The 56,058-nt window shown below is 72.0% G+C and carries 53 protein-coding genes and 1 riboswitch (1 of these 54 only partly in view); of the genes, 21 read left to right on the forward strand and 32 right to left on the reverse strand.

The genetic code is table 11. The features are described from left to right. Positions 1-102: 102 nt before the first annotated feature. Together AB3M81_RS14430 and AB3M81_RS14435 are read right to left on the reverse strand one after the other, a co-directional pair. Positions 103-330 carry a biotin/lipoyl-binding carrier protein gene (locus tag AB3M81_RS14430; protein WP_412904614.1) on the reverse strand — a complete coding sequence of 76 codons (228 nt, stop codon included), beginning with the start codon at positions 328-330 and terminating at the stop codon, positions 103-105. Then, positions 327-1,832: an acyl-CoA carboxylase subunit beta gene (locus AB3M81_RS14435; protein WP_412904615.1), complete on the reverse strand. Its 1,506-nt coding sequence runs from the start codon at positions 1,830-1,832 to the stop codon at positions 327-329. Before AB3M81_RS14435 ends, AB3M81_RS14430 begins: the two co-directional genes overlap by 4 nt. Before the next feature lie 132 nt (positions 1,833-1,964). On the opposite strand from AB3M81_RS14435, the gene fabG reads away from it, so the two are divergent. Genes fabG through AB3M81_RS14450 form a run of 3 tightly spaced genes read left to right on the forward strand, consistent with a single transcriptional unit; the run spans position 1,965 to position 4,409 of the window. Further along, positions 1,965-2,720: a 3-oxoacyl-ACP reductase FabG gene (gene fabG, locus AB3M81_RS14440; protein WP_412904616.1), complete on the forward strand. Its 756-nt coding sequence runs from the start codon at positions 1,965-1,967 to the stop codon at positions 2,718-2,720. Between the two features lies 1 nt (position 2,721). After that, positions 2,722-3,765 carry a phosphotransferase family protein gene (locus AB3M81_RS14445; RefSeq protein WP_412904617.1) on the forward strand — a complete coding sequence of 348 codons (1,044 nt, stop codon included), beginning with the start codon at positions 2,722-2,724 and terminating at the stop codon, positions 3,763-3,765. A gap of 20 nt (positions 3,766-3,785) precedes the next feature. Further along, positions 3,786-4,409, forward strand: a complete 624-nt coding sequence (locus AB3M81_RS14450; protein ID WP_412904618.1) for a TetR/AcrR family transcriptional regulator — start codon at positions 3,786-3,788, stop codon at positions 4,407-4,409. Positions 4,410-4,634: 225 nt separating this feature from the next. Here the strand turns inward: AB3M81_RS14450 and acpS are convergent, their stop codons facing one another. The 5 genes from acpS to AB3M81_RS14475 all read right to left on the reverse strand — a co-directional run bounded on the left by acpS (position 4,635) and on the right by AB3M81_RS14475 (position 17,395). Further along, positions 4,635-5,051: a holo-ACP synthase AcpS gene (gene acpS, locus AB3M81_RS14455; RefSeq protein WP_412904619.1), complete on the reverse strand. Its 417-nt coding sequence runs from the start codon at positions 5,049-5,051 to the stop codon at positions 4,635-4,637. Then, entirely contained in the window at positions 5,042-14,011 is an 8,970-nt protein-coding gene (locus tag AB3M81_RS14460) for a fatty acid synthase subunit beta domain-containing protein (protein WP_412904620.1), read from the reverse strand. Before AB3M81_RS14460 ends, acpS begins: the two co-directional genes overlap by 10 nt. A gap of 233 nt (positions 14,012-14,244) precedes the next feature. Beyond that, positions 14,245-15,000, reverse strand: coding sequence for an SDR family oxidoreductase (locus AB3M81_RS14465; RefSeq protein ID WP_412904621.1), 756 nt, complete (start codon positions 14,998-15,000; stop codon positions 14,245-14,247). Further along, complete coding sequence (locus AB3M81_RS14470) at positions 14,997-16,214, reverse strand: acetyl-CoA C-acetyltransferase (RefSeq protein ID WP_412904622.1); 1,218 nt, start codon at positions 16,212-16,214, stop codon at positions 14,997-14,999. Before AB3M81_RS14470 ends, AB3M81_RS14465 begins: the two co-directional genes overlap by 4 nt. 35 nt (positions 16,215-16,249) lie before the next feature. After that, on the reverse strand, positions 16,250-17,395 hold the full coding sequence (locus tag AB3M81_RS14475; RefSeq protein WP_412904623.1) for an acyl-CoA dehydrogenase family protein: 1,146 nt from the start codon (positions 17,393-17,395) through the stop codon (positions 16,250-16,252). Between the two features lie 95 nt (positions 17,396-17,490). On the opposite strand from AB3M81_RS14475, the gene AB3M81_RS14480 reads away from it, so the two are divergent. The 4 genes from AB3M81_RS14480 (at position 17,491) to thiD (ending at position 20,556) form a co-directional block, all read left to right on the forward strand. Then, positions 17,491-18,096, forward strand: coding sequence for a TetR-type transcription factor C-terminal domain-containing protein (locus tag AB3M81_RS14480; RefSeq protein ID WP_412904624.1), 606 nt, complete (start codon positions 17,491-17,493; stop codon positions 18,094-18,096). A gap of 87 nt (positions 18,097-18,183) precedes the next feature. Further along, positions 18,184-18,276: riboswitch (TPP riboswitch) on the forward strand. Next, positions 18,267-19,076 (forward strand): hydroxyethylthiazole kinase, encoded by an 810-nt coding sequence (thiM, locus tag AB3M81_RS14485; protein WP_412904625.1) that lies wholly within the window; start codon positions 18,267-18,269, stop codon positions 19,074-19,076. It overlaps the preceding riboswitch by 10 nt. Then, entirely contained in the window at positions 19,073-19,726 is a 654-nt protein-coding gene (thiE, locus tag AB3M81_RS14490; RefSeq protein WP_412904626.1) for a thiamine phosphate synthase, read from the forward strand. The genes thiM and thiE overlap by 4 nt, the downstream gene beginning before the upstream one ends. Then, entirely contained in the window at positions 19,723-20,556 is an 834-nt protein-coding gene (thiD, locus tag AB3M81_RS14495; protein WP_412904627.1) for a bifunctional hydroxymethylpyrimidine kinase/phosphomethylpyrimidine kinase, read from the forward strand. Before thiE ends, thiD begins: the two co-directional genes overlap by 4 nt. Positions 20,557-20,616: 60 nt before the next feature. Here thiD and AB3M81_RS14500 read toward each other — a convergent pair whose 3' ends face one another. Then, positions 20,617-21,153: a YceI family protein gene (locus AB3M81_RS14500; RefSeq protein ID WP_412904628.1), complete on the reverse strand. Its 537-nt coding sequence runs from the start codon at positions 21,151-21,153 to the stop codon at positions 20,617-20,619. A gap of 109 nt (positions 21,154-21,262) precedes the next feature. Between AB3M81_RS14500 and AB3M81_RS14505 the strand changes: the two genes are divergently transcribed. After that, entirely contained in the window at positions 21,263-21,751 is a 489-nt protein-coding gene (locus AB3M81_RS14505) for a MarR family winged helix-turn-helix transcriptional regulator (protein ID WP_412904629.1), read from the forward strand. Positions 21,752-21,786: 35 nt separating this feature from the next. Then, positions 21,787-22,431, forward strand: coding sequence for a hypothetical protein (locus AB3M81_RS14510; RefSeq protein WP_412904630.1), 645 nt, complete (start codon positions 21,787-21,789; stop codon positions 22,429-22,431). A 50-nt stretch (positions 22,432-22,481) separates the two neighbouring features. Here AB3M81_RS14510 and ettA read toward each other — a convergent pair whose 3' ends face one another. The 5 genes from ettA to AB3M81_RS14535 form a co-directional block, all read right to left on the reverse strand. Further along, positions 22,482-24,164, reverse strand: coding sequence for an energy-dependent translational throttle protein EttA (ettA, locus tag AB3M81_RS14515; RefSeq protein WP_412904631.1), 1,683 nt, complete (start codon positions 24,162-24,164; stop codon positions 22,482-22,484). Between the two features lie 45 nt (positions 24,165-24,209). Next, entirely contained in the window at positions 24,210-25,808 is a 1,599-nt protein-coding gene (locus AB3M81_RS14520) for a GTPase (protein WP_412904632.1), read from the reverse strand. After that, on the reverse strand, positions 25,805-27,532 hold the full coding sequence (locus AB3M81_RS14525; protein WP_412904633.1) for a dynamin family protein: 1,728 nt from the start codon (positions 27,530-27,532) through the stop codon (positions 25,805-25,807). The genes AB3M81_RS14520 and AB3M81_RS14525 overlap by 4 nt, the downstream gene beginning before the upstream one ends. A 66-nt stretch (positions 27,533-27,598) precedes the next feature. After that, complete coding sequence (locus AB3M81_RS14530; protein WP_412904634.1) at positions 27,599-27,775, reverse strand: Trm112 family protein; 177 nt, start codon at positions 27,773-27,775, stop codon at positions 27,599-27,601. Next, on the reverse strand, positions 27,772-28,122 hold the full coding sequence (locus AB3M81_RS14535; protein ID WP_412904635.1) for a DUF3499 domain-containing protein: 351 nt from the start codon (positions 28,120-28,122) through the stop codon (positions 27,772-27,774). The genes AB3M81_RS14530 and AB3M81_RS14535 overlap by 4 nt, the downstream gene beginning before the upstream one ends. Positions 28,123-28,171: 49 nt before the next feature. Between AB3M81_RS14535 and AB3M81_RS14540 the strand changes: the two genes are divergently transcribed. Further along, the gene (locus AB3M81_RS14540) at positions 28,172-28,624 is read left to right on the forward strand and encodes a metallopeptidase family protein (protein WP_412904636.1); all 453 of its coding nucleotides are present in this window, start codon (positions 28,172-28,174) and stop codon (positions 28,622-28,624) included. Positions 28,625-28,755: 131 nt separating this feature from the next. Here the strand turns inward: AB3M81_RS14540 and AB3M81_RS14545 are convergent, their stop codons facing one another. Genes AB3M81_RS14545 through AB3M81_RS14555 form a run of 3 tightly spaced genes read right to left on the reverse strand, consistent with a single transcriptional unit; the run spans position 28,756 to position 33,176 of the window. Then, positions 28,756-30,081 (reverse strand): DUF5719 family protein, encoded by a 1,326-nt coding sequence (locus AB3M81_RS14545; RefSeq protein ID WP_412904637.1) that lies wholly within the window; start codon positions 30,079-30,081, stop codon positions 28,756-28,758. After that, positions 30,078-32,870, reverse strand: a complete 2,793-nt coding sequence (locus tag AB3M81_RS14550; RefSeq protein ID WP_412904638.1) for a glycosyltransferase — start codon at positions 32,868-32,870, stop codon at positions 30,078-30,080. Before AB3M81_RS14550 ends, AB3M81_RS14545 begins: the two co-directional genes overlap by 4 nt. 54 nt (positions 32,871-32,924) lie before the next feature. Then, a complete protein-coding gene (locus tag AB3M81_RS14555; protein ID WP_412904639.1) occupies positions 32,925-33,176 on the reverse strand; it encodes a WhiB family transcriptional regulator in 252 nt (83 codons plus the stop codon). 113 nt (positions 33,177-33,289) lie between these two features. Between AB3M81_RS14555 and AB3M81_RS14560 the strand changes: the two genes are divergently transcribed. The 3 genes from AB3M81_RS14560 to AB3M81_RS14570 all read left to right on the forward strand — a co-directional run bounded on the left by AB3M81_RS14560 (position 33,290) and on the right by AB3M81_RS14570 (position 35,646). Next, positions 33,290-33,958 carry a TIGR03089 family protein gene (locus AB3M81_RS14560; protein ID WP_412904640.1) on the forward strand — a complete coding sequence of 223 codons (669 nt, stop codon included), beginning with the start codon at positions 33,290-33,292 and terminating at the stop codon, positions 33,956-33,958. 82 nt (positions 33,959-34,040) lie between these two features. Further along, positions 34,041-34,904 (forward strand): ABC transporter permease, encoded by an 864-nt coding sequence (locus AB3M81_RS14565; protein WP_412904641.1) that lies wholly within the window; start codon positions 34,041-34,043, stop codon positions 34,902-34,904. Beyond that, positions 34,888-35,646 carry an ABC transporter ATP-binding protein gene (locus AB3M81_RS14570; RefSeq protein WP_412904642.1) on the forward strand — a complete coding sequence of 253 codons (759 nt, stop codon included), beginning with the start codon at positions 34,888-34,890 and terminating at the stop codon, positions 35,644-35,646. Before AB3M81_RS14565 ends, AB3M81_RS14570 begins: the two co-directional genes overlap by 17 nt. A gap of 49 nt (positions 35,647-35,695) precedes the next feature. On the opposite strand, the gene AB3M81_RS14575 is transcribed toward AB3M81_RS14570, so the two are convergent. Then, the gene (locus AB3M81_RS14575; RefSeq protein ID WP_412904643.1) at positions 35,696-37,135 is read right to left on the reverse strand and encodes an LCP family protein; all 1,440 of its coding nucleotides are present in this window, start codon (positions 37,133-37,135) and stop codon (positions 35,696-35,698) included. Positions 37,136-37,209: 74 nt separating this feature from the next. Further along, entirely contained in the window at positions 37,210-38,652 is a 1,443-nt protein-coding gene (locus AB3M81_RS14580) for an LCP family protein (RefSeq protein WP_412904644.1), read from the reverse strand. 131 nt (positions 38,653-38,783) lie between these two features. On the opposite strand from AB3M81_RS14580, the gene AB3M81_RS14585 reads away from it, so the two are divergent. Next, positions 38,784-39,866 carry an LCP family protein gene (locus tag AB3M81_RS14585; protein ID WP_412904645.1) on the forward strand — a complete coding sequence of 361 codons (1,083 nt, stop codon included), beginning with the start codon at positions 38,784-38,786 and terminating at the stop codon, positions 39,864-39,866. A 15-nt stretch (positions 39,867-39,881) separates the two neighbouring features. On the opposite strand, the gene AB3M81_RS14590 is transcribed toward AB3M81_RS14585, so the two are convergent. The 6 genes from AB3M81_RS14590 to AB3M81_RS14615 form a co-directional block, all read right to left on the reverse strand. Then, a complete protein-coding gene (locus AB3M81_RS14590; protein WP_412904646.1) occupies positions 39,882-41,078 on the reverse strand; it encodes a lipase family protein in 1,197 nt (398 codons plus the stop codon). A gap of 31 nt (positions 41,079-41,109) precedes the next feature. Next, positions 41,110-41,289 (reverse strand): hypothetical protein, encoded by a 180-nt coding sequence (locus AB3M81_RS14595; RefSeq protein ID WP_412904647.1) that lies wholly within the window; start codon positions 41,287-41,289, stop codon positions 41,110-41,112. A 16-nt stretch (positions 41,290-41,305) separates the two neighbouring features. Further along, positions 41,306-41,536, reverse strand: coding sequence for a hypothetical protein (locus AB3M81_RS14600; RefSeq protein ID WP_412904648.1), 231 nt, complete (start codon positions 41,534-41,536; stop codon positions 41,306-41,308). Positions 41,537-41,675: 139 nt separating this feature from the next. Further along, a complete protein-coding gene (locus tag AB3M81_RS14605; protein WP_412904649.1) occupies positions 41,676-41,858 on the reverse strand; it encodes a hypothetical protein in 183 nt (60 codons plus the stop codon). Next, positions 41,852-42,745 (reverse strand): hypothetical protein, encoded by an 894-nt coding sequence (locus AB3M81_RS14610; RefSeq protein WP_412904650.1) that lies wholly within the window; start codon positions 42,743-42,745, stop codon positions 41,852-41,854. The genes AB3M81_RS14605 and AB3M81_RS14610 overlap by 7 nt, the downstream gene beginning before the upstream one ends. A 157-nt stretch (positions 42,746-42,902) precedes the next feature. Then, positions 42,903-44,066 (reverse strand): acyl-CoA dehydrogenase family protein, encoded by a 1,164-nt coding sequence (locus AB3M81_RS14615; RefSeq protein ID WP_412904651.1) that lies wholly within the window; start codon positions 44,064-44,066, stop codon positions 42,903-42,905. Between the two features lie 109 nt (positions 44,067-44,175). Between AB3M81_RS14615 and AB3M81_RS14620 the strand changes: the two genes are divergently transcribed. Then, positions 44,176-44,802, forward strand: coding sequence for an MSMEG_1061 family FMN-dependent PPOX-type flavoprotein (locus AB3M81_RS14620; RefSeq protein WP_412904652.1), 627 nt, complete (start codon positions 44,176-44,178; stop codon positions 44,800-44,802). Here the strand turns inward: AB3M81_RS14620 and AB3M81_RS14625 are convergent. The 6 genes from AB3M81_RS14625 to AB3M81_RS14650 all read right to left on the reverse strand — a co-directional run bounded on the left by AB3M81_RS14625 (position 44,796) and on the right by AB3M81_RS14650 (position 49,615). After that, complete coding sequence (locus tag AB3M81_RS14625) at positions 44,796-45,506, reverse strand: alpha/beta fold hydrolase (protein WP_412904653.1); 711 nt, start codon at positions 45,504-45,506, stop codon at positions 44,796-44,798. The two genes, AB3M81_RS14620 and AB3M81_RS14625, sit on opposite strands and share 7 nt — an antisense overlap. Before the next feature lie 141 nt (positions 45,507-45,647). Further along, positions 45,648-46,136, reverse strand: coding sequence for a 5-(carboxyamino)imidazole ribonucleotide mutase (purE, locus tag AB3M81_RS14630; protein ID WP_412904654.1), 489 nt, complete (start codon positions 46,134-46,136; stop codon positions 45,648-45,650). Then, positions 46,133-47,269, reverse strand: a complete 1,137-nt coding sequence (locus AB3M81_RS14635) for a 5-(carboxyamino)imidazole ribonucleotide synthase (RefSeq protein WP_412904655.1) — start codon at positions 47,267-47,269, stop codon at positions 46,133-46,135. Before AB3M81_RS14635 ends, purE begins: the two co-directional genes overlap by 4 nt. Positions 47,270-47,304: 35 nt before the next feature. Next, the gene (locus AB3M81_RS14640) at positions 47,305-48,297 is read right to left on the reverse strand and encodes an adenylate/guanylate cyclase domain-containing protein (RefSeq protein WP_412904656.1); all 993 of its coding nucleotides are present in this window, start codon (positions 48,295-48,297) and stop codon (positions 47,305-47,307) included. Beyond that, the gene (locus AB3M81_RS14645) at positions 48,284-48,796 is read right to left on the reverse strand and encodes a PH domain-containing protein (RefSeq protein WP_412904657.1); all 513 of its coding nucleotides are present in this window, start codon (positions 48,794-48,796) and stop codon (positions 48,284-48,286) included. Before AB3M81_RS14645 ends, AB3M81_RS14640 begins: the two co-directional genes overlap by 14 nt. 36 nt (positions 48,797-48,832) lie before the next feature. Further along, complete coding sequence (locus AB3M81_RS14650; RefSeq protein ID WP_412904658.1) at positions 48,833-49,615, reverse strand: biotin--[acetyl-CoA-carboxylase] ligase; 783 nt, start codon at positions 49,613-49,615, stop codon at positions 48,833-48,835. Between the two features lie 74 nt (positions 49,616-49,689). On the opposite strand from AB3M81_RS14650, the gene AB3M81_RS14655 reads away from it, so the two are divergent. The 4 genes from AB3M81_RS14655 (at position 49,690) to AB3M81_RS14670 (ending at position 52,942) form a co-directional block, all read left to right on the forward strand. Next, complete coding sequence (locus tag AB3M81_RS14655) at positions 49,690-51,294, forward strand: acyl-CoA carboxylase subunit beta (RefSeq protein WP_412904659.1); 1,605 nt, start codon at positions 49,690-49,692, stop codon at positions 51,292-51,294. Beyond that, entirely contained in the window at positions 51,291-51,536 is a 246-nt protein-coding gene (locus AB3M81_RS14660) for an acyl-CoA carboxylase epsilon subunit (RefSeq protein WP_412904660.1), read from the forward strand. The genes AB3M81_RS14655 and AB3M81_RS14660 overlap by 4 nt, the downstream gene beginning before the upstream one ends. 153 nt (positions 51,537-51,689) lie before the next feature. Next, a complete protein-coding gene (locus AB3M81_RS14665; RefSeq protein ID WP_412904661.1) occupies positions 51,690-52,349 on the forward strand; it encodes a hypothetical protein in 660 nt (219 codons plus the stop codon). Then, positions 52,346-52,942, forward strand: a complete 597-nt coding sequence (locus AB3M81_RS14670; protein WP_412904662.1) for a Maf family protein — start codon at positions 52,346-52,348, stop codon at positions 52,940-52,942. Before AB3M81_RS14665 ends, AB3M81_RS14670 begins: the two co-directional genes overlap by 4 nt. Before the next feature lie 12 nt (positions 52,943-52,954). Here AB3M81_RS14670 and AB3M81_RS14675 read toward each other — a convergent pair whose 3' ends face one another. After that, complete coding sequence (locus tag AB3M81_RS14675; protein ID WP_412904663.1) at positions 52,955-53,893, reverse strand: SPFH domain-containing protein; 939 nt, start codon at positions 53,891-53,893, stop codon at positions 52,955-52,957. A gap of 132 nt (positions 53,894-54,025) precedes the next feature. Between AB3M81_RS14675 and AB3M81_RS14680 the strand changes: the two genes are divergently transcribed. Beyond that, on the forward strand, positions 54,026-54,247 hold the full coding sequence (locus tag AB3M81_RS14680; protein WP_412904664.1) for a hypothetical protein: 222 nt from the start codon (positions 54,026-54,028) through the stop codon (positions 54,245-54,247). A gap of 1 nt (position 54,248) precedes the next feature. Here AB3M81_RS14680 and AB3M81_RS14685 read toward each other — a convergent pair whose 3' ends face one another. Beyond that, positions 54,249-55,412 carry an acyl-CoA dehydrogenase family protein gene (locus AB3M81_RS14685; protein WP_412904665.1) on the reverse strand — a complete coding sequence of 388 codons (1,164 nt, stop codon included), beginning with the start codon at positions 55,410-55,412 and terminating at the stop codon, positions 54,249-54,251. A 182-nt stretch (positions 55,413-55,594) separates the two neighbouring features. Here AB3M81_RS14685 and AB3M81_RS14690 point away from each other — a divergent pair, with 182 nt between their 5' ends. Further along, positions 55,595-56,058: the 5' portion of a hypothetical protein gene (locus AB3M81_RS14690; protein WP_412904666.1), read on the forward strand. It continues 121 nt past the right edge of the window; the window shows 464 of its 585 coding nt (coding positions 1-464); it begins with the start codon at positions 55,595-55,597; its stop codon lies off the right edge, out of view.

Raw genomic sequence — 56,058 nt, forward strand, 5'->3', positions numbered from 1 at the left:
CCCGGCACTCGATCACCGGGGGCGAACCCGGTGGTTGAGTAGCTGGCGAGGAACGAGCCGCGTATCGAAACCACCGCACCTGCCGCCTGCGCCGGAGGAGCCTCAGGCGCCGAGAGTGTCGTCGATCTCGACGACGGCGTCGCCCTCCTGGACGATCTGGCCCTCGGTCACGAGGATGCTCGACACGTGTCCGTGCGCCGGCGCGACGACGGGGATCTCCATCTTCATGGTCTCGAGGATGACGAGCGGGTCGCCCGGACCCACCTGGTCGCCCTCGCGAGCGACGATCTTCCAGACGTTGCCGACGATCTCGGCCTTCGCGTCGATCATCGGTGCTCCAGCAGTCGCATGGCGGAGACGAGCCGGTCGCGGGTCTCCTCGGGGTGGATGACGTCCTCGATGATCCCGGCCTCGGCCGCGACGTAGGGACGGGCGACGTTCTCGCGGTACTCGGCCGCGAGCTCGTCGCGCAGGGCGGCCGGGTCCTCGGCGGCGGCGAGCGCGCGACGGTGCAGCAGGCCGACGGCGCCGCCCGGGCCCATGACGGCGATCTCGGCGTGGGACCACGCCCACGCCGCGTCGGCGCCGAGCGAGGTCGAGCCCATGGCGATGTACGCGCCGCCGTACGCCTTGCGCACGACCACGGTCAGGCGCAGCGACTTCTTGGCGTTGACGTAGGCCTTGAGCACCTTCGCGCCGTGCGTGATGATGCCGCGGCCCTCCTCGACGGTGCCGGGCAGGAAGCCGGGCACGTCGACGAGCGTGACGATCGGGATGCCGAAGCGGCCGCAGAACTCGACGAAGCGAGCGATCTTGACCGACGTCTTGGAGTCGAGGATGCCGCCGCGCACGGCGGGCTGGTTCGCGACGACGCCGACCGGGCGGCCCTCGATGCGGCCGAACAGCGTCACGGCGCTGCCGGCGTGCTCGGGCATGAGCTCCAGGCGGGCGCCGTTGTCGAGGATGCCGTCGATCACGGCGTGCATGTCGAAGATGACGCTGGCCTTCTCGGGCACGACCGTCGGCAGCGCCTGCGCCGAGCCGGCGTTCACCGGGACCGGGTCGGACGTCGGCAGCGGGGCGTCGCTGTGGGTCGGCAGGTAGGACAGCAGGTGACGCGTGGACTGCAGCGCCTCGAGCTCGGTGTCGACCTCGAGGTGGGCCACGCCGCTCGTGCGGGTGTGCATGCCCGAACCGCCGATCTCGTCCGCGGTGGCGTCCTCGCCCGTCGCGGCGCGGACGATGTCCGGGCCGGTCAGGAACATGTGCCCGTGACCCTTGACCATGATCGTCCAGTCGGTCAGCGCGGGCGAGTAGGCCGCGGCGCCCGCGCACGGGCCCAGGATGACCGAGATCTGCGGGATGCGGTCCTGGGCCTCGACGTTCAGGGCGAAGATCTGGCCGCAGCCGTGCAGCGCCAGGATGCCGTCGGGCACGCGGGCGCCGCCGGAGTCGTTGAGGTAGACGATCGGGAAGCCCTTGTCGATCGCGAACCGCTGCGCGCGGCAGATCGCGTCGGCCATGACCGCCCCGATCGCGCCCGAGGCGATGGCGGCGTCGTGGCTGGCGACGACGACGGGGCGACCGTCGACCAGGCCCCAGCCGGCGACCACGCCGCTGCCCGCACCGGGCTGCGTCGCGCGCATCGGCGCCAGCTCGTGGAACGTGCCCTCGTCCAGCAGCAGCTCGGCGCGCTCGCGGGCGGTGTGCACGCGGGCGCCGCGCGGTGCGACGCGGGTGAACCGGGTGCGGCGGCGCTCGTCGAGGTGCTCGCGCGGGCCGGCCACGGTGTCGGTGGCCGTCATCGGGCGGTCGTCAGAAACGTGAGGCATTCCTCAACTGTAGACCAAACCTGAGGAATCCCTCATCTTAGCGACGCGTGTTCTCGATGTGACCTTCCGCACCGTCGGGGCGTGCGCTACGGTGACAACTAAGCAAGCGCTTAGACACTTCAAGGAGACCCCGTGTCCGAATCCCGTACCGCCATCATCACCGGAGCCGCCCGCGGCATCGGCGCCGGCATCGCGAAGAAGTTCGCCTCCGACGGCTTCAAGGTCGCCGTGCTGGACCTCGACGAGGCCGCGTGCCAGAAGGTCGTCGACGAGATCACCGCCGCCGGCGGGCAGGCCCTCGCGGTCGGCGCCAACGTGGCCGACGCCGAGGCCGTCGAGGCCGCCGTGACGAAGGTCGCCGAGGAGCTGGGCGCCCCGACCGTGCTCGTCAACAACGCCGGCGTCATCCGCGACAACCTGCTGTTCAAGATGACGACGGACGACTGGGACACGGTCATGAACGTCCACCTCAAGGGCTCGTTCCTGATGACCAAGGCCGTCCAGAAGTACATGACCGAGGCCAAGTACGGCCGCGTCGTGAACCTCTCGAGCACCTCGGCGCTGGGCAACCGCGGCCAGGCGAACTACTCCGCCGCCAAGGCCGGCCTGCAGGGCTTCACCAAGACCCTCGCGATCGAGCTGGGCAAGTACGGCGTCACCGCCAACGCGATCGCTCCCGGCTTCATCCAGACCGACATGACCGCCGCCACGGCGGAGCGCATCGGCGTCCCGTTCGACGACTTCATCGAGTACGCCGCGAAGGAGATCCCGGTCCAGCGCGTCGGCCAGCCCGAGGACATCGCCAACACGGCGGCGTTCCTGTGCTCCGAGGGTGCGGGCTTCGTCTCCGGCCAGGTCATCTACGTCGCCGGCGGACCGAAGGACTGACGTGACCTCTTCGGACGAGAGCGTGCCGGGGCTCGACCTCGATGCGCTGCGTGCGTGGCTCGACGCTGAGGTTCCCGGGGAGCTGCCCGGGGACCTCAGCGCCACGCTGATCACGGGCGGCAAGTCGAACCTGACGTACGCCGTCACCAACGGCGAGCGGGACGTCATCGTCCGCCGTCCCCCGCTGGGGCACGTGCTGGCGACGGCGCACGACATGGGCCGCGAGCACCGCGTCATGGCGGCGCTGGCCGGCACGTCCGTGCCCGTGCCGCGCATGATCGCCACGTGCCCCGACGACTCGGTCATCGGCGCGCCGTTCTACGTCATGGAGCGCATGTCGGGCACCGCCTTCCAGCGGGCGGCCGACCTCGAGCCGCTCGGCGCGGAGCGCGTCCGCACGATCACCGAGCGCCTCGTCGACACGCTCGCCGAGCTGCACGCCGTGGACTACGCCGCGGTCGGCCTGGCCGACTTCGGCCGTCCCGACAGCTACCTCGAGCGGCAGGTCCGCCGCTGGAAGAAGCAGCTCGACGCCTCGCGCTCGAGGGAGATCGACGGCATCGACGAGCTGGCCGACCGGCTGGCCTCGTCCGTGCCCGAGTCCGGCGACGGCACGATCGTCCACGGCGACTACCGCCTCGACAACGTGCTGGTCGACACGGCGGACGGCGACCGGATCACCACGGTGCTGGACTGGGAGATGAGCACGCTCGGCGACCCGCTCACCGACGTGGCGATCATGCTGGCGTACCAGAACCTCGCCCTCGCGGCCGGTCCCGGCGCCTCCGCGCAGGTCACCGACGCGCCTCTCGCGGCGGGGTACCTGCCGCCGGACGACGTGGTCGAGCGCTACGCCATGCAGTCGGGTCGCGACGTCAGCGAGCTGGGCTTCCACCTGGGCCTGGCGTACTTCAAGCTGGCCGTGATCCTGGAGGGCATCCACTTCCGGCACACGCAGGGCAAGACGCTCGGCGCCGGGTTCGAGGGCATCGGCGCGATGATCGATCCTCTCGTCCAGCATGGATTGGACGCTACTTCCAAGTAACGAACGGTAGGGTGTCGCGCGTGACGGCCCAGATCCTCCAACCGCGCAAGCGGCCGACGCAAGAGCGCAGCAAGGTCAAGTTCGACCACCTGCTGCAGGTCTCGCGGGACGTGTTGCTCGAGCTCGGCTTCGAATCGTTCACGTGCGAGGAGGTCGCACGCCGCGCCGGCCTGCCGATCGGCACGCTCTACCAGTTCTTCGCGAACAAGTACGTCATCGTGTGCGAGCTCGACCGCCAGAACGCCGTGGCCATCTCCTCGGAGCTGGACAAGCTGGCGGCCGAGCTGCCCACGCTGGACTGGCTGGTCCTGCTGGACCGGCTGATCGACCACATGGCGCAGCTGTGGATCAACGATCCCTCCCGCAGCGCGGTCTGGTACGCCGTGCAGTCCACGCCGGTCACCCGCGCCACCGCCGAGGTCACCGAGCGCGAGCTGGCCGCCCGCGTGGCCCACGTGCTCGCGCCGCTGACGCCGGGCACCCCGCGCGACCGGCGCAAGATCATGGCCGAGGTGCTCGTGCACATGGCCTTCTCGATGCTCAACTTCTCGGTCCGCGACCAGCAGGAGCACGCCGAGTCGATCATCGAGCTCAAGCGGCTGCTGGCCTCCTACCTGCTGGCCGCCGAGGCCGGCGCCACCTGACGGTTTCCCCGGTTAAGTAGGCTTCCTGTCGCTGAGCGTGGTTCGCAAACCTCGCGAAGTGAGGGTTCTCCTCGTCCAGTGGTACCCGTTCGCCCGTGAGGCCAAGGACCGCGCGCCACGGCGGCTCGACCCGAGCCTCGAGCCGACTTCACGAGGTTTCCTGTCACTGAGCGTGGTTCGCAAACCTCGCGAGGTGAGGGCTTTCCTACTTAACCGGGGAAACCGTCAGTCGCGCGAGAGCGTCACCATGGCGATGGCGGCGTCGCCGTCGTGGCTCAGGCTCACGTGCACCGTCACGCCCTCGAGGCGCTTGGCGACCTCGCCGTGCAGGCGGATGCGCGGGCGGCCCCACGCGTCCTGCACGACCTCGATGAGGCCGTGCACGTGCTCGTCCATGACGGGCGGCTCGCCCCACAGGGACTCGGACCAGGCCTTGATGAACGCCTCCTTCGCCGCCCACCGGGCGGCGAGGGAGGCCATCTCCCGCTCCGCGGTGCGACGCCCGGAGCCTGCTGCGGGGCTCCGGGCGTCGCTGCGCTCGGCAGCGGTGAAGACGCTGCCGGCGCGGGTGCCCGGTCGCTGCAACTCCTGAGCGAATCCGGGCACGTCCACGAGGTCGATCCCCGTGCCGATCACCGGCACGCGTAGATCCCGTCCTCGCCGAGCCGGGCCTGCGGGTCCAGCAGCAGCGACGCCTCGCGCTCGCGCGCTCCGGCGTCACCGAGGCGACGTCCGGCCGGGCGACGGTACAGGGCGTCGCCGCCGTACATCGCGTCGACGAGGCGCGTGCGGCCCTCGATCCGGCGACGCTGGGCCGCCTCGAGGTACGCGTCCCGCTGGTCGGCGGGCAGCGACTCGACGAACGCCTGCGGGTGGACCACCGCGATCAGGCCCGCGACGTGACCGAAGCCGAGGCTGGTCAGCAGGCCCGCCTTGAGCGGTCCCGTGCGCAGCGGGCGGCGCAGCCACACGAGGTGCTCGTGCTCGGCCAGGTCGTCCATGACGCAGTCCAGGCTGCGGTTCGGCGGGACGACGCCCGCCTCCAGCACCTGGCACAGGCCGATCAGCTGGAAGGCGGCGGCGCCGCCCTTGGCGTGACCGGTCAGCGTCTTCTGGCTCATGACGTACAGCGGGTTGCCCTCCGAGCGGCCCAGCGCGCCGGCGAGGCGCTCGTGCAGCTCGGACTCGTTGCGCTCGTTCACGCCGGTCGACGTGTCGTGCTTGGACAGCACGCCGATGTCGTCCGCGCCGACGCCCAGGGCTGCCAGCGACGTCGCCAGCTGCGACTCGCGACCGCCGCGACCCGCCGCGAGGGCACCGAGGCCCGGCGCCGGGATCGACGTGTGGACGCCGTCCGCGAACGAGGCCGCGTAGGCCACGACGCCCAGGACCGGAAGGCCCATGCGGGCGGCGAGGTCGCCGCGGGCGAGCAGGATCGTGCCACCGCCCTGCGACTCCACGAACCCGCCGTAGCGGCGGTCGTTGGCCCGGCTGAAGTACCGGTCCTCGATGCCCTTGGCGGCCATCGCGGCGGAGTCCGCCGTGGCCGACATGTCGCCGAAGCCCACGATGCCCTCGACCGAGAGGTCGTCGAAGCCGCCGGCGACGACGAACTCGGCCTTGTTGAGGCGGATCTTGTCGACGCCCTCCTCGACCGAGACGGCCGTCGTCGCGCACGCCGCGACGGGGTGGACCATCGCGCCGTAGCTGCCGACGTAGGACTGCACGACGTGCGCCGCGATGACGTTCGGCAGCGCCTCCTGCAGGATGTCGTTCGCCTTGGCCTCGCCCAGCAGCGTGTCGATGTACAGCGAGTGCATCGACGTCATGCCGCCCATGCCCGTGCCCTGCGTGTTGGCCACGAGGGTCGGGTGGACCCAGCGCATCAGCTCGGCCGGGGTGAAGCCCGACGACAGGAACGCGTCCACGGTGCAGACCAGGTTCCACAGGGCCACGCGGTCGACCGCCTCGACCATCTCCGCCGGCACGCCCCACGCCGTCGGGTCGAAGCCCGTCGGGATCTGGCCGCCGACCGTGCGGGTCAGCTTCATCTTCCGCGGGACGCGGACCTGCGTGCCCGCCTTGCGGGTCACGGTCCACTCCCCCTCGGCGTCCTGCGCGATCACGGTGTGCTCGGGGTCGGCGTCGCGCATGGCCTGCGCCTCCGACTCGCCCGACACGGCGAACGTCAGGTCCTGGTCGAGGTAGACCGACGCGAGCAGCGGGGCGCTGTTGTCGACCATGTCGCCGTCGTCGGCGTAGCGGCGCACGCCGATGCGCTCGCGCACGGCGTCCTCGTAGCGGTCCGCGATGTCGGCCTCGTCGACCGCCTCGCCCGAGGCCGTGTCGTACCAGCCGCGGTTCGTCGCGTCCCAGCTGAGCAGCCCGGTGGTCCAGGCCAGCTCGAGCACGCCCGCGGCGGAGAGGCGGTCCTCGACCTCCATCTCGAAGCGCGTGCGCGCCGAGCCGTAGGGGCCGAGCTCGCCGGCGCCGACGATGACCACGAGGTCCTCGGGCCGCGCCGTGACGGGCGCCCAGTGCGGCGTCTCGACGCGGTCGAGGCGCGACGGCGGGGCCGGCAGCGCCGGGATGGTCACCGTGTCACTCGCGGAGGCGTCGGCCTTCTCGAGCGTCACCTGGCCGGCGAGGGCCTTCATGTCCAGGTCGGCGTCACCGAGGCCGCCGGTCAGGTCGAGCGTGAGCGGCCCGGTCGTGGCGCGCTCGCGCGCCTCGCGGGTGCAGGCCTCCAGCAGCGCCGCCGCCATCTCGTCGGGCGACCACGTGCGGACGCCCGCCGCCTCGACGGCCTCGACCAGCGGGTCGTTGCCGCCCATGAGGCCCGTGCCGCGGACCCAGCCGATGATGGCGTGGGCCAGCGTGACCTTGTCGGCCCAGCGCCGCTCCGAGCCCCACTTCGTGACGAGGGCGTCGAGCGCGGCCTTGGCCTCGCCGTAGGCGCCGTCGCCACCGAACATGCCGCGGTTGGGCGAGCCCGGCAGCAGCACGTGCAGGCGGGCGTCGAGGTCGCGGTCCGTGACCGACTCGGACAGGGCGCCGACGAGGCGCTCGACCGACCACAGCAGGATGCGCATCTCGATCTCGGCGCGCGGTCCGGCGTCCGTCGCGTCGCCCATGACGCGTCCGGCCGCGAACGGCACGAGCAGCGTCGGCGTGAGCGCGGGCTTCGTCACTGTGGTGACGCCGGCGGCGGTGCGCGACTGCTCCGACCCGATCCACTCGACGAGCGCGTCGACGTCCGCGAAGGACGCCAGGTTCGCCGGGACGACCCACAGCACGGCACCACCGCGGGCGGTGCGTCGGTAGAGGTCCTTGAAGAAGGCCAGCTTGCGCGGGGCGAGCGACGACGTGGTGGCCACGACCGTCGCGCCGCCGGCGAGCAGGCCGCCCACGACGGAGCCGGCGATCGAGCCGTCGGCCGCGCCGGTCACGACCGCGACCTCGTCCGCGAACGCGCCGCGCGTGGTGTCGCGCGCCTCCGCGGCGATGCGGGCGAACCGCTCGTCGCGGGTGCGCTCGAGCCAGTGCTCGGCCTGCTTCGCGACGACCTCGCCGGTGCCCACGAAGGAGCCCGTCACGTCGTCGCCGTGCGCCAGGCGCGCCAGGTCCTCACGGGCCGAGGCCCAGCGGTCGTCGAGGACGACCGCGTGCTCGGCGTCGAACGCCGGAGCGGTGGCCTTGACCCAGTCGGTGCCCAGCTCGGCCTCGACGCGAGCGACGACCGCGGCCGCCTGCTCGTCGGGCTCGGCCGTGACCGGCACGTCCACGAGGTCGAGGTGCTCCAGCACGAGGCGCGCGGCCGAGGCCAGCACGCCGTCGCGACCGGTGATGGCCGCCGTGAACTCGCCCAGCGCGGCCGCGTCGATCGTGGCTCCCTCACCACCACCGCCCGACGGCATCTGCACGGTCACGCCGTGGCGCGCGGCCACGGACTGGACGGCGGCGTCGATCGCCGCGTCGACGTCACCCGCCGACGCGATCGTCACGTCGCCGAAGGCGCCGCCGCGGACGCTCTGGCCCTCGCGGGTGACCATCGCCAGCTCGGTCAGGACGTGCGTCGCCCAGCCCGCGCCGAGCTGCCACGTGCCCGTGACGCGCTCGGCCACCGCGGACTGCTTGCGACCCGTCGGGCCGAGCACCTTCTTGAGGTGGTCGCCCAGCGCCTCGCCCAGCACGGGGCCGAGCGGCTTGTAGGTCCGCGCGAGCGCGTCGACCTGGTGGCCGAGGGTCGTCAGGTCCGCCTCGGCGGCGCCGTCGATCGCGCCGAGCGAGAGCTCCCCGCCCAGGTCGATCAGCAGCTGGTTGCGTCGGCTCGACGCACCGTCGGTGAGCGACTCGATCGAGTCGGCGGCACCGAGCTGGTCCGGGCGCAGCTTCGTCCACCACGCGATGAGCACCTTCGTGGCGTCGGCGGCCGTGAACGGCAGGTCGGCGGCCGTCTGGGAGGCCGGGCCCGAGGCCGCCGCGGGGGCGGCCTGCGCCGGCGCGGCGCTCGCCTCGGACGGCGTGGACTCCGCCGGCGCCTCGTCCTCGACGGGGGCCGGGTCCTCGTCCGTGCCGTAGACCGCGGCCGCGTCACGCTCGACGTTGAGGACCTCGACCGTCGGGTAGCCGGGCAGCTTGAGCGTGCCGGCCGCGAGGTTGGCGACCGTCGGGGCCGAGCCGACGCCGACCTCGATGAAGCGCTCGACGCCCAGCCCGCCCTGCTCGACCGGGGTGAACATGAGGTCCTGCGTCTCGATCCACCGGACCGGGCTCGCGAACTGCCACGCGAGCAGCTCGATCAGCAGGTCGCGGCACAGGACGCCCGGGTCCTCCGAGCGCGGGATCGTGACGCCCACGTACTCCTCGACCTCGCGGACGAAGTCCTCGTCGAGGCTGAACGGCCGCGGCACGAGGTTCGGCACGTAGCGGCCCTCGAGGATCGACGGGTCGATCGTGGGAGGCAGCAGGTCCTGCAGCTTGTGCCGGAAGTCCGGCACGCCGCCGTGCAGGACGCGGCTGTGGAACGGCACGTCGATGCCGGGCACGAGGATGAACGCGGCCTTGCCGCCGAAGCGGGCGCGACGCTCCGCGACGTCCTTCTCCAGCGCCTCGAGGCCCCGGACAGTGCCGGCGATCGCGTACTGCGAGCCGCGCTGGTTGTAGTTGACGATCTGCAGGAACTCGCCGGCCTGCTCGCCGACGCCCTCGACGTAGTCCTTGACCTCGTCGTCGGCCAGGCCGATCTGCGAGGGACGGATGGCGGCGAGGCGGTAGTCGCTGCGGCCCTTCTCGTCGCGCGGGACGAGCGTGTGCATGACCGAGCCGCGCTGGAACACGACCTCCACGACCGCCTCGAGGCTGATGACGCCCGAGACCGCGGCGAGCGCGTTGTACTCGCCGACCGAGTGGCCGGCCAGCACGGCGCCGTCGACGAACGCGCCGCCCTCGCGCAGCTCGGCCATCTGCGCGGCGCCGAGCACCGCCATCGCGACCTGGGTGAACTGCGTCAGGTACAGCACGCCGTCCGGGTGGTGGTGCGTGACGCCGCGGACCGTGAGCTCGGTCGGGTTGTCGCGCACGACCGTCAGGATCGAGAAGCCGAGAGCCTTGCGGGTGTGCTTGTCGGCGCGGTCCCAGACCTCGCGCGCCGCGGGGCAGCGCTGGTAGCCGGCCATGCCCATGCCCTGGCTCTGGATGCCCTGGCCCGGGAACGCGTAGGCGGTGCGCGGTGCGTCGAGCAGCGCGGAGGCCGCCATGACGACCTCGCCCTCGGCGCGGACGATCACGTCCAGCACCTCGCGGCCGTCGCTGAGGCCGACCCGGTCCGCGCGGACCTCGACCTCGGCGCCCGGGCGGACGGGCGCCATGAAGCGCGTGGTCCAGCCCGCGATGCGGCGTCCGGTCTCGGTCGTGACGGCGTGCTGCGCGGCGGCCGAGGTCCACATGCCGTGGACGATGGGCTCGCCCAGCCCGGCGAGGCGGGCGGCGGCGACGCTCGTGTGGATCGGGTTGTGGTCGCCCGTGACCGCGGCGAACGCGCCGAGGTCCGAGGGCGCCGTCAGGGTGACGCGGGCGCGGGTGCGGCGCGGCGTGTCCTTGACCGGGGCGTCGGCCAGCGCGCCGCCGGCGCGCGCGGGATCGGGCAGCGTGCCCTCGCCCGTGCGGCCGCGGATCGCGAACCGCTCGCGCATCGTGGCGACGTCGCCGACCGTCACGTCGACGGTCACGACCCGGCCGTACGCGGTGTCCTCGACGGCGACGAGCGACGCGCTGACCGGCAGGTCCGTGCGCTCGGCCGGAAGGCAGTCGGTCGTGATCGCGTGGTCGAGGTGGACCAGGTCGAGCATGCCCTCGACGACGGGCGTGCCGTCGTCCGTGCGGGCGGCGCCGATGACGGCGAAGACGGCCGGCCAGGCGAGGCCGACCAGCACGTCGGGCACGCGGTGACGGCCGAGCACGAGCGGTCCCCCGCTCACGGCGGCGTGGTCGGCGGCCAGGTCCGGGTCCCACGCGACGTCGAGGCGCGCGACGCCCTGGCCGACCTCGGGCAGGTCGCCGGCGACGGCGCCCGACACGATCTGGCCCATGGCGGACTCGGCCGACTCGGCGCTCACGACCGGCGCGTGGCCGCGCGAGGTCGAGGCCGGCAGGTCGAGGCGCAGCGTCAGGCTGCGGCTCCCGCCGAGCGGCACGACGAGGTCGACGGCGTCGTCGCCGGCGACCGCGAGGCGGGCGCCCGTGGCGGCCTGCTCGGCGCTCGTGTTGCCGGTCAGGACCCAGTCGTCGCCGAGGCGGTGGACGGGGTTGCGGACCGTGCGGCCGGCCCACGAGACGTCCGGCGAGGCCAGGACGAGCGCGAGCGGAGCCGCCAGCTGGGCGTCGCCCTCACGGCGACGGCCGGGGACGCGCTGGGGCGCGCGGCCCGAGGCCAGGAGAGCGTCGATCGCGGCGTCCTCGAAGCGCTGCAGCAGCTCGGCGACCGGCTCGTCGACGCGCGTGATGCCCGCGACGCTCGCGGTGCCGGGGATGACGCAGACCTGGTCGGCCGTGTACCGCGGGTCGTGCGCCTGCCACAGCGAGTCCGAGCGCCACCAGCGGCGGACGTCGGCGTCGATGACCGGCACGAAGTTGACCGGCTTGCCGGGACGGCGGCAGACCTCGACGAAGAAGGCCTCGTCGGCGGGGTGCAGCGTCACGGTGTCGGCGTCGGCGTACGCGGCGAGCAGGCGGTCGAGGGCGGCGAGGCCGTCCTCGACGTCGGCGGACGCCGGGAACAGCGTCTGGACCTCGCCGCGGTCCTGCTCGGCGAGGCGGGCCTCGGCGCGCTGGAGCATCGCGTGGAAGCGGTCGCGCAGCGACACGTCGAGCCACGCGGCCGAGCCGTCGGCCGCGGTGCCGGACAGCTCGACGAAGCGGCGCAGCCACTGGGCGTACGTCATGGTGGCGACGTCGCCGAAGTAGGGCTTGGCGGTGCGGTCGAGCGCCTCGACGATCTCGTCGCGGCGGGCGGCCACGGCCTCGGCGTCGCCGGCGACCTCGTCGAGGAGGCGGCCCGTGCGCGAGGCGGTGTTGTCGATCTCGTGGATGTCGGCGCCGAGCTGGCTGCGGCCCGAGGCCATGCCGTTCTTGGCGGTGCCGGCGCCCACCCAGGCGCCCGTGCCGCGGGTCTCGACAAGGAGGCGCTTCACATCGGGCGCGGTGGTCGCCTCGAGCGTGGCCATGGCGGCTGTGCCGACGAGGATGCCGTCGACGGGCATGTCGGGGAAGCCGTGGCGCTGGGCCCACGTGCCGGTCAACCACGCGGCCGCGGCGTCGGGCGTGCCGATGCCGCCGCCGACGCACAGCACGACGTTCGGCTGGGTGCGCAGCTCGGCGTACGTGGCCAGGATCAGGTCGTCGAGGTCCTCCCACGAGTGGTGGCCGCCGGCGCGGCCGCCCTCGACCTGCACGATGACGGTGCGGTCGACCTGCTTGGCGATCGCGAGGACCTCGCGGATCTGGCGGACGGTGCCGGGCTTGAACACGACGTGCTCGATGCCGGCCTCGGTGAGCTCGTCGACGAGGGCGACGGCCTCGTCGAGCTCGGGGATGCCGGCCGTGACGATGACGGCGTCGATCGGCGCGCCGGCGGCACGGGCGCGCTGGACGAGGCGGTTCTGGCCCAGCTGCAGGCGCCACAGGTACGGGTCGAGGAACAGCGAGTTGAACTGGAACGTCGCGCCCTCGTCGAGCAGCGTGCCGAGCTCGGCGATGCGCGCCTCGAAGATCTCCTCGGTGACCTGGCCGCCGCCGGCGAGCTCGGCCCAGAAGCCGGCGTTCGCCGCCGCCGCGACGATCGGGGCGTCGACGGTGGTGGGCGTCATGCCCGCGAGCAGGATGGGCGACTTGCCGGTGGCCCGGGTGAAGCGGGTCTCGACGGCGGTCGTGCCGTCGGGCAGCGTCGCCAGGCGCGGCGCGAAGGTCGACCACGCGACGGGCGGCACGGGACGCGCGCCGGTGATCGTCAGCTCGCGGTGGCCGCGACGCGTGGTGGGCGCGACGATGCCGACACCGCGCACGCGCGTCTCGGCGGCGGACAGCCGCGAGGCGAGGTCGCCGGGGCCGAGGTCCAGCACCCAGCGGGCGCCGGCGTCGAGCGTGCCGGTGACCGACTCGACCCAGTCGACGGGGTCGACGATGGCGCGCTCGGTCATGCGGCGCGCGTGGTCGGGGTCGATGCCGATGCGGGCGGCCCAGTCGGCGACGAGGTCGGCGGCCTCGGCGAGGTCCGGGTGGTGGAAGGCCAGCGCCGACTCGACGGGCTCCAGGACGGGCGAGAACGGGGCGCCGCCGGTGACCTTGCGCTCGCGCAGGTCCTTCTCCTCGGCGGCGACGGCCTCGAGGCGCTGCGTGGCCGCGGCCAGCGCCGACTCGGGGCCGGACAGGACGACCGCGCGGCGGCCGTTGCGGATGCGGCACACGGCTCCGGTGCCCTCGACGATCTCGGCGACTCGCTCGGGGACGACGTTCGAGACCGACACCATGGTCTGGCCGAGCAGGCCGCGGCGGCGGCCGACGAGCTGCGCGGCCGCGCCGATGAGGCGGGCGAGCGCGAGCACCTCGACCTCGGGGACGCCCGCGAGCGCCTCGGCGGCGAGGACGCCCTGCGAGTGGCCGGCCACGGCGACCGGCGGGTACGCCGCGACGTCGAGGCCCTGGCGCGAGAGCGCGTGGAGTCCGGCCAGCTGGGCCAGGACGATGCCCGGCACGGAGGCGGCGGGCGCGGTGACGTCGGTGGGCAGGCCCGGGGCGTCGTCGTCCTCGGCGGACTCCCCCACCGCCAGCACGTCGACCCACGCGACCGGGTCGAACGGCACGCCGACGCGCGCCAGCTCGGTCGCGACCGGGCCGACGAGCCGCTCGGCGCGGCGGGCGAGGTCGGCGATCTCGGCCTCGAGCGCGAAGTCGCGCACGAGGTCGGCCAGCGGCTCCAGCCAGGCGCCGCCCTGGCCGCCCAGGACCAGCGCCCACGGGGTGCCCGAGCGCAGGTCGTCGAGCAGGCTGTCGGGGCGGCGGGAGGTGGCGGGGACGGAGGGCACGGAGGTGTCGAGCGTCGTCATTCCTCTATCGTGCCATGAACGTGAGGCTTTCCTCATCTTTGACGTGAGGAAGTCCTCATGTTCTATCTCACATTGACGAGACGGGCCCTTGTGCGCAGGCGACCGTGAGTTCTGTAACCGTGCGTTGCACACAGCGTTACGCACAGATTGGGGACAACCGCGCGGCGAAATGTGCCCGAAAGCACGAACGCCCCGGCCCTCTCGCAGGCCGGGGCGTTCGTACAGCGGGTGGATCAGACGCCGCCCGTGAGGGTCAGGCCACCGTCGATCGTGAGGCACTGCCCGGTCACCCAGGCGGCGTCCTGCGACAGCAGGAACGTCACGACGCCGGCGATGTCCTCCGGCAGGCCGAGCCGCTTGAGGGGGTACGCCGAGGCGACCTCCTCCTCGCGACCCTCGTACAGCGCACCGGCGAAGCGGGTCTTGACGACCGCCGGGGCGACCGCGTTGACGCGCACGGTCGGCGCGAGCTCGAGCGAGAGCTCCTGCGTCACGTGGATGACCGCCGCCTTCGACGCGCCGTACATGCCGATCATCGGCGCCGGCTTGAGGCCGGCGACCGAGGCGATGTTGACGATCGCGCCGCCGTTGTCCTTGAGCGAGGCGGCGTACGCCTTCTGCGCCCACGACACGGCGGACAGCACGTTGACCTCGAAGATCTTGCGACCCGCGTTGAGGTCCATCTCGATCATCGGTCCGTAGGTCGGGTTGATCCCGGTGTTGTTGACCAGGAAGTCCAGCCCGCCGAAGTGCTCCACGGCCTTGGCGATCGCCTCGTCCTGGTGCGCCGTGTCGTCGGCCGGCCCCGCGACCCAGGCCGCGTTGTCCGGGCCGAGCTCGGCGACCGCGGCCTCGAGGGCCTCGGTCTTGCGCGCCGTGATGACGACCTTCGCGCCGTCGTCGACGAGGCGCTGCGCGACACCGAGGCCGATGCCGCGCGACGCACCCGTGACGATCGCGACCTTGCCTGCGAAGCGACCCTCGGTCACGAGAGGCGCTCCAGGACCATGGCCATGCCCATGCCGCCGCCGACGCACATCGACTCGACGCCGAACTGCTTGTCGTGCCACTGCAGCGAGTTGATCAGCGTCGACGTGATGCGCGCGCCGGTCATGCCGAACGGGTGACCCACTGCGATGGCGCCGCCGTTGACGTTGAGCTTGTCCATCGGGATGCCGAGCTCACGCGCCGAGCCCCACGACTGGGACGCGAACGCCTCGTTGATCTCGTACAGGTCGATGTCGTCGATGCCCATGCCCGCGTTCTTCAGCGCGGCCGGGATCGCCTCGACCGGGCCCAGGCCCATGACCTCGGGCGACAGGCCGGTCACGGCCGTCGACACGATGCGCGCGAGCGGGGTCAGGCCCAGCTCCTTGGCCTTCGTGTCGGACATGATCACGACGGCGGCGGCGCCGTCGTTCAGCGGGCAGGCGTTGCCCGCCGTGACGGTGCCGTCAGGACGGAAGACCGGCTTGAGGGCGCTCAGGCCCTCCATGGTCGTGCCCGCACGCGGGCCGTCGTCCTTGTTCACGACCGTGCCGTCGGGCAGCGTGACCGGCGTGATGTCCTTCGCCCAGAAGCCCTCGGCGATGCGCTGCTCGGTGAGGTTCTGGCTGCGCAGCGCGAACTCGTCCTGCTCCTGGCGGCTCATGTTCAGGTACTGCGCGACGTTCTCGGCCGTCTGGCCCATCGCGATGTACAGGTCCGGCAGGCTGCCGCCCTCACGCGGATCGGTCCACGTGTCGGCGCCGCCCTCGGCGCGCTTGGCCGTGCGGGCGACGGCGTTGGCGAACAGCGGGTTCTCGGTGCCGGGGACGTCGGCGAAGCCGTGGGCGAAGCGGCTCACGGTCTCGACGCCGGCCGAGATGAAGACGTCGCCCTCGCCGGCCTTGATCGCGTGGAACGCCATGCGCGTCGTCTGCAGCGAGCTGGAGCAGTAGCGGTTGACCGTCACGCCGGGCAGGTGGTCCATGCCGGACAGCACGGCCACGGCGCGCGCCAGGTTGTGACCGGACTCGCCGGCCGGCTGGCCGACGCCCAGGTGCAGGTCGGTGATGTCCTTGCGGTCGAGACCGGGCACCTTCGCCAGGGCCGCCTCGACCATCTGGACCGCGAGGTCGTCCGGACGCATGTCCTTGAGCGACCCCTTGCCGGCGCGGCCGATGGGCGAGCGCGCGGTCGAGACGATGACTGCTTCGGGCATGTTCTTGCCTTTCTTCGGGGTTCGAGAGAGCGGGCTCAGAAGCCCAGGTCCCGGCCGATGAGCTCCTTCATGATCTCGTTGGAGCCGGCCCAGATCTTGGTCACGCGGGCGTCGCGCCAGGCGCGGGCGACGCGGTACTCGTTCATGAAGCCGTAGCCGCCGTGCAGCTGCACGCAGTGGTCCAGGACCTCGTTCTGCGCCTGCGAGCTCCACCACTTGGCCTTGGCCGCGTCGGTCGAGGAGAGCCTGCCCTGCGCGTGCGCGGCGACGGCGGCGTCGACGAACGCCTCGGCGACCTCGATCTGCGTCACGAGCTCGGCGAGCAGGAACTTGTTGTGCTGCAGCGAGCCGATCGACTGGCCGAACGCCTTGCGGTCGTGGCAGTACTGGATCGTCTCGGCGAGGATCTGCTTCGCGTGCGCGACGTTGCTGACCGAGCAGCTCAGGCGCTCCTGCGGCAGGCGCTCCATCATGTAGATGAAGCCGCGGTCGACCTCGCCGAGGACGCGGTCCGCGCCGACGCGGACGTTCTCGAAGAACAGCTCGGCCGTGTCGGACTCCTCCTGGCCCACCTTGTCGAGCTTGCGGCCGCGGCTGAAGCCCTCGTCGGTCGCCTCGATCGCGAACAGCGTGATGCCCTTCGCGCCCTTCTCGGGCGAGGTGCGCACGGCGGTGAGGACGAGGTCGGCGGAGAAGCCGTTCGTGATGAAGGTCTTGGAGCCGTTGATGACCCACTCGTCGCCGTCGCGCACGGCGGTGGTGCGCAGCGCCGCGAGGTCGGAGCCGCCGCTGGGCTCGGTCATGCCGATCGCGGTGAGGATCGAGCCGTCGGCGCAGCCGGGCAGCCAGCGCTCCTTCTGCTCCTGCGTGCCGAGGTCGACGATGTACGGCGTCGCGATGTCGGAGTGGATGCTGACGCACGACGCGAGCGCGGCGCTGACCTTGCTGAGCTCCTCGGCCCAGACCGCGTTGAAGCGGAAGTCCTCGGCACCGGCGCCGCCGAACTCCTCGGGGATCTCCAGGCCGAGGAAGCCCTCCGCGCCCGCGGCGGTCCAGAACTCGCGGGGGAAGGCCTTCGCCGCGACGAACTCGTCCGCGAAGGGGCGGGCGTGCTTGTCGAGGAAGGCGGCGCACGAGGCGCGGAAGTCCTCGTGGTCGGCCGAGTAGATCGTGCGGTCCATGCTGTCCTCTCGCGTGGAACGGGGTCGTTCGTGGGACGCGCCGTCCGTGACTAAGCGCTTGCTTAGTGTGACATTCCTGCGTCATGCTGTCCACCATGAGCACCGACCCGGCACCCGGCCGCGACCGTTCCGCCGCGACGCGCGAACGACTGCTGGACGCCGCCGTCGACGCCTTCGCCACCTCCGGCTTCGCGGGCACCACCACGCGCGACATCGCCGCCCGTGCCGGCATGAGTCCCGCCGCGGTCTACGTGCATCACGCGACCAAGGAGGACCTGCTCTTCGAGATCTCGCGCCGCGGCCACCGCTCGGCCGTCGAGATCACCGAGAAGGCGTACGCCTCCACCGAGGACCCGGTCGAGCGCATCCGCGCGATCGTGTCCGAGTTCAGCCGCTGGCACGCGATCAACAGCCGCGTGGGGCGCATCGTGCAGTACGAGTTCGACGCCCTCACCCCCGAGCACCGGGCCGAGATCGCCGAGTCGCGCCGCGCCAACGAGAAGATCATGCGCGACGCTCTCGAGGCCGGCGTCGAGGCGGGCGTGCTCGCCGTGGGCGACGTCAAGGGCACGGCCCTGGCCCTGCTGTCGATGAGCATCGACCTCGTGCGCTGGTACCACCCCGAGGGCCAGATCACCCCGGACGACATCGCGAAGCTGCACGGCGAGCTCGCCGTCCGCATGGTCGCCGCGTCCCGCTGACGCGGCGCGCCGGCTCACACCGCATCCACCCACGACGAGCCCACCGGGGTGCGTGCTGGTCCCGCGCACCGGGGCGGTCTAGCCTGTCGCTGAGACACGGGGTGCCCCTCGAGGGCTGAGATCACACCCGTCGAACCTGATCTAGCTCGTACTAGCGAAGGGATGTCGCGATGCTGCGCACACCTGATGACCTGCTCGACTTCACCTGCGAGGCCCTGGCGCGCGTGCGCGACCGGGCTCCCCTCGTGCAGTGCCTGACCAACGCCGTGGTGACCAACCACACCGCGAACGCCCTCCTCGCGCTCGGCGCGGCTCCCGCGATGGTCGACGTGCCCGAGGAGGCCGGCCCCTTCGCCTCCGTGGCCGGGGGCGTCCTGATCAACCTCGGCACGCCGAACGCCGAGCAGCGGACGGCCATGACGGAGGCCGCCGAGGCGGCCGTCGCCGCCGGGACCCCGTGGGTCCTCGACCCGGTGGCGGTCGGTTCGCTGCCCGTCCGCACCGCCCTCGCGCACCGGCTGCGTGACCTGGGACCGACGGTGATCCGGGGCAACGCCTCCGAGGTCATCGCGGTCTCCGGCGCCGGCGCGGGCGGGCGTGGTGTCGACGCGACCGACGACGTCGAGGGTGCCGCCGACGCCGCCACGGCGCTGGCGGCGGCGACGTCCGGCGTCGTGGCCGTCTCCGGGCCCGTCGACCTGGTGACCGACGGGGAGCGTGTCGCCCGCGTCGCGAACGGCGACGTCCTGCTGACTCGCGTGACGGGAGCCGGCTGCGCCCTCGGCGCCGTGATGGCCGCGTTCGCCTCCGTCGACGACGATCGCTTCGCCACGACCGTCGCGGCGACGGTGGTCTACACGGTCGCGGCGGAGCTCGCCACGAAGCACGGGGACGCGCCGGGCAGCTTCGCCGTGGCGTTCCTGGACGCCCTGGCGACGGTCGACCGGAGCGATCTCACGGGACGGGCGCGGCTGTCGTGACGCTCGATCTCTCGGTCTACCTCGTCACGGATCCCGGGGCGGCGGCCTCGCGTGGGCGGCGGGTCGTCGACGTCGTCGCCGCCGCGGCGACCGCGGGCGTCACCGCGGTGCAGGTCCGCGAGAAGGACGCCGACGCCGCGGACTTCCTCTCGACCGTGCTCGACGTGGCCGCGGTGCTGCCCGAGCGGGTGTCGCTGTTCGTCAACGATCGCGTCGACGTGTTCCTCGCCGCGCGGGCGCGGGGCGCACGCGTCACCGGCGTCCACGTCGGGCAGGCCGACCTGCCACCGGCCGTCGTGCGCGAGCTCGTCGGGCCGGATGCCGTGATCGGCCTCAGCGCCGCGACGCCTGACGAGCTGCGCGACGCGCAGGCCGACCCCGGACGGGTTGACTACGTCGGCATCGGGGTGCTGCGCGCGACAGCCACCAAGAGCGACGCGCCGCCCCCGCTCGGGCTGGCGGCCTTCTCCCGGCTCGCGGCGACGACGCGCCTGCCCGCCGTCGCGATCGGCGGCGTCACGGTGGACGACGTGGGCCCACTGCGGGTCGCCGGCGCAGCGGGCGCCGCGGTCTCGTCCGCGGTCTGCGCGGCGGATGATCCCGCGGACGCAGCGCGCCGGCTCGCCGCGGCCTGGGCGGGCGCCGCATGAGCGCGCCGGTGCAGGTGCCGCGCGTCCTGTCGATCGCCGGAACCGACCCGACCGGGGGCGCGGGGATCCAGGCCGACCTCAAGAGCATCGCGGCCAACGGCGGGTACGGCATGGCCGTCGTCACGGCGCTGGTGGCCCAGAACACCCAGGGCGTCCGCTCGGTGCACGTGCCTCCGGTCGCCTTCCTGGCTGAGCAGCTCGAGGCGGTCAGCGACGACGTGGCGATCGACGCGGTCAAGATCGGGATGCTCGCCGGCAGCGCCGTGATCGAGACGGTCGCCGCGTGGCTGGACCGCGTCCGCCCGCCGGTCGTGGTGCTCGATCCGGTGATGATCGCCACGAGCGGCGATCGCCTGCTCGACGCCGAGGCGGAGCAGGCGCTGCGCGACCTGGTGCCGAAGGTGGACCTCATCACCCCCAACGTGCCCGAGCTCGCGGTGCTGGCCGGCCGGCCACCGGCGCACACGTGGGAGGCGGCGCTGGGCCAGGCCCGCGACGTGGCCGAGTCGACCGGCGTCCTCGTGCTGGCGAAGGGCGGCCATCTCGACGGTGAGTCGGTGCCGGACGCGCTCGTCCCGCCCGACCGCGATGCGCCCGTCGCCGAGTTCCACGGCACCCGGATCCACACGACGAACACGCACGGCACGGGGTGCTCGCTGTCGTCGGCCGTCGCCACGCGTCGCGCGCGACTCGGCTCATGGGAGCTCGCCACCGCCCAGTCCAAGGACTGGCTGGCCGAGAGCATCGCGGGCGGCGCCGACCTCCACGTCGGGCGCGGCGCGGGGCCCGTCAGCCACTTCGCCGGCCTGTGGGACCGCGCGGGAACATGACGACGGGGCCCGCGGCGCCCTCGGGGGGAGGCGCCACGGACCCCGTCGGGTCTGGTGGGCTCAGGCCTGCAGGACGGCCTCGGCCGTGATGAGCAGCGTGATCTTGTCGCCGATCATGACCTTGTCGCCCTCGAGCGGGATGTTGAAGTCGATGCCGAACTCCTTGCGGCTCAGCTGACCCTTGGCCTCGACGCCGACGCGCGTGCCGCCCCAGGGGTCCTTGCCCTCGCCGAGGAACTCGACGTCGAGCTCGATCGGCTTGGTGACGTCCTTGATCGTCAGGTCGCCGGTGACGACGAAGTCGGTGTCGCTCTTGCGGACGACGCCGGTGGAGACGAACGTCATCGTGGGCGTGCTCTCGACGTTGAAGAAGTCGCCCGAGCGCAGGTGGTTGTCACGGTCCTCGGTGCCGGTGTTGATCGAGGACAGGTCGATCGTGGCGGTCGCGCTGGAGGCGGTGACGTCCTCGGCGGTGACGATGGTGCCCTCGAACTTCTCGAACTTGCCGCGCACCTTGCTCATGATGTGGCGGACCGTGAAGCCGATCTCGGTGTGCGTGGGGTCCAGCTGCCAGGTGCCGGGGGTGATGTCGCTCATGGGGTGTCTCCTGAAGTCTGTGGTTGATCGTTGTTGATCGTTCAACAACATTCACGCTAGCACGTCGTTGAACTTTCAATCAAGTACTTGAACGGATAAACTAGATCACATGACCGATCTGCCCATCGCCGCCGTGAACGAGACCCGCTGGCTCGACGAGACCCAGCAGCGGGCGTGGCGTTCGTTCCTGGGCGGCACGACGGTCCTCATGGACCGTCTCGACCGCGACCTGCGCACCGAGCACGGACTCTCGATGTCGGAGTACGAGATCCTCGTGCGCCTGTCCGAGGCGCCCGATCGGTCCATGCGCATGGCCGATCTCGCGGCCGCCATCTCGCACTCGCGCAGCCGCATCACCCACACCATCAGCCGCCTCGAGCGCGACGGGATCGTCCTGCGCACGCAGTGCGGCACCGACGGCCGCGGCGTCACCGCCGTCCTGACCGACAAGGGCTTCGAGCTGCTCGCCACCGCCGCCCACACCCACGTCCGCGGCGTGCGCGAGTACCTGGTCGACCAGTGCTCCGACGAGGACCTCGCCGCCACGAAGCGCGTCATGGACGCGATCCAGGCCGCCATCGGAGGTCGCACGTTCTGAGGACACCGCCGCCTGAGGGACCCTAGGGTTCACGGGTGAGCATCCCCGCCCGGCGACTCCCGGTCGCCCTGGCCCTGGCCGCGCTGCTGAGCGCCGCGGCGTACGCGTCGTGGGTCGGCCTCTCCGCGTGGCAGGCCTCGAAGGTCCGGATCACCGCGTCCGAGCTGCTCACGTGCGCCGACCCCCGATCCGTCGTGACGAGCGACGAGGAGAAGGGCTGGGACGCCGAGGAGGACCCCGCCGACCTCCAAGGCGCGGTGCAGGTGGTCAAGCTCGATCGGCGGCTCGACTGCATGCTGCGGACGCAGGTCGTCAACGAGGCGAAGGTCGACGTGGTCGTCGAGCGGCTGACCTGGCCGTTGCTCGGGCCGAGGAACGACTACGGCGCACGGGTCTCGTGGAGCCACCAGGGCGGACCCGAGCTCACGCCGAACAGCGGCCTCGACGCGACCTTCGACGTGACCGGCTACGACGCCCTCGAGCCCGACCTCAACCAGTTCGCGGTCCGGTTGACCTTCGCCCCAGGCTGTCAGTCGCCGGGGGTCGGATCGATCAGCGAGTCACCTCGGGCGACCATCAGCGTCCTGGGACGCCGGCACACGATCACGGCCGTCGGTCAGGGCGTCGGGTACGCCGGCACACCCGACACGAACTGCGACACGGACGTCAGCGGGTCCTGAGACACGGCGAAGGCCCCCGGCGTCCGCCGGGGGCCTTCGCCGTGTCGACCTCAGTCGCGCGTCAGGCGGCGATGCGTGACGCGGTGCGGGCGGGCCGCCTCCTCGCCGAGGCGCTCGATCTTGTTGGCCTCGTAGGACGCGAAGTTGCCCTCGAACCAGAACCAGTTGCCCGGGTTCTCGTCGGTGCCCTCCCACGCCAGGATGTGCGTGGCGATGCGGTCGAGGAACCACCGGTCGTGGGACGTGACCACGGCGCAGCCGGGGAAGTCCAGCAGCGCGTCCTCCAGCGAGGACAGCGTCTCGACGTCGAGGTCGTTGGTGGGCTCGTCGAGCAGCAGCATGTTGCCGCCCTGCTTGAGCGTCAGCGCCAGATTCAGTCGGTTGCGCTCACCACCGGAGAGCACGCCGGCCTTCTTCTGCTGGTCCGAGCCCTTGAAGCCGAACGAGGCGACGTACGCACGCGAGTTCATCTCGAAGTTCGCGACCTTGATGAAGTCCAGGCCCTCGGACACGACCTCCCAGACGTTCTTGTTGGGGTCGATGTTCGCGCGGTTCTGGTCGACGTAGCTGATCTGCACCGTCTTGCCGACCTCGAGCTCGCCGGAGTCCGGCTCCTCGTTGCCCGTGATCATGCGGAACAGCGTGGTCTTGCCGACGCCGTTGGGTCCGACGACGCCCACGATGCCGGCGCGCGGCAGCGAGAAGCTGATGTCGTTCCACAGGGTGCGGCCGTCGAACGACTTCGTCAGGTTCTTGGCGTCCAGCACGACGTCGCCCAGGCGCGGGCCGGCCGGGATGTTGATGTCGGTGGTGTCGATCTTGCGGGCCTTCTCGGCCTCGGCGGCGAGCTCCTCGTACCGCTGCAGGCGCGCCTTGCTCTTGGCCTGGCGGCCCTTCGCGTTGGAGCGGACCCACTCGAGCTCCTTCTCGAGCATCTTGGCGCGCTTGGCGTCCTTCTGCCCCTCGATCTTGAGGCGCTCCTTCTTGGTCTCGAGGTACGTCGAGTAGTTGCCCTCGTAGCCGTGGATCTGGCCGCGGTCGACCTCGGCGATCCACTCGGCGACGTTGTCGAGGAAGTACCGGTCGTGGGTCACGGCCAGAACGGCGCCCGGGTAGGACTTGAGGTGGCCCTCGAGCCACTGCACGCTCTCGGCGTCCAGGTGGTTGGTGGGCTCGTCGAGCAGCAGCAGGTCGGGCTGCTGCAGCAGCAGCTTGCACAGCGCGACGCGGCGGCGCTCACCACCGGAGAGGTTGTCGACGAGCGCGTCGGTGGGCGGGCAGCGCAGCGCGTCCATGGCCTGCTCGAGGCGGCTGTCGATGTCCCACGCGTTCGTGTTGTCCAGGAACGTCTGCAGGTCGCCGGTCTCGGCCATGAGGGCGTCGTAGTCGGCATCGGGCTCGCCCATCTCGGCGTACGCCTCCTCGAGGCGCTTCATCTTGCCCTTGATGTCGGCGACGGCCTCCTCGACGTTCTCCAGGACCGTCTTGCCCTCGGTCAGCGGCGGCTCCTGCTGCAGCATCCCGACGGACGCCTCGGGGTCGCGGACGATGTCGCCGTTGTTGGGCTGGTCGAGGCCGGCCATCAGCTTGAGCAGCGTGGACTTGCCCATGCCGTTGGGGCCCACGACACCGATCTTCGCCCCGTGCAGGAACGAGAGGGAGACGTTGTCGAGGACGACCTTGTCGCCGTGGGCCTTGCGGACGTTGCGCAGAGAGAGGACGTAGTCAGCCATGATGCGCCCCAGCCTAGCCAGCGCGACGGAACCGCGGGGTTCCGGCTACTGGCCGGCGGTCGCCAGGCCGGTGCGCCAGCGCTCGTAGCGCTCGAGCTCGGCGCGCAGCCGGGCCACGACCGCACGCTCGGTGGTGCGGTTGATCGCCTCGGTCAGCTTGGCCTCGGCGCGGGCCCCCGCGCGTCTGGCCGCGGCGGCGCCGAGCCACCGGGACACCACGGTCAACGCGATCCCGAACAGCAGGCCGCCGACGACCAGCACGATCGGCAGGCTCATCCCGAGCGGTCGGGGCGCACCCGCCCACGGGTCGGGGTCGACGAGTCCGGCGACGGCGGCGATCGACCAGCCGAGGCCGAGGACGACGGCGGCGAAGGTCAGCCACTGCAGCATCGCGACGCCGGTCCACCACGCGGGGCGCTTCGACAGTCCGAGGTCGACGGACGCGACCGCCTCGTCGAGCTCGTCGATGACGTCGCGCGCCCCCTCCCCCGCGACCGCGTCGAGGACCGAGGCCCGCCAGGCGCGGGACATGCCGTCGGTGGCCTCCTCGGCGGCCTCGCGCAGGGCGAGGTCGGCCCGGGCGCGCTGCACGGACGGCGAGATCGGCATGGCGCCGGCCACGGCGTCGCGGGCCGAGCGGCCGATGCCGAGCTCGCGCAGCGGGTCGTTCCGCAGCCGGCCGACCCAGCCGATGACGGGCCAGTCGGTGGCGACCGCCGCACGGCGCGCCATGGAGTCCTCGACGGCGTCGGCGATCTGCGGCACGCCGGCGCACGTCACGAAGGTCTCGACCAGTCCGTCGCGCGTCGCACGGTCCAGTCCGGGGACGGGATCGACGCCGCCGACCCGCGCGAGCTGGCGGGCGACGAGCCGCACGTCCGCCACGAGCCGCGCCTGCGACGCGTTCTTGGAGCGGATGCGGCGGCGGATCTCCTCGCGCAGCTGCGCGATGCCGGTGCCCTCGGTGGCGCTCGTGGCGATCACCGTGACGCCGCCCAGGCCCTCACGGTCGAGGATGTGCTCGAGGTCGTTGACCGCGGTCTTGAGGTCGGTCTCGCTGAGGCGGTCGGCCTGGTTGAGCACGATGATCGAGGCGTCCTTGTGCGTGGCCAGCGGGTGCAGGTAGCGCGAGTGGACCGCCGCGTCGGCGTACTTCTGCGGGTCCAGCACCCACACGAACAGGTCGGCGTACTGCGCGACGTGGTCGACGAGCTCCTGGTTGGACTGCACGATCGAGTCGTGGTCGGGCAGGTCGAGCAGGACCAGGCCCTCGAACTCGTCGTCCTGGGGCGCGTCGAGGATGCTGCGGCGCGCGATCTGGTCGCGCCGGGCGACGCCGATCCAGTCGAGCAGCTCGGTGGCGCCGGACGGACCCCACGCGCAGGCGAGCGCGTTGGACGTGGTGGGGCGCAGGTAGCCGACCTCGGCCAGCTCCAGGCCCGTGAGGCGGTTGAACAGCGAGGACTTGCCCGAGCCCGTCGACCCTGCGAGCACCACGACGGTGTGCTGGGTGGACAGCTCGAGCCGCTCGACCGTGTGCGCGAAGGTGGCCGCGGCGGGGTCGGTGTGCTCGGGGTCGATGACGTCCTTGGCCGCGTCGAGGGCCGACCGCAGGGCGGTGACGCGATCGTCGAGTCCGCTCATCGGCGTCTCCTCCCTCGGGGCTCGTCCACGGCGGCGATCGCCGCCTCCAGCTGCCAGTGCGCGTTCTCCAGCTCGGCCTGGTCCGGCAGGAGCGTCAGGAACCGGTCGGCCTCGTCGGCGAGCAGCTCCTCGATCCGGCGTGAGAGGTCCTTCCCCGCCTGCTCGGCGAGCCGGCGCACGGCCTGGTCGCCGAAGACCGCGTTGAGGACGGCCTGGCCGGCCGCGGCGGTGCCGCCCGCGATGCCGAGCTCCGCACCCGTGAGGCCCGCCGTCCCGGCGAAGACCACGACCATGAGCGTGACGCCCGCGGCGTTGACGCCGAGCGAGAGCGCGCGCGCCTTCGCCTTCTTGTCGGCGCCCTGGTCGGACACCAGCTCGAAGACCGACTCGCGCCACTCGCGGGCGATCCGCTCGGCCCGCACGCGCACGTCGCGCGAGGCCCGGTCGAGGCCGCGCCGCGAGTCGAGCAGGTCCTGCCCGGCCGCCGTGCCGTCCCACGCCCGGGCGGCCTCCTCGGCGGCACGCTCGGCGCGGTCGAGGATCAGCAGGTGCAGCCCGGACAGGGCGGCCTCCTCGACCTCCTCGGGCTTGGTCGGGGTGCGGCGGAACAGCCGGTCGCGCCACGAGCCGACGGTGCGCTCGAGCTTGCGGAAGATCTCGCCCGAGCCGACGAAGTCCTGCCAGCGCGCGAGCACCTCGCCGCGCAGCATGGACCCGTCCGTGGCGGCGGTCATGAGGTCGGCGTGCGCCGCGTGGTAGACGGTCTCGACGTCCTTGCGCAGCTGCGCGGCGGCCTGGACCTGGCGCTGCAGCGCGGCCTCGAGCTGGCGGGACGCCTCGACGTCGTGGCGGATCGCGCCCTGCAGGGTGGCCAGGACGATCTCACGACGCTGCACCTCGTCGGAGGCCAGCTGGCGCAGCCACATCGTGATCTGCTCGACGTCGCCCGCGGGCAGCACGCCCTCGCCGTCGGGCGTCGACTCCGGCACCGAGAACAGGGCGACGTCGGACAGGCCGTGCTCGCTCAGCATCCGCGCCAGGTGGCGGCGCACGTCGACGAGCGCCTCGGGCGAGGTCCGGTCCAGCACCACGGCGACCGACGCGTTGCGCTCGGAGGCGCGGCGCAGGTAGTCCCACGGCACCTGGTCGGCGTAGCGGGCGGCCGAGGTGACGAACAGCCACAGGTCCGCGGCGCCGAGCAGCTGCTCGGCCATGTCGCGGTTGGTCTCGTCGATCGAGTCGAAGTCGGGGGCGTCCAGCACCGCGATCCCGGGCCACAGCGTGGACGTGGCGACCTGGCGGATCGTGTTGGCGCGGCGGCTGCTGGAGCCGGTGCGCGCGAAGTCGGGCAGCACGCGGCCCGAGCGGAACCACTCGGTGTCGGCCGGGTGGTGGACGAGGACGGGCGTGCGGGTGGTGGGCCGCAGGACGCCCGTCGCGGTGACGCGGCGACCCACGATCGAGTTCACGAGGGTCGACTTGCCGGCGCCCGTGGAGCCGCCGACGACGACGAGCAGGGGTGCCTCGAGGTGCTCGAGCCGGGGCACGACGTAGTCGCCGAGCTGCTCGGAGATCTCGCGCTGGAGCGCCCGGTCGCGGTCGACGCCCGGTACCTCCAGTCCCAGTGGTAACTCCACTACCGCGGCGGCGAGACCGGACAATCCGCGCAGGAGACCGTCCTGTCCCACGGCATTGGGTACGGGAACAGCGGTCGGCTCAGTCATGTCGGATCAGGACAAGGGTAGTCCAGACGCCGCCGGCAGGTGCCCGTTCGGGCCACAGCGGTCGTCTCAGGACGCGTTGACCGGGCGGGCCTCGTCGACCAGCATGACGGGGATGTCCCGGCGGACCGGGTACGCCAGTGCGCAGCCGTTGCACACGAGCTCGTCGGCCTCGGCGTCCACGAACAGGCCGGAGCGGCACTGCGGGCACACGAGGATCTCGACGAGGGCGGGATCGAGGTTCACGGGACCACCGTAGCGGAGTCGTCGCGCACGAGGCGCAGAACGGGGCCACCGTCCTGCTGCGGCGCCTCGGTGGTGGGGCGGCCGGCCTCGCGGACCGCCTCGGCGAGCGCGACGAGGTCGTCGTGCGTGGGCTCGGGCTCGACGAACTCGGGCGCCAACCGGACGACGCTCCAGCCCTGCGGCGCCGAGAGCCGCTCGGCGTGGGCCGAGCACAGGTCGTAGGCGTGCGGCTCGGCGTAGGTGGCGAGCGGGCCCAGGACGGCGACGGAGTCGGCGTACACATACGTCAGCGTGGCCACCGCGGGGTTCGGGCAGCCTGCGCGCGAGCATCGACGTTGCAGTCCCACGAGGGCGAGGTTAACCCGCCGGGCCCAACGGTCGCAGTAGGCTCACCGGATGGCCCGCGAACCCGCTCCCCGACGACGCGAGGTCCACGGGCCGCGCCCGGGCAGCGCGCGCGACCGGCGCGGTCGCGGTCCTCGCGGCGTGATGTCGCTGCCGGGCCCGCTGTCGCCCGACGGGGTGCCGGCGCACCGCACGCCGCGTGTGGCGTTCGACGACCTCGTCGCCGAGATCCTGACCCGCCTCGACCCGCACTTCGAGCGCGAGCCCGACCACGTCGAGGTCGCCGTCGAGGAGGCCCCGATCCTGCCGCACGGCTGGGACGACCCGGTCCCGCGCAGCATCGTCACCACGGCGCCGGGCGGCTTCCGCATCGTGCTCTACCGGCTGCCGATCATCGGGCGCGTCCGGTCCGCCGAGCAGCTCGAGGACATGGTCTGGACCGTCCTGCTCACCCGCCTGGGCGAGGTCTGGCACCACGACCCCGAGGACCTCGACCCCCGCTGACCGGCCGGCCCCCGCTCGGGCCGCCCGCTCCGTGTTCCGCGAGTGGCGCAAAGATGCCCGCCACTCGGCGAGTGGCGGGCACTTCTGCGCCGCTCGCGACCCCGGTTCGCGCCACTCGCGGCAGCGAGGACTCAGCGCACGGACACGCCGGGCGCGACCACGGTCACCGGCGCGGGCCGCAGCGGCGCGGCCGCCAGGCCCTCCCCGGCCGTTCGCCACAGGCCGCCCATGACGCTGTCGCCCTCGGCGGGCGTCACGACGACGTAGGCCGCGAATCGATCCTTGGGCGCCGGCAGCGAGCGCGACGTTCCGGGCTTGAGCGTGACCTTCTCACTGCCGAGCGGATCCATCCGCACCGAGAACGACTCCACCGTGACCTCAGCGGCCTCGTCGCCCGCGGTCAGCGCGAGCCGTACCGGGAGGCCACCCATCCGCACGGGCGCGATGGCCGGGCCGGTGATCTCGGCGGACCGCACCACGCGCGCGATGTCGCCGTCGGCCACGGTCGCCGAGGCTACGACCGGCAGGTCCGAGGTCACCGCGAGCGACGCGCCGTCCAGCTCGATCGAGCCCGGGACGTCGATGACGCGTGTCGACTCCGGCTCGACCGTGACGTCCTCGAGTCCCTCGGCGGCGAAGGATCCCGACTCACCACGCACGGCGACGGCGACGTGCGCGGTCGCGGTACCGGGGTTCGCCAGCGCGAGCCGCGTGGAGTCGCCCGGCGGCAGGCCCGCCAGGACCTGCGACCGGACGGGGCCACGGCTGGGCGCGACGAGGTCGGCGCGGCCAGCGCCGGCGTCCGTGGCGATCGCGGTCAGGGCGCCGCGGCGGCGCGAGACGTGGACCGAGACGGCCCCCTCCCCCGCGGCGACGTCGTCGACCTTGACCTCGCGACGCTCACCCGGCTCGACCACGAGGCCCGACGTGTCGAGCGACTGGATCGGCCCGTTGCTGCCCCACCACGTCAGGTCCGCGACGGCACGGTTCTCACCGACGTTGACCAGCGTGATGACCGCGTCCGTCCGGCCCTGGTCCGCCAGCCCGGTGAACCAGGCGTCGTCGACGACCGACGGGCAGGAGCCCAGGACGGACGCGTCCCCCGTCTCGCCCGCGACGAAGCCGACGGAGCCGGAGCCCTCGCCCGACTGCTCGAGGACGAGGGCGTCGCCTCCCGGCTCGGCCGTGCGCCAGCGCGTGGCGTCGGCCCAGACCGGGTCGACCGCGGCGTCCTCGGGGATCGCGCGCGCGGCCGCCTCGGTGCCCGGCCCGACCTGACCCGCGGCGACGGACCAGCCGGACCGCACGGGGCACGCCCACACGGTCTGACGCACCTCGACGGCGCTGCGACCGCCGTCGACGACGGGCTCGGCCGGCTCGGGCACGAACCAGGCGGCCGCCACGAGGACGACCGCGAGCAGCGGCAGGAGCAGGCGCACGGGGATGCGGCGGGTCATGCGTCGTCCTCCTCGTCGGGGCCGGGCTGGGACTCGGCGCTGCGGCGGACCGGCAGGGCGGCGATGAACGCGGCGACCCACGCCAGCACCCACAGGCCCGCGGCCCACGGGCGCAGGGCGGAGGCGCGCGGAGCGGCCTCGGGCTCGACGTCGGACTGCACGGCCCACACGCGCGAGTCGGGCGAGTCGCTGCCCTTCTGGGCGAGGCCGGGCGCGGCGTCGATGCGGCGCGCCAGGTCGAGGTCGACGTCCGGCGCGTAGAGGTTGTCGACGCCGAGCCGCGCCAGCTCGTCGACGTCGTCGCGCGTGGGGGTGGTGACGAGCGAGACGACGGCGTCGTGCAGCCGCTCCTCGCGGTCGGCGGTGGTGCGCAGCGCCTCGGAGCCGAGGTACGAGCCCGCCCCGACGACGGCGTCGGCGACGATCCCGGCCTCGGAGTCGCCCGTCAGCACGACGGTGGTGCCCGGCCGGGCGGCGAGGAAGGCCGGCACGACGCGAGCGTCACCGGACTCGAGCGGGTCGTCGATGCCGCGGACGAGCCACCAGCCGCCGGCCAGCAGCGGGAACAGCGCGAGCAGCGCGACGGCCGGACGCCTCCACTGCCGGTACCGCCGGGTCCGCAGGACAGGCCACGCGAAGAGCACGGCGGTCAGCAGGCCGCCGATCCACACGCCGGCACCCAGGCCCGCCCAGGCCCGCACGGCAGGCGCGCCGGGGAACGGCACGTACGTCGAGACGGAGGCGAGCAGGCCCGTCGCGAGACCGGCCAGCGCGACGATCCACGCGGCGCTCACGGTGCGGCGGGTGGCCTCGGGCACGAGCGCCGCGACCGCCAGGACGAACAGCGGTAGGACGATCCACCACGGGCCGGCGCCGGGGCCGCCACCGGTGCCGGTGACGACGTCCCACGCGCTTGCGGGCTGGTCGACCGGGTTGCCGGCCTCCCACCACAGGCGGGACGACAGGACGCGGTCGACAAGCCACGGGCCGAGCAGGACGGTGCCCACGACGGCGCTGACCGCCAAATACCTCGCCACGGGGCGGACGAGCAGGGCGCACACGAGGAGCGCCACGATGCCCAGCACCCAGGCGACGGGAGCGAACGCCGCGACGAGCGCGATCCACAGGCCGATCTGGACGGCGCGCGGCCACGTCGGGTCGAGGACCTCGCGCAGCAGGACGTTCGCGAACAGCGGTGCCACGACCAGGGCGACGACGGTGCCCAGATGACCCTCTGCGAGCGCTCCCGTGACGGCCACGGCGAGGCCGTACGAGACGGCCCATGTGATGCGCGCCCCGCGGTCGTCGCTGATGAGGCGGCCGAACCGGTGCGCGGTCAGGGCCGCGAAGGGCACCGCCATGACCGTGAGAACCCACGAGATCAGGCCGGGCGCGAACCACACGAGCAGTCCCACGCCGGCCAGCGGCACGACGAACGCCGGTGCCCAGTCGGCACTGCCCAGGCCCACCGCGTGGGAGCGGTCGAGCAGCAGTCCCCACCACGAGCCGACCGAGTCGGGCGAGGCCGGCAGGACGGGGCTGAACAGGTGCCCGGCGACCGCGGAGCGTGCCGCCACGACCGCCGCGACGACGAGGGCCAGCACCGTGGTGAACCACGGCCAGCGCTGCCACCACGGCGGGAGGTCGACGACGACCGGATCCTCCTCTTCCTCCTCGACGCCGATCGTGCGCAGGCCCATCGTCTCGACGGACTCGGGCCGGACGATGGTGGCCATCGTGGTGGCGGCGACGTCGAGACCGTGCTGGTACGGCATCCAGAAGCCCGCGAAGAGCTCGCGCAGCTCGCGGTTGCTGCGCTGCACGAGCGGCTTGCGGCGGCGGCGCGCGGAGATCATGGGGCCCGGGTTCGCGAAGACCGTGACCATCGCCATGATCTCGCCGCGTGCCGAGCGCAGGTCCTTGCCGATGATGAAGCCCACGAATCGCAGCAGCGAGCCCAGGAACAGCCGGATGCTGGTGAGCGGGAAGCGCAGCGGGTCGCTGTTGGCGAGCATCGTGTACAGCGCCGCGGCGCGGCGCTCGCCCGCATGCTCGCGGATGCCCTTGCGCCGCACGCGGCGGCGGTTCCGGGTGGCCTCGGCGTGGAAGACGATCGAGCCGGGAGCGGTGCGGACGCGGTAGCCGGCGCGGTTCGCGCGCCAGCCGAGGTCGACGTCGTCGAAGAACAGCGGCAGGCGGGGGTCGGTGCCGCCCAGTCGCTCCCACACGTCGCGCCGCACGAGCATGCCGGCGCTGCCGACGGCCAGGACGTCGCGCGGCCGGTCGTGCTGGCCGGCGTCGGGCTCGCCGGACTCCAGGCCGGTCTCGCGCTGGCCCGTGCCGGTCATCGTGACGCCGACCTCGAGCAGTCGCTTGAGCGACGGCCACTCACGGACCTTGGGACCCACGATGCCGATGTCGTCGGCCTCGGTGGCCTCGTCGAGCAGGCCCGCGAGGGCGTCGGGGTCGACCACCTGGTCGTCGTGGAGCGTCCAGATCCAGTCGTAGGGCTCGGTCTCGGACTCGACGGCCGCCTGGACCTGCGCGCCGAATCCAGTGCGCTCGCGGGACGTCACCACACGGGTCGCGCCGGCGTGCGCCTCGAGGAGGTCGCGGGTGGCCGGGTCGCTGCCGTCGTGGACCAGGACGAGGCGGTCGGGCCGGTGGGTCAGTCGGTCGAGGGAGGCCAGGGTCTGGGCGAGCCAGCGGGAGCCGCGGTGCGCCACCAGGACGGCGACGACGGTCGGCGGCGCGGCGCGCCAAGCCGGGATCTGGTCGTCGTCGTGCATGCTCGCCACCTTAGGCGGTTGCCGCCAACCGCCTCGGTGCTCGGGGATGCGTGGTCAGGCGCGCTTCTTGAGCTTGCGACGCTCACGCTCGGACAGGCCACCCCAGATGCCGAACCGCTCGTCGTGGGCGAGTGCGTACTCGAGGCACTCGGTCTTGACGTCACAGCTCAGGCACACGCGCTTGGCCTCACGCGTGGAACCGCCCTTCTCGGGGAAGAACGACTCGGGGTCGGTCTGAGCGCACAGCGCACGCTCCTGCCACATGAGCTCGGGGTCGTCGCCCTCGATCCAACCGACTGATGACATGTGTGTAATTACAAGCGTTGTGGCTGCCAAACGTCAAGCCGAATAGCAAATATCAGGGAATCCTCGGCGTGTCGCGGTCGCGGCGCGCGAGCCGATGACATAGGACGAGGCCCATGGCCACGTCACTCGCGACTCTTCTCGTCCCCTCCCCCACACCCGTCGTCACGTACTACGACGAGGCGTCCGGCGAGCGGGTCGAGCTGAGCGGCGTCACGCTGGCCAACTGGGTCGCCAAGGTGGCGAACCTGCTGGTCGACGAGCTCGACGCCGAGCGCGGCACCCGGGTCCGCATCGGGCTGCCCAGCCACTGGCTGCGGTTCGTGTGGCTGCTCGGCGCCTGGCGCGTCGGCGCCGTCGTGACCGACCACGCCGCCGACATCGGCCTGTCCGGCCCCGAGCCGGAGGCCGACGAGCCGGTGCGCCTCGCCGCCTCGCTGCGTCCGCTCGGCGGGCGCTTCCCCGCCGAGCCCGAGGGCTTCCTCGACATCGCGGTCCACGTGCCGGGCTCGCCCGACGTCTTCATCGACGTGGACCCGCCGGAGCCGCAGGACCTCGCGCTCGACCTCGACGGGGTGACCCGCACGCACGCCGACCTCCTCGCGACGCCGGCGTCGGCCGACCGGCTCCTCACCGCTCCTCGGTCGCTCGCGCAGGACGCCGAGGCGCTCGTCGCCGCACTGCGCGGCGGCGGCTCGCTCGTGGTGGTGGCCGGCGGCGACGAGGCCGCGCTCGAGCGCATCGCGGCGCAGGAGCGCGCCCGGCTGGACCGACCGGGACATTGAACCGCTCGTGACGGGTGGTGCCCTAGACTCGACGGGGCATCCGAGCGCGGATCGACCACGACCATCACGACAGGAACCACGCATGACCCCAACGGTCGACGACCCGCAGGCCTACGGCCTGACCCGGGTGGGCGGCCGACCCCCGCTGCTGCAGTACCTGCGGGGTGTCGCGCAGCGCAAGGACTTCATCGTCTCCCTCGCGCTGTTCCGCATCGAGGCCGAGAACCAGCGTCAGCGGCTCGGCATGCTGTGGATCGTCCTCAAGCCCATCCTCAACGCCGCCGTCTTCGGCTTGGTCTTCGGCATCCTCATGGCCTCCACCAAGACGGTCCCGGACTTCGTCTCGTTCCTGGTCATCGGCGTGTTCATGTTCGAGTTCTTCTCCTCGACGATGGGCGCCGGCGCGAAGGCGATCACGTCCAACCAGGCGCTCGTGCAGTCGCTGGCGTTCCCGCGCATGGCCCTGCCGATCTCGATCGTCATCCAGAAGTTCGCCCAGCTGCTGCCGACCGTGCTGCTGATGATGATCTTCCTGATGATCATGGGCCACGCGCCCACCGTGAACTGGCTGCTGATCGTCCCGCTCGTGGGCCTGTACTACCTGTTCTGCCAGGGCGTCGCGTTCATCACCGCACGCCTGACCGTGCACCTGCCGGACCTGACGAACCTGCTGCCGTTCATCACGCGGTTCTTCTTCTACACGACCGGCATCTTCTTCAGCTTCGACCTGCGCTTCGAGGACAGCCCCCAGCTGCTCGAGATCGTGCAGTACCAGCCGATCTACGCGTTCCTGAGCCTCTCGCGCGAGCTGCTGCTGGACTCGGATCCGCTGTACGACGTGCGCATGCAGTTCTGGCCGATCATCGCGTGCTGGTCGGTGGGCGTGTTCCTGGTCGGGACCGTCTACTTCTGGGCCGCCGAGGAGCGCTATGGCCGCGTCAACTGAGCCCCACGAGGGCCGTCGCCCCGTCGTGGTGGTGCAGGACCTGCACGTCGAGTACAAGGTCTACGCCACCGGCAAGCGCGCCAGCGAGGCCGACCGCGGCGGCCTGCTGCGCCGGGCGAAGCGCACCCAGACGGTCCATGCCCTGAAGGGCATCACGTTCACCGCCTACGAGAACGACAGCATCGGCGTCATCGGCTCCAACGGCTCGGGCAAGTCCACGCTGATGCGCGCCATCACGGGCCTGACCCCCGCCTCGCGCGGCGCGGTCTACGCCAGCTCGCGCCCCAGCCTGCTCGGCGTCGGCGCGGCCCTCATCAAGCCCCTCTCGGGCCAGCGCAACGTCATCCTGGGCGGTCTGGCGCTGGGCTTCTCCAAGGCCGAGATCGAGGCCCGCTACGACGAGATCGTCGACTTCGCCGGCATCCGCCCGTTCATCGACCTGCCGATGCGCACGTACTCCTCCGGCATGACGGCACGGCTGAAGTTCGCGATCGCCACGATCCGCAACCACGAGATCCTCATCGTCGACGAGGCCCTCGCCGTGGGCGACCGTGCGTTCCGCAAGCGCAGCGAGGACCGCATCCGCGAGATCCGCGACAACGCCGGCACCGTGTTCCTGGTCAGCCACTCGATGCGCTCGATCAAGGACACGTGCAACCGCGTCATCTGGATCGAGAAGGGGGAACTCATCATGGACGGCGACCCCGACGAGGTCATCGCCGCCTACGAGGAGAGCCGCTGACCCCCGGCCGCCGCCACCGCTGACCGCGGTCGCGCGACTCGGCGTGGCGTCAGCAGGTGGCCGACAGGTCGTCGGTGTTGTTCGCGGCCGAGGGCGACTTCTCGGTGGGCTCGGTCGTGGGCGCTGCCGTGGTCGGGGCGGTGGTGGGCGACGCGGACGTCGTGGCCCGCGGACGGCGGGTCTGCTGCCGCTCGCTCTTGGCGACGAGAGCGGCGACGTCCGAGCGGATCTGCTCGAAGTCCGGCGTGACCGTCGAGTACTCCGGCGGCACGACCGACAGCGTCGCGATCTTCTTGTCCTTGGCCTTGAGCGCGAGGTCGCCGAACGCCCCCAGCTCGGACGCCGGGATGTTCGTGCTGAGCATCTCGGCCGAGCTGCTGGCGATCTTGCCGGCGTTCAGCACCACCTGCTGCGGGCTCAGCTGCTTGAGCATGGCCTGCATGAGGCACTTCTGGCGGCCCATGCGCGTGTAGTCGTCGGACTGGACGCGGCTGCGGCCGTACCAGAGCGCCTCGTCGCCGTTGAGCTTGCGACGGCCGGGCTGGATGTAGACCTGCTTCCAGGCGTCGTCCTTGCCGAACTTGGCGATCGGCTCCTTGATGTCCATCGTGATGCCGCCGACCGCGTCGACGAGGCTCTTGAAGCCCTTCATGTTGACGAGGACGTAGTAGTTCACCTCGAGCCCGGTGGCGCCCTCGACCGCGTCGAGCGTGGCGGCCAGGCCCGGGTCCTTGCTGCGCGGGTACAGGTCCTTGCGGTTGGCCGCGGCGGTGTGCACGGCGTTCAGCAGGCACTCGGAGCCGCAGTTGAACCCGTACGGGTAGACCGTCCGCATCGGCGAGTCCTCGGGGAACGGCACGTTCTGCAGGTTGCGCGGGAGCGACACCATGATCGGCACGCCGGTGTCGGCGTCGATGCTGACCAGGTTGACCGAGTCCGGCCGCAGGCCGAAACGGTCTGAGCCGGAGTCGGCGCCCAGCAGCAGGATGTTGTAGCGGCCCTTGAGCGGGGACTCGACCTTCGTCTCGGTGAAGACCTTCTCGACGACCTCCTTGGAGGCCGAGACGGTGTTCCAGCTCAGGTACGCCGTGGAGGTGACCAGCGCGACGATCGTGACGTTGACGACCGAGATCACGCCGAGGCGCCACACGTTGAGGCTGCGCACGAGGGCCAGTCGCCACGCGTCGACGAACAGCAGCAGCCACAGCACCACGAGCACGAGACCCGTGACGCGGGCGACCTGCAGCACCGACGGGTCGGTCAGCCAGTCGATGAGCTGCGCGCGGTCGGGGCGGAAGCGGAACCACATCACGAGGGCCGCGGTCAGCGCGGCGACCCACAGGACCATGACGGCCGCACCGAGGCGGCGGGCGCCGGCGAGGAACTGGGCGATGCCGGGCCACACGACCGTGCCGAGGATCAGGACCAGCGCACGGCGCAGCCCGCCACGCTGGGCGACCCGCCTGGGTCGCGCCCCGAGAGCGCTCATCGCTGGACCTTTCTGCTCACCGACCGACGCCCCATTGTGCCTGCGGGTCCAAGGGCGATCCACGACGGGTCGGCTCAGCAGCTCTCGTTCAGGTCGGCGCTGCGGTTGGCCTTGCGCGGGTCCTTCTTCGAGGCCTCGTCGCCGGTCTCGACGACGGGCAGCTTCGCCGTGGCGAACCGCGACTTCTGGATCTCGCTGTCGCCCTCGGAGGTCTGCACCGCGTCGCTGACGAGGCGGCGCACCTTGTCGAAGTCGGGGTTGCCCGTGTAGATGACCGGCGGCACGAGCGAGACGGACGAGATCGGCTGCGACTTGGTCTTGAGAGCGAGGTCCATGAAGACGTTGAGGTCCTGGCGCGGGATGTTCGTGTGCAGCATCGCCGAGCTGGAGTCGGCGATGTCCTGCATGTTCATGATGACCTTCTGCGGGTTGAGCTGGCGCACCATCGCGTTCATGACGCACTTCTGGCGGCCCATGCGCGACCAGTCGTCGTTCTCCACGCGCGACCGGGCGTACCAGAGCGCGTGGTCGCCGGAGAGCTTGCGCTCGCCGGCCTCGATGTAGCCCCGGATCGGCGAGCCGATGCCGCCGATGGCCGTGCGCTCGCGCACGTTGATGCGGACGCCGCCGACCGCGTCGATGAGCTTGGAGAACCCCTTCATGTTGACCAGCGCGTAGTAGTTGAGCTTGAGCCCCGTGATCTCCTCGATCGCGTCCATCGTGGCGTCGATGCCCGGCTCCTTGGAGTCGAACAGGTCCGCGTGGTCGTTGGCCCACGTGTTGACGGCGTTGAGGTAGCAGCCGTCGCAGTCGAAGCCGTTCGGGAACTGCTGGCGCATGACCGAGCCCTTCGGGAACGGCACGTTCTCGAGGTTGCGCGGCAGGCCGATGAGGACGGCCTTGCCGGTCTCGGCGTCGATGCTGGCGACGTTGATCGAGTCGGGGCGCATGCCGCTGCGGTCCTTGCCGGAGTCGGTGCCCATCAGCAGGACGTTGTAGCGCCCGTCGTGCGGCTCGGAGACCGTGGTGGAGGCGAACACCGCGTCGGTGAAGCCGTTCATGACCGAGACGGTGTGCGCCGCGAAGAACAAGATGGCGGCGGTGCCGACGACGAGGGCGCCGTGGAACGCGGTCGAGATGGCCAGGTGGGCCCCGTGCAGCTCGCGCGGGCGGCCGAGCCGCCAGGCGTCGACGATGAGGACGACCCAGCCGAGGGCGAGGCCGATGAGCAGCCAGCGGCCGAGCGTCAGCAGGGCGGCGTTGGTGGCCAGGCCGAAGATCAGCTGGCGGTCCATCAGCGCGAGCAGCCCGAGGACGGCGACGACGGCCAGCACCGAGAGCCATATGCGGATCGCGATGCGCCCCACCCGCTTGTTGCCCTGGACGAGCTGGGCGGAGCCCGGCATCACCAGGGTCATGGCGGCCAGGGTCAGGGCGCGCCGGAAGCGGATACGGGCGGTCGCGCCGGCGGGGTCGGCATAGGTGCCGCCCAGGGCGCTCGTGCGGTCGTGGTGCATCGCTGTCCTCACGGTGGGGAAGAGTCCGTAGGTGCTCCCCAGTATCGAGTGGCTCGTCTCGATCCTCGGGATGACGCGCCGACGGCGCGGCAGGGGAATCGCCGTGAGGGCGCACGCGGTAGTTTCACCCCATGCCTCCCTCCGGCCCCAACGATCAGGGCGGATACGACTGGCTCTACGAGGACGAGTCGGGTCGTCGCCCCGCGTCGCGCCCGACCTCGCCCGGGTCGAGCGTGCCGCCGCCGAACCTGCCGCCGCCCGGCTCGGGCCGCCGCGGGAAGGGCCCGAAGGAGCCGCGCGAGCCGAGGAAGCGCGGCCGCCTGCGCCTGCTGTGGCTGCTCCTCGTGCTGTGGCTCGCGTTCCTCGTGATCGTGCCGATGGTCGCGTGGTCGAAGATCACCAAGGTCGACGCGACGCCGGACTCCGAGCGTCCCGAGGACGAGGCCACCACGTGGCTGCTCGTCGGCACCGACAAGCGGCCGAAGGACCGCTCACGCGGCCGCACCGACACGATCCTGATGCTCACGTACGGCGGCAGCGGGCCGTCGGTGCTGACCTCGATCCCGCGTGACTCGATCGTGGACATCCCCGGGCACGGCCGCACCAAGGTCAACGCCGCGTACGCGTACGGCGGCGCTCCCCTCCTCGTCCAGACCATGGAGTCCGAGACGGGCGTGCGCATCGACGGCTACACCGAGATCGGCTTCGCCGGCCTGCGCGACGTCGTCGACTCGCTCGGTGGCATCGAGATCTGCCCCGAGCAGGACATCAAGGACAAGGACGCCCACCTGAACATCAAGGAGGGCTGCCAGGAGGTCGACGGCAAGACCGCGCTGGCCTACGCGCGCTCGCGCAAGGCGTTCGCCAACGGCGACATCGCCCGCGGCCAGCACCAGCGCGAGGTCATCGGCGCGATCGGCGAGGCGGCGATGTCGCCCTCGACCGCCCTGAACCCGTGGCGCTTCACGCGCGTGGCCACGACGACGGCCGAGTCGCTCGCCGTGGGCGACGACGTCGCACTGCCCTCCTTCGTGCGGTTCGCGTGGAAGCTGGGACGCGCCATGGGCGGCAGCGGTCGCAGCTGCACCGTGCCGATCGCCGACCTGTCGGTCCAGTGGGACCGCGAGCGTGCCACGCGCTACTTCAAGCACCTGCGCGACGGCACGACGGACGAGCTGGGCGACCTGTGCACCGAGGACGGCATGCGCAAGTGACGCCGCCGGCGTCGCTCACTCCTGTCGCACCTGCTCGCTGAACGCGGTGACCCGCTTCGCCGATCGGTCGAGCACATCCGTGTGCCGGCCGCCCGGGTACGGGGCGTAGGAGACGTCGATCCCGCGCTGCTCGTAGGTCGCCACGAGCTGGTCGGTGAGGACCTTCGGGACCGTCGTGTCGGCGGTGCCCTGCACGATCAGGACGGGCCCGTCGATGCGGGCGACGCTGGGGTCGTTGGCGTCCAGCGGGCCCTTGATGGCCGCGCCGTCCACGCCGTCGGCGATGAAGCCCGACATCGGCTCGACCCCGAACGCGTCGGGCGCGAACAGCCCGGGCAGGCAGGTCTCGCGCACGAGCGGGTACAGCTCGCGGCCCCGCTCGTTCAGCAGCTTCTCCATGCCGATCTTGCCGGGGTGCGCGACGTCGAGGCCGAGCAGCAGCATGGCGCCGAACGCCGCCGGCACCGTCGAGTCGCCCGAGAGCGCGGCGTCGACGGCGAGCGACAGGTGCGAGGCGGGCGCGAACGCGACGGTGCCGATGAGGTCGAGCTCGCGGGTGTAGCGCGGGGCGAGCGAGCTGGCCCACAGCGCGGCATGCCCGCCCTGGGAGTGACCGGCCACCAGGATCCGCTCGCTGAGGGAGTCGTCCAGCTGACGCGCGGCGCGCACGCTGTCGAGGACGGCCCGGCCCTGCGAGGTGCCGATGAGGTACGGGTGGTCGCCCGGCGTGCCGAGGCCCTCGTAGTCGGTCGCCACGACCGCGTAGCCGGCGTCGATCCACCGCTGCAGCAGGCTCCCGGTCGTGGACCGCGCGGCGGGGTCGGAGATGTCCTCGCCGAGTCGGGACGGGGCGCACCGGTCGGCGATCCCTGTCGTGCCGTGGGCCCAGGCGACGATGGGCCAGCCACCCTTCGGCGGCTCGCCGTCGGGCACCGTCACGACGCCCGACGTGCCGACCGTCTCGCCCGCGACGCCCTCCTGGGCGTAGAGCACGAGGGTGGACGAGCTGCCGGTCAAGCCGGTCGACTCCTGCTCGCGGGACCAGATCACGTCGCCGTGCGTGAAGTCGCTCAGGTCGGCCGGCGGCTCGTAGAAGCTCGCGCCCTCCGGCGCCTCACGGCCACCCTCGTCATCGGCGCTGCTCGTGCACGCGGAGATGATCAGGACGGGCAGGACGGCGGCCAGCGAGAGGGCCCGCCTCAGGACGGTCATCGTCGGAGCGTACTCGGCTTCCCGGCCGAACTCAGGTGGGACGACGCGAACCGCGCCACCGAGCCCCGATCTCCCACGTCAGCGCCGCACCGACCAGGACCGCGGCGACGGTCACGAAGTCACGCAGGACCGACTCCGGGGACTCCGCCCCCTGGTTGAGTCCCATCCAGTAGAGGCCGAGCGCGAACGTCAGTGCCACGGGAGTTCTCATGGGTCCAGTCCTTCGTCTAGCGCGGAGTCGGGCCGCGGCGATGACGGCCGCGGGTGAGGACGAGGTCGCCGACAGCCATCCCGATCAGGACGGCGGCTGCGATCGCCCAGGCCACGGGATCGTTGTCGAGCAGGAGCACCACCACCAGCGCCAGCACGAGCGCCGTCGCGACATATCCGAGGACCAGCACGAGCCGGGAGGGACGAGCGCCGCGGGGAGTGTGCGCGCGTGAGCTGTCGTCGTTCATGCGTGAACCTCCCTGTCCACCGGTCTTCTCGGACGACCGTAGCGCCGGCACGCACCGGCGTCGACGGTCTCTCCACAGCCGGACGCCGGGCCGACGACCGCACGCGCGCTCGTCGATCCGGCCCTGGCGGCTGCCGAGCTCAGTCCCATCGTCCGCGTTCGGCGGCCCGGCGGCGCCGAACGAGATCACCCGCGACGACGGCGGTGAAGCAGGCGCCCGCCAAGGTCCAGGCGAAGGGCCCGCGGTCGCTCAGCAGGAGCACGAACGCCAACAGCCCCACCGCGACCGCACCGTGACCGGCCACCGCCTCGCGGCTCAGCACTTGACGACCTTCCCGCCGACGACGGCGACGGCCACGATCCGGAACTTCAGCTCCGCACACTTCTTCTGCTTCTTCGCCTTGTTGAAGACGCCGCGCAGCTTGTAGAAGTAGGCCGCCACGGCGCCTGCGCAGACCGCTCGAACCGCCAGGCCCGCCGGGTTGGTGTTGGGGATCTTGCCGCAGAGCGTGGCGACTCCCGCCGACAGGGACACGAACATCGCGTCACGGATCTTGCGCGTCTCCTTCTTCGAGAACTTGACGCAGACGGCCGTGCCGAAGTCGCAGAACTTCACCTTCGGGTCGGCGACGATCGGGTACGCGAAGTCGCCGGACCGGTGATCGACAACCTGGGTGATCGCCCCGTCCCGGACCTCGAAGCGCGTCGGGACGCGTCGTCCTTCGGCGTCGACCGCCCACGGCGCGTCGACCTGCGCCGCGATGCGGCCCGACCGGTCCGCGATCTCGACGCTCCCACCGGGCACGACCCGGGGCGTCAGGCCCTCTCCCCCGATGCCGAAGCGGTACGAGGTGGGCGCATCCTTCGACTCGACGCCGACCAAGATCTGCGTGCCGGCGGCGGTCGGCGCGACGGCGAGGGACGCACCGTCGGCACCGCGCACCACGTACCGACCGTCGGCCTTCGCGACCTTCGCCGAGTCCGCGACCGGCAGGCCGAGCGACACGGCCGACTCACCGGCGCCGAGCCGCACGGTGCCGTTCCGGACGGCCTCGAGCGGCGAGTGCCGCACGGGGACCGCGTCCTCGACGAGTGAGATCTCCCCCAGCCGGTCGCCGACGGTCACCGGCTGTTCGACGGCCTGGGCGGGCAGGGCCGCCGCCGTCATCGCCGCCGAGGCGGCCAGGACCCCCAGGGTCCGCGTGAGCATGTGCATGAATCCCCCGATTCAGTCGTGGGCGCGACGCCCGTCCGATGCTTGACTGCACACTATTGGGCCCACTGTATTGTTGTCAACGATCCACCGCAGAAAAGACGACGGCGGGACGGACCGGTGGTCCGTCCCGCCGTCGCGGGGACTCAGGGGATCAGAGGGTGCTCTGGATCCCGGCCAGCAGCTGGCGCGCCATGACGATGCGCTGCACCTGGTTCGTGCCCTCGTAGATCTGCGTGATCTTCGCATCGCGCATCATGCGCTCGACCGGGTAGTCGCGCGTGAAGCCGTAGCCGCCGAGCAGCTGCACGGCGTCCGTCGTCACCTGCATCGCGACGTCCGACGCGAACGCCTTGGCCGCGGCGCCGAAGAACGTGAGGTCCTTGTCGCCGCGCTCCGAGCGGCCGGCGGCCGCGTACGTGAGCTGACGCGCGGCCTCGATCTTCATGCCCATGTCGGCGATCATGAACTGCAGGCCCTGGAAGTCCGAGATCGGCTTGCCGAACTGCTTGCGCTCCTGGACGTAGCCCAGCGCGTAGTCGAGCGCCCCCTGCGCGACGCCGACCGCCTGCGCGGCGATCGTGACGCGCGTGTGGTCGAGCGTCTTCATCGCGATCGAGAAGCCCTCGCCGACGTCGCCGATGATGCGGTCGCCGGGGATGCGCACGTGGTCGAAGTAGACCTCGCGCGTGGGCGAGCCCTTGATGCCGAGCTTCTTCTCCGGCGCGCCGAACGAGACGCCCTCGTCGGACTTCTCCACGACGAACGCCGTGATGCCCTTCGTGCGCTTCTCGGGGTCGGTCTGGGTGAGGACGGTGTAGTACTCGGACTCGCCGGCGTTGGTGATCCAGCGCTTCGTGCCGTTGATGACCCAGTCGTCGCCGTCGCGCTTCGCGGTGGTCTTCTGGTTCGCGGCGTCCGAGCCGGCCTCGGGCTCGGACAGGCAGTAGCTGAAGCCGCCCTCGCCCCGCGCGAGCTTGCCGAGGTACTTGGCCTTGATCTCCTCGTTGCCGCCGATCTGGACCGGCAGCGAGCCGAGCTTGTTGACCGCCGGGATGAGCGAGCTGGAGACGCACACGCGGGCGACCTCCTCGATGACCAGGACGGTCGCGAGGGCGTCGGCGCCCGCGCCGCCGTACTGCTCGGGGACGTGCGGGGCGTGGAAGTCGGCCGCGATGAGCGCCTGGTTGGCCTCGGTCGGGAAGCGCGGCTGCTCGTCGACGTCCGCGGCGTACGGGGCGATCTTCGCCTCGGCGACGGCCCGCACCGCCTCGCGAATCGCCTGGTGCTCCTCGGACAGCGCGAAGAAATCGGACACGTCAACTCCCACTCGAGAAAAACTAGGAACGCCGAGCAATGCTACGCCCGTCGCCTCCGTCGCTCGTCCGGGGCTGTCCGCCATCAGGCGCGCGCCCTACCCTCGGGGCATGACCCAGATCCGGGACATGGACGAGCTCCGCGAGGTCCTCGGCCATCCCCTGCAGCGCGCGATCGACAAGGAGCGCGACCGCCTCGCGCCGCAGCACGTGGCGTGGCTGGAGGCGTCGCCGTTCTGCCTCCTGGCGACCTCGGCCGCCGACGGCACGTGCGACGTCTCGCCCAAGGGCGACCCGGCCGGCTCGCTGGTGCACGTGGTCGACGACCGCCGGATCGCCCTGGCCGAGCGGCCCGGCAACCGGCGCGCCGACGGCTACGCGAACCTGCTGCAGAACCCGCACGTCGGCCTCGTGTTCATCGTCCCCGGACGGGGTGACACGCTGCGGGTCAACGGCCGCGCCACGTTGTGGCGGACCGACGGCGACGGCCCGGACTACGTCGACCGACTGGTGGTCCGCGGCCGCCGGCCCGTCCTGCTCTGCGAGGTCGAGGTCGAGCAGGTCTTCTTCCACTGCGCCAAGGCCTTCCTGCGCTCGCAGCTGTGGCAGCCCGAGACGTGGCGGCCCGACGCCCTGCCCTCGCGCGCCCGGATCGCGCACGAGCTCGAACGGCCCGAGGACTCGATCGAGCAGCTCGAGGAGTACTACGGCGAGCAGTACCGCGCGAACCTCTACTGACCGGCGTGCCGGCGCAGGACGTCGACCATCACGGCCGCCAGCTCGGCCGGCTTCGTGAACTGCGGCCAGTGCCCCGTGGGCAGGTCGACGTACTCGACCTGGCGCAACCGGGCCAGCTCGGTGAACCACGGGTGGCCCTCCGCCATGGCCTGGCGCAGCTGCTCGGTCGGGAACTCGCACGTGACGACCGTCGCCGGGACGTCGAGCCGTCGCTCGTCGGTCAGGTGCGTCGGATCGGTCGCGACGGCCTTCGGCTGCGGGACGGCCCGCTCGCGGAACCGCTCCCGCAGCGTGTCGTCGAGGTCGACGAGGTCCGCCTCCTGGAACGCGTCCCACGGCGGCAGGGGGATCTCGTCGCCGTGCTCGGGCAGCTCGTCGTTGATGGGCGAGCCCTCGGTGGGCGGCCCCGAGTCCACGTAGATCGTGCGGGCGATCCGATCGGGCATCAGGTCGGTCACCCCGTAGATGACGGCACCGCCGCCGGAGTGCCCGACCAGGACGACCTCGCCCTCGAGCGAGCGGACCCGGTCGGCCACGAAGTCGACGTGGTCGCGCAGGCCGATGCCGGCGCGGGGCGCGTCCACGGACTCCAGTCCGGGGAGGGTGAGCGAATAGACGCGGTGGCCCGCCTCGACGAGCGCGGGCGTCACCTCGTCCCACGACGACGCGTCGAGCCAGAAGCCCGGAACCAGAACGATGTCCATGTCCCGACGCTACGCGCGCGGACCGACGGAAATCGCCCTCGGCTGCGGCCTCATCTCGTCCACTGAACGCGGTTTCCTGTCACTTGACGTGGTTCGCGACCCTCGTCCAGTGACGGTTTACCCGGTTAACCGGGGAAACCGTCAGTGGCCGCGGACGACGGCGCCCTTGGCGCGCGCGGCGTCGGCGAGCGTCTCCTGGAACTGCAGCATCCGCGCGGTCAGGTCGGCGTCGCCGGCGGCGAGGATGCGGACGGCCAGGAGCCCGGCGTTGCGGGCGTTGCCGATCGCCACCGTCGCGACCGGGACGCCGGCGGGCATCTGCACGATCGACAGCAGCGAGTCCATGCCGTCGAGGTACTTCAGCGGGACCGGCACGCCGATGACCGGCAGCGGCGTCACCGCGGCGAGCATGCCGGGCAGGTGGGCCGCGCCCCCGGCCCCGGCGATGATGACCTCGAGCCCGCGCTCGTGGGCCGTGCGGCCGTAGTCGAGCATCTCGGTCGGCATGCGGTGCGCGGAGACGACGTCCGCCTCGTACTCGATGCCGAACTCGGCCACGGCCTGCGCCGCCGCCTCCATCGTGGGCCAGTCGGAGTCCGACCCCATGACGATCCCGACGCGTGCGCTCATGACTCGACTCCGTCCCTCAGCAGTGCGGCGCTGCGCCGGGCCCGGCGCAGCACGTCCTCGAGGTCCTCGCCCACCGCGGTCACGTGACCGACCTTGCGACCGGGCTTGACCGCCTTGCCGTAGAGGTGGACCTTGACGTCGGGCTCGGCCGCGAGCGCGACGGCACGCTGGCCCTCGAGGTCCTCGACGGCTCCGCCGAGGATGTTGACCATGACGGCCCACGGCTGGCGCGGCGACGTGGCGCCCAGCGGCAGTCCCGTCACGGCACGCAGGTGGTTCTCGAACTGGCTGGTGACCGCGCCGTCGATCGACCAGTGGCCGGTGTTGTGCGGGCGCATCGCGAGCTCGTTGACGAGCACGCGCTCGTCGTCGGTCTCGAACAGCTCGACCGCGAGCATGCCGACGACGTCGAGCTGCTCGGCGATCGTGCGGGCGATCTCGCGGGCGCGCGCCTCGAGGGCGGGATCGAGGTTGGGCGCGGGCGCGATGACCTCGGAGCAGACCCCGTCGACCTGGCGCGACTCGACGACGGGGTAGTCGACGATCTCGCCGGTGGCGCTGCGGGCGACCTGGGCGGACAGCTCACGACGGAACGGGACGAGCTCCTCGACCAGCAGCTCGCCCTCGGCCGAGAACGGCTCGTCGAGGTCGGCGGCGGACTCGGCCTTCCAGACGCCCTTGCCGTCGTAGCCACCGCGCGCGGTCTTGACGATCGCGGGGAAGCCGAACTTCTCGACGTCGGCGGGCGACTCGACGGCCGCCCAGCGCGGGCACGGGACGCCGAGCTCGGTCAGCCGGCGCCGCATGACGAGCTTGTCCTGCGCGTGGATCAGCGCGGCCGGCCCGGGACGGCAGGCGTGACCCTCGTCGGCGAGGGTGCGCAGGTGCTGCGGAGGCACGTGCTCGTGGTCGAACGTCACGACCGGGGCGTCGCCCACGGCGGCGCGCAGGTCGTCGAGGTCGGTGTGCGAGCCGACGTGGTGGTCGCCGATTGCCTGCGCGGCCGAGACGTCGGGCCCCTCGGCCAGCAGGCACAGGCGCAGGCCGAGCGCGATCGCGGGCGGTTGCATCATGCGGGCGAGCTGGCCACCGCCGATCACGGCGACGTCGTGGCCCGAGGCTTCGTGCGTCACGGCGATCAGCCTAGACGGGGCGGGCCGCGGACCGCTCAGCGCGCACGGAACGAGCGGCGCTCGGTGACCGTGATCGGCGACAGGTTGCCGAAGCCCTTGATGGGCCGCGGCGGCAGCGCGCGGGTCTCGAACTTGTCGCCGAGCGCGTCCGCCGTGGCCTGGTCGACCAGGACGCGGTTGGCCCGCGCGACCTGCGAGAGGCGCGCCGCGAGGTTGACCGGCGGGCCGAAGACGTCGCCGAGGCGGCTCAGCACCGACCCCGTGGCCAGTCCGACGCGGACGTCCGGGAGCTGAGGCCGGGCGCCGATCGTGGTGATGATGTCGAGCGAGATCCGCGTGGCGTGGACGGGGTCGGCGTGGACGAACAGCATCGCGTCACCGAGGGTCTTGATGACGCGCGCGCCCGCCGAGGTGATGAGGTCGCCGCAGCGGGTCTCGAAGTCCTCGACGACGCGGGCGAGCTCGGACTCGTCGAGCCGGTTGGACAGCGCGGTGAAGCGCGTCATGTCGGCGAACCCGACGGTGAGGTCGGTGGTGAGCAGCGCCTGGTCGCTCTCGCCCAGGGCCGTGAGGCGGGCGGCCGCGGCGGCCAGGTGGCGGCGCCACACGTGCACCATGAGCCGCTCGAAGCCCGGCACCGAGGAGTGCGCGAGCTCGAGCGCGGCGTCGGCGCGGCTGGTGGACTTGCCGCGCTCGATGTCGGCCTCGAGCTGGTCGACCAGGATCGTCACCTGCCAGTCGGCCAGGCGCGACATCGTCTGGCCCAGGGCACGCGTGAGGCGGAACACCGTGTCCTCGTCGAGGATCTGGTGCTCGATCGCGTTGGCGGCGATCGCGACCGCCGTGACGTCGGCGTCGCCGAACGCGGACTCGTCGCCCGGGTCGGGGAAGCCGAGGTTGCGCCACAGGCGCGCCGCCTGCTCGGTCGTCAGGCCGCCTCGCTCGGCGACCTCGGCGTTCGTGTAGTGCAGCTGCTCGGCGAGGATGACGTCGACGAGCTGCTGGTCCACGCTGTCAGAACTGCTCATCGCGTCGCGCCTCGGGTGCGTGGGAGGACAGCACGAGCCGCGAGATTCGGCGGTGCAGGTCCTCGATGTGGGGGATGTCGCGCAGCCGCAGGCCCGCCTGCTGGCTGGCGTCGTGGATGATCAGCGTGCCGCAGCCCAGCATGCGGTCGACGAGGCCCTTCTCGTAGGCGACGTCGTTGATGCGGGCGAGCGGGATGATGCGGCCGCTGCGGGTCACGATGCCCTTCTGCTCGATCAGCCGGCGGTTGGTGAGCGTGTAGGTCCACGTCAGCCAGCGCAGGAACGGCAGCACCGTCCCCCACACGAACAGGACGGCCAGGACCACGAGCCCGACGAGGCGGGGCGTGCCGCCGCCGGCGTCGCCGACCGCCCCGACGAAGTACCCGCCGATCAGCATGATCGCCAGGCCCAGGAGGAACGGCACGACGAGCACCTTCACGTGCGTGCGCGTCTCCGCCTCGACGGTCTCGTCGTCGAGGAGCAGCTTGTCGGAAGGCATGGCGTCATGATCCCACGGCGGGCCGACAGTGGGCCGTCACGCCGGGCGCAGGTGCGTCACGTCGCCCGCCGACCACGGGACGCCGTCCACCACGAGGCAGCCGTTGTCGTCGATCCCGGTGGCCCGGCCGACGACGTCGCTGCCGTCGCCGCGCACGATCCGGACGTCGCGGCCGATCGTGGAGCACGCCGCGACGTAGGCGTCGGCGAGCTCGCCGGCGCGGGCAGGGTCGCGCCACGTCTCGAGCCGCTCGCGCAGGCGACGCACGAGGAGCAGGAGCACCTCGGTGCGGTCGGTCGTGGAGGCGCCCTCGAGCAGCAGCGAGGTCGCCGTCTCGACCGGCAGCTCGTCCGCGGTCAGGGCGACGTTGAGGCCCACGCCGATGACGGCCGCGGGGCCCTGGGCCGTCTCGACCCGCTCGACGAGGATCCCGCAGAGCTTGCGGCGGTCGTCGACGAGGACGTCGTTGGGCCACTTCAGCGCGGCCTCCACCCCGAGGTCGCGCACCGTGTCGACGACGGCCATGCCGGTCACGAGCGGAAGCCAGGGCCAGCGCAGCGGCGGCACCTCGACCGGACGCACGAGCGTGGACACCGCGATGCCCGTGAGCGGCGGCATCGTGAACGTGCGGTCGAGCCTTCCCCGGCCCGCGGCCTGGTGGTCGGTGGTGTGCACGGTCCACTCCGGGGCGCCCTCGCGGGCGGCCTCGGCGAGGTCGGCGTTGGTGCTGGCGGTCTCGTCGGTGACGTGGACGCTGAATCCGCTGGCGTCGCTGTCCAGACGGTCGCGGTCGAGGGGCGCACGGGTCGGCTCTGGCACCAGCCCACCTTGGCACAGTCTCGCCACCGTCCCTTCTGTGCAGGGCGTCACAGCCCCCGGTTATGGTGTTCGCCATGACCGACGCCCTGCCCGACACCCCGTTGGAGGAGCACCCCGAGCTCCACACCACCGCTGGAAAGCTGGCCGACTACGAACGCCGGCACCACGAGGCGACCGTGGAGGTGGCCGAGCGCGCCGCCGAGAAGCAGCACGCCCGTGACCGCAAGAGCGCCCGCGAGCGGATCGAGCAGCTGCTCGACGAGGGCTCGTTCGTCGAGCTCGACGCCCTGGCCCGTCACCGCGCCACGTCGTTCGGCCTCGACAAGAACCGTCCGCTCGGCGACGGCGTGATCACCGGCTACGGCACGATCGACGGCCGCCAGGTGTGCGTCTTCAGCCAGGACTTCAGCATCTTCGGCGGCAGCCTGGGCGAGGTCTACGGCGAGAAGATCACCAAGGTCATGGACCTGGCGATCAAGTCCGGCTGCCCCATCATCGGCATCAACGAGGGCGCCGGCGCCCGCATCCAGGAGGGCGTCGTCTCGCTCGGCCTGTACGGCGAGATCTTCCGCCGCAACGTGCACGCCTCGGGCGTCATCCCGCAGATCAGCCTCATCATGGGCAACTGCGCCGGCGGCCACGTCTACTCCCCCGCCGTCACCGACTTCACGGTCATGGTCGACGGCACGTCGGGCATGTTCATCACCGGGCCGGACATCATCAAGACGGTCACCGGCGAGGACGTCACGATGGAGGAGCTCGGCGGCGGTCGCACGCACAACACCAAGAGCGGCAACTCGCACTACCTGGCCTCCGACGAGGACGACGCGCTCGAGTACGTCAAGGCGCTCATCTCGTACCTGCCGCAGAACAACATGGAGGAGCCGGCGCCGTACGACGAGGTCGTCGACCTCGAGCCCAGCGACCTCGACCTCTCGCTCGACACGCTGATCCCGGACTCGGCCAACCAGCCGTACGACATCCGCACCGTCATCGAGACCGTGCTGGACGACCAGGACTTCCTCGAGGTCCAGGCCCTGTTCGCGCCGAACCTCGTCATCGGCTTCGGCCGCGTGGAGGGCAAGAGCGTCGGCGTCGTGGCCAACCAGCCGATGCAGTTCGCCGGCTGCCTGGACATCGACGCCTCCGAGAAGGCCGCCCGCTTCGTGCGCACGTGCGACGCGTTCAACATCCCGGTCCTGACGTTCGTCGACGTGCCCGGCTTCCTGCCCGGCACCGACCAGGAGTGGAACGGCATCATCCGCCGCGGCGCCAAGCTGATCTACGCGTACGCCGAGGCCACGGTCCCGCTCGTCACGATCATCACGCGCAAGGCGTACGGCGGCGCGTACGACGTCATGGGCTCCAAGCACCTGGGCGCCGACATCAACCTGTCGTGGCCCACCGGCCAGATCGCCGTCGTCGGCGCGTCCGGCGCGGTCAACATCCTCTACCGTCGCGAGATCGCCGCGGCCGAGGATCCCGAGGCGCTGCGTGCCGACCTCATGACCGAGTACGAGGACACGCTGTGCAACCCGTACGTGGCGGCCGAGCGCGGCTACATCGACGGCGTCATCAAGCCCAGCCAGACCCGCGCCGAGATCGTCAAGGCGCTGCGCCTGCTGGCGACCAAGCGCGAGTCGCTGCCGCCGAAGAAGCACGGGAACATCCCGCTGTGAGCGAGCACGAGACCACCGAGGCCGCGGCGCCGGCCACTCCCCTGCTGCGGGTCGTCAAGGGCGACCCGACGGCCGAGGAGCTGGCCGCGCTCGTCGCGGTCGTCGCCGCCCGCAACGCTGCCGTGGCCGCTGCCGCGGCAGCGGAGAAGCCGAAGCCGCGCAGCCAGTGGGGCCACCCGGTGCGCCAGCACCGCGGCCCGCACCGCGTCGGCCCCGGCCAGTGGCGCGCCTCCTCCTGGTGACCACGGACCGCTGAACCGTCCGCCGCTCCTGCGCGAGTGGCGCAAGGACGCCCGCCACTCGTCGAGTGGCGGGCGTTTCTGCGCCACTCGCGACCCCGGTTCGCGCCACTCGCCGACCGAGCCGAGCCGCCCGCCCTGTGGAACGATCGGAGCATGACCCTGCGCCACGAGCCCGACGTCTCGCACGCCGACTGGTTCGTCCGCACCGACGCCGACTGGCGCGTCCTCGCCGGGCAGGGACCCGCGGGCTTCGAGGCCTACGCCACGGTCCGCTTCGACGACGGCGAGCGCGAGGCGTACCGTCCCGACGACCAGACGATGGCGATCGTGGTGGCCGTCGCCGCGGCCCACACCCGTACCCCGGACGACCTCTTCTTCGGGCTCTGGGACGGCTGGGGCGAGCTGACCGACGCCGGGCGCGTCTACACGACCCTGCGGGGCAGCTGGCTGCGCGACCTGTGGTTCCGACCCACGCCGCCACGGGTTCGGCCCGCCTTCGAGGACGAGGTCATGGACGGCCCCAAGGTCCACCTCGCCGACGCGCGCGCCTACCTGCTCTTCCGTGGCCCGGCGGCCGAGGTCGGCGACTGGGGCGCGCGCCCGTGGGGCACCGACCTCGAACGCACCCTCCCGCCGGCCTCGATCACGTGGCCTGCGGACCGCGCGTGGTTCATCGCGGCCGACGTCGACGATGACGACCTCACGATCGGCGGCTCGCAGGCGCTCGTCGACGCCGTCCTGGCCCATCCCGACCTCGACGCCGAGCCCGTGGCCCACGGCGTCGTCCCCACCATCGCATCGGAGGATCTGTGAACTTCGTCCTGGCGTCCCAGTCGCCCGCCCGCCTCGCCACCCTGCGTCGCGCGGGGCTCGACCCTCAGGTGATCGTGTCCGGCGTCGAGGAGGACGGCATCGAGGCCGAGACGCCGGGCGAGCTGGCGACCGAGCTGGCCACGCTCAAGTGCCGGGCCGTCGCGCCGGAGTACCCGGAGGCGTTCGTGCTGGGCTGCGACTCGGTGCTCGAGTTCGACGGCCAGGCCCTGGGCAAGCCCGGCGACGCGGACACCGCCCGCGAGCGCTGGTACGCCATGCGCGGCAATGCCGGCGTCCTGCACACGGGCCACTGCCTACGCCTCGGCGAGGACGAGGTCGTGCGGCACGCGGCGACGCGTGTCCACTTCGCGCACGTCACCGACGAGGAGATCGAGGCCTACATCGCCACGGGCGAGCCGCTGGCCGTCGCCGGCGCGTTCACGATCGACGGCCTCGGCGCCGCGTTCGTCACGCGCATCGACGGCGACCACCACAACGTGATCGGCGTCAGCGTGCCGGTCCTGCGCGACATGGTGCACGATCTCGGCGGGTCGTGGACCGACCTGTGGACCCCGCCCGCGATCCTGCCCTGAGCGTTCGCTCCCTCAGCGCTCCGCGGCGGCCTTCGCCTGGGGCAGGACCACCGAGGTGCCGGCGCCGCCGGGCCAGCAGGAGAAGCCGATCGGCACCTCCTGGCCGGCCTTGACCATCTCCTCGAGCGTGTCGAGGCACTTGGACACGAGGACGTTCGGGTCGCGCGAGACCGAGCCGGCGAGGTTCTTGTTGGCCTGGGCCTGCGCCTTCGCGGTGGCCTCGCGCTGCTCGGCGATGCGGGTGTTGGCGACCTCGGCCTGGTAGGCGTTGATCTTCTCCTGCGTCTGCTGGTCGAAGCGGACGATCGGCAGGATCACGGACTTGACCTCGACGTCGTCGCCGACGCGCTTGGACAGCGCGTCCTGGACGAGCTGGGAGAACGCGTTGAGGTCGACGCCCGCGGAGGTCGTCGTGCCGTCGGCGGAGGTGCCCTGCTTGACCGAGGCGAGGGGGTCGTAGTCGCCCAGCACCTCGTTGAGCGCCGCCTTCAGCTCGCGGGTGACGAGCGAGTCACGGATGTTCTCCATCTGGCGGTAGTCCTGGTAGAGCTCCTTGCCCGCGTCGAGCTTGATGCGCCAGCGGATCGTGGCGTCGACGCCCGCCGTGGAGCCGTTGCCGATGCGGACGTCGATCGCGCGGTCCTGGCCGGTGAAGTTGTCGGTCTGGATCGTGCCGTCGAGCTTGTTGACCTTCTGCCACGGGGCCTTGAGGTGCAGGCCGTTGGACAGCACGTCGACGGGGCGGCCGAACGACGTCACGACGCCGATCTCGCGCGTGGGGACGATCGCCGTGGTCGACAGGACGGTGACCAGGACCGTCACGAGCCCCAGCCCCACCGCCGTCCACGTCGCGGGTGCCGAGGCCTTGCCCTGCGAGCGCAGGTGGCGGGCGACGGCCAGCGCGATCGCGAGGCCAATGACGAGCAGGACGAGGACGAACAGGGTGAACAAGAGGGACTCCCGAGAGGTGTGGACGCAGCGCCTGCACCCTACCGACTCCGGAGCAAGACGAGGTCGGCCCGTCGTCCCGGATCGTGCGAACCGGGCGGGGTGTCACCCCCCGCGTGCGAGACTGGAGGCATCATGGCCACTTCACAGCGTCCCCGACGCCACCTCGCCAGCAGCCCGTTCGCCCCCAAGCCCGAGATCGTCGACGAGGTCTACGAGGCCGGCGCACGGGTCTCGCACGACGCGTTCGGCCTCGGTCGCGTGCTCAGCGTCCAGGGCTCCTCGTCGGTGCAGGTCGACTTCGGTCGCGGCTCGGTGCACGTGCCGCTGCCGTGCCGGTCGATGACCGCCCTCTGACCTACTCCACCGGCAGGCCGAGCGAGCGCGCGATCAGCATGCGCTGGACCTCGCTCGTGCCCTCGCCGATCTCGAGGATCTTCGCGTCGCGGTAGAACCGCGCCACGGGGTACTCCTCCATGAAGCCGTAGCCGCCGAACACCTGCGTCGCCACGCGCGTCGCGGTGACGGCCGCCTCGGACGTGTAGAGCTTCGCGACGGACGCGGCCTGCTTGAACCGCTGGCCGGTGATGCCGGCGTCCTTCATCGCCGCCGCCTGGTACGTCAGCGCGCGCGAGGCGTCCGCCATGACCTTGAGGTCCGCGATCTGGAACGCGACGCCCTGCTTGCGGCCGATCGGCCCGCCGAACGTCTGGCGCTCCCCCGCGTACTTCAGGCACTCCTCCAGGCACGCCTCGATGAGGCCCAGCGCGAGCGCCGAGATGGCCACCCGACCGTCGTCGAGCGTCGCGAGGAACTGCGCGTACCCGCGGCCGCGCTCGCCCAGCAGGTGGTCCGCCGGGACCCGCGCGCCCGTGAACGTCAGCGGGTGCGTGTCGCTGATGTGCCAGCCGAGCTTGTCGTAGCCGGGCTCGGCGACGAAGCCGGGCGTCCCGACCGGGACGACGATGGCCGAGATCTCCGGGCGGCCGTCACGCGTGCCCGTGCGGGCCGTGACCGTGACGAGCGACGTGATCTCGCTGCCCGAGTTGGTGATGAACTGCTTCGCGCCGTCCACGACCCACTCGTCGCCGTCGAGGACCGCCTTCGTCGCGGTGGCCCCGGCGTCCGAGCCGGCGCCGGGCTCGGTCAGCCCGAAGCCGGCGAGCGCGCGGCCCGCCACGAGGTCGGGCAGCCAGCGCTCCTTCTGCTCGGCCGTGCCGAACGTCTGGATCGGGTTGATGCCCAGTCCGACGCCCGCCTCGAGCGTGATGCCCATCGACTGGTCGACGCGGCCGAGCTCCTCGATCGCGAGGCACAGGCTCGTGAAGTCGGCGCCGGATCCGCCGTACTCCTCCGGGGCCGTCAGCCCGAACAGACCCAGGTCGCCCATGGCGCGCACGACGTCGACCGGGAAGTGGTGGTCCTTGTCCCACTGGGCGACATGCGGCGCGATCCGCTCCCGCGCGAACGAGCGCACGACGTGCCGGAAATCCTCGTGCTCGCGTGACAGTTCGAAGTCCATGCCCGAAGGTTAACAGCCATTAACCACGACCCGCGTGAACTGCGTCATGGCTCGAAGGGGCCATCTTTCTACTCGTTCCGGAGAAACGGAGTATTTGGACGTACTTCTCAGTAACCTCTCAGGGGTTTGCTGGCATCAAACGCCACATCATTCCCATAAGCAACAGGTTTTCAGAAGGATCCATGAGCACTCCGCAGCCGCCGTTCAACGACCCCAACACCAACCCGAAGGCAGCGGCCGCTGCTGCCAAGGCCTACGCCAAGGCCACCCGCCCGTGGTTCAAGAAGAAGCGCTTCGTCATTCCCCTCGCGCTGGTGGCTCTGACCATCGTGGGCAGCGCTCTCGGCAGCGGCACGGAGACCGAGCCCGCTTCGGACGACAAGGCCGCGACCACGAAGGTCGCCACCGCGTCCGAGGCCCCTGCAAAGCCGGTGGCCGAAAAGAAGGCTGCGCCGAAGCCGAAGTGGAAGAAGCTCGCGACGCTCTCGGGCAACGCCGACAAGCAGTCCGACACCATCAAGCTCACGGGCGGCAAAGTCCGACTCTCATACGAGTTCAAGGACACGTCCGGCATGGACATGGTCGTGGGCGGGGTGTACCTCCTCGACGAGGGAACCGACCTCATGTCCGACGGCGGCATCCCCGA

Origin of the sequence: Aeromicrobium jepli, from assembly GCF_047246605.1 — a bacterium.
In the GTDB taxonomy this organism is placed as follows: Bacteria; Actinomycetota; Actinomycetes; order Propionibacteriales; family Nocardioidaceae; genus Aeromicrobium.

Coding starts and splice junctions, on each gene's coding strand:
- AB3M81_RS14520 (WP_412904632.1), bottom strand. CDS start 25,808: ATGAGCGGACTCGACGATCGCGTCACCGCCCTGCGGTCGGCCCTCGAC.
- AB3M81_RS14430 (WP_412904614.1), bottom strand. CDS start 330: ATGATCGACGCGAAGGCCGAGATCGTCGGCAACGTCTGGAAGATCGTC.
- purE (WP_412904654.1), bottom strand. CDS start 46,136: ATGAGCGCACGCGTCGGGATCGTCATGGGGTCGGACTCCGACTGGCCC.
- AB3M81_RS14625 (WP_412904653.1), bottom strand. CDS start 45,506: ATGGACATCGTTCTGGTTCCGGGCTTCTGGCTCGACGCGTCGTCGTGG.
- AB3M81_RS14470 (WP_412904622.1), bottom strand. CDS start 16,214: ATGCCCGAAGCAGTCATCGTCTCGACCGCGCGCTCGCCCATCGGCCGC.
- AB3M81_RS14550 (WP_412904638.1), bottom strand. CDS start 32,870: ATGCACGACGACGACCAGATCCCGGCTTGGCGCGCCGCGCCGCCGACC.
- AB3M81_RS14460 (WP_412904620.1), bottom strand. CDS start 14,011: ATGACGACGCTCGACACCTCCGTGCCCTCCGTCCCCGCCACCTCCCGC.
- AB3M81_RS14640 (WP_412904656.1), bottom strand. CDS start 48,297: ATGAGCAGTTCTGACAGCGTGGACCAGCAGCTCGTCGACGTCATCCTC.
- thiD (WP_412904627.1), top strand. CDS start 19,723: ATGAGCGCGCCGGTGCAGGTGCCGCGCGTCCTGTCGATCGCCGGAACC.
- thiM (WP_412904625.1), top strand. CDS start 18,267: ATGCTGCGCACACCTGATGACCTGCTCGACTTCACCTGCGAGGCCCTG.
- AB3M81_RS14595 (WP_412904647.1), bottom strand. CDS start 41,289: ATGAGAACTCCCGTGGCACTGACGTTCGCGCTCGGCCTCTACTGGATG.
- AB3M81_RS14685 (WP_412904665.1), bottom strand. CDS start 55,412: ATGGACTTCGAACTGTCACGCGAGCACGAGGATTTCCGGCACGTCGTG.
- AB3M81_RS14570 (WP_412904642.1), top strand. CDS start 34,888: ATGGCCGCGTCAACTGAGCCCCACGAGGGCCGTCGCCCCGTCGTGGTG.
- AB3M81_RS14565 (WP_412904641.1), top strand. CDS start 34,041: ATGACCCCAACGGTCGACGACCCGCAGGCCTACGGCCTGACCCGGGTG.
- AB3M81_RS14645 (WP_412904657.1), bottom strand. CDS start 48,796: ATGCCTTCCGACAAGCTGCTCCTCGACGACGAGACCGTCGAGGCGGAG.
- AB3M81_RS14655 (WP_412904659.1), top strand. CDS start 49,690: ATGACCGACGCCCTGCCCGACACCCCGTTGGAGGAGCACCCCGAGCTC.
- AB3M81_RS14505 (WP_412904629.1), top strand. CDS start 21,263: ATGACCGATCTGCCCATCGCCGCCGTGAACGAGACCCGCTGGCTCGAC.
- AB3M81_RS14500 (WP_412904628.1), bottom strand. CDS start 21,153: ATGAGCGACATCACCCCCGGCACCTGGCAGCTGGACCCCACGCACACC.
- AB3M81_RS14680 (WP_412904664.1), top strand. CDS start 54,026: ATGGCCACTTCACAGCGTCCCCGACGCCACCTCGCCAGCAGCCCGTTC.
- AB3M81_RS14585 (WP_412904645.1), top strand. CDS start 38,784: ATGCCTCCCTCCGGCCCCAACGATCAGGGCGGATACGACTGGCTCTAC.
- ettA (WP_412904631.1), bottom strand. CDS start 24,164: ATGGCTGACTACGTCCTCTCTCTGCGCAACGTCCGCAAGGCCCACGGC.
- AB3M81_RS14475 (WP_412904623.1), bottom strand. CDS start 17,395: ATGGACCGCACGATCTACTCGGCCGACCACGAGGACTTCCGCGCCTCG.
- AB3M81_RS14575 (WP_412904643.1), bottom strand. CDS start 37,135: ATGAGCGCTCTCGGGGCGCGACCCAGGCGGGTCGCCCAGCGTGGCGGG.
- AB3M81_RS14620 (WP_412904652.1), top strand. CDS start 44,176: ATGACCCAGATCCGGGACATGGACGAGCTCCGCGAGGTCCTCGGCCAT.
- AB3M81_RS14555 (WP_412904639.1), bottom strand. CDS start 33,176: ATGTCATCAGTCGGTTGGATCGAGGGCGACGACCCCGAGCTCATGTGG.
- AB3M81_RS14665 (WP_412904661.1), top strand. CDS start 51,690: ATGACCCTGCGCCACGAGCCCGACGTCTCGCACGCCGACTGGTTCGTC.
- AB3M81_RS14525 (WP_412904633.1), bottom strand. CDS start 27,532: ATGACTGAGCCGACCGCTGTTCCCGTACCCAATGCCGTGGGACAGGAC.
- AB3M81_RS14600 (WP_412904648.1), bottom strand. CDS start 41,536: ATGAACGACGACAGCTCACGCGCGCACACTCCCCGCGGCGCTCGTCCC.
- AB3M81_RS14480 (WP_412904624.1), top strand. CDS start 17,491: ATGAGCACCGACCCGGCACCCGGCCGCGACCGTTCCGCCGCGACGCGC.
- AB3M81_RS14435 (WP_412904615.1), bottom strand. CDS start 1,832: ATGCCTCACGTTTCTGACGACCGCCCGATGACGGCCACCGACACCGTG.
- AB3M81_RS14580 (WP_412904644.1), bottom strand. CDS start 38,652: ATGCACCACGACCGCACGAGCGCCCTGGGCGGCACCTATGCCGACCCC.
- AB3M81_RS14610 (WP_412904650.1), bottom strand. CDS start 42,745: ATGCTCACGCGGACCCTGGGGGTCCTGGCCGCCTCGGCGGCGATGACG.
- AB3M81_RS14540 (WP_412904636.1), top strand. CDS start 28,172: ATGGCCCGCGAACCCGCTCCCCGACGACGCGAGGTCCACGGGCCGCGC.
- AB3M81_RS14545 (WP_412904637.1), bottom strand. CDS start 30,081: ATGACCCGCCGCATCCCCGTGCGCCTGCTCCTGCCGCTGCTCGCGGTC.
- AB3M81_RS14560 (WP_412904640.1), top strand. CDS start 33,290: ATGGCCACGTCACTCGCGACTCTTCTCGTCCCCTCCCCCACACCCGTC.
- AB3M81_RS14590 (WP_412904646.1), bottom strand. CDS start 41,078: ATGACCGTCCTGAGGCGGGCCCTCTCGCTGGCCGCCGTCCTGCCCGTC.